Origin of the sequence: Bradyrhizobium guangdongense, assembly GCF_006483445.1 — a bacterium.
Classification (GTDB): Bacteria; Pseudomonadota; Alphaproteobacteria; order Rhizobiales; family Xanthobacteraceae; genus Bradyrhizobium; species Bradyrhizobium guangdongense_A.
In genome coordinates, this window is sequence record NZ_PPPT01000109.1 from 1 (window position 1) to 56,027 (window position 56,027).

The 56,027-nt window shown below is 65.0% G+C and carries 52 protein-coding genes and 3 tRNA genes (1 of these 55 running past the window's edge); 16 read left to right on the plus strand and 39 right to left on the minus strand.

Going from position 1 to position 56,027, the window contains the following annotated elements; genetic code table 11:
- Together C2U70_RS15875 and C2U70_RS15880 are read right to left on the minus strand one after the other, a co-directional pair.
- Positions 1-159 (minus strand): hydantoinase/oxoprolinase N-terminal domain-containing protein (locus C2U70_RS15875; protein WP_140979366.1); only part of this gene is annotated, 159 nt, incomplete at its 3' end.
- A complete protein-coding gene (locus tag C2U70_RS15880) occupies positions 156-1,826 on the minus strand; it encodes a hydantoinase B/oxoprolinase family protein (RefSeq protein WP_140979367.1) in 1,671 nt (556 codons plus the stop codon). The genes C2U70_RS15875 and C2U70_RS15880, both read right to left, overlap by 4 nt.
- Positions 1,827-1,995: 169 nt before the next feature.
- On the opposite strand from C2U70_RS15880, the gene C2U70_RS15885 reads away from it, so the two are divergent.
- Together C2U70_RS15885 and C2U70_RS15890 are read left to right on the plus strand one after the other, a co-directional pair.
- Positions 1,996-2,253 carry a type II toxin-antitoxin system Phd/YefM family antitoxin gene (locus C2U70_RS15885; RefSeq protein WP_140979368.1) on the plus strand — a complete coding sequence of 86 codons (258 nt, stop codon included), beginning with the start codon at positions 1,996-1,998 and terminating at the stop codon, positions 2,251-2,253.
- A complete protein-coding gene (locus C2U70_RS15890) occupies positions 2,250-2,633 on the plus strand; it encodes a type II toxin-antitoxin system VapC family toxin (RefSeq protein ID WP_140979369.1) in 384 nt (127 codons plus the stop codon). Before C2U70_RS15885 ends, C2U70_RS15890 begins: the two co-directional genes overlap by 4 nt.
- Before the next feature lie 30 nt (positions 2,634-2,663).
- Here the strand turns inward: C2U70_RS15890 and C2U70_RS15895 are convergent, their stop codons facing one another.
- A complete protein-coding gene (locus tag C2U70_RS15895; RefSeq protein WP_140979370.1) occupies positions 2,664-3,857 on the minus strand; it encodes an MFS transporter in 1,194 nt (397 codons plus the stop codon).
- A gap of 164 nt (positions 3,858-4,021) precedes the next feature.
- On the opposite strand from C2U70_RS15895, the gene C2U70_RS15900 reads away from it, so the two are divergent.
- Positions 4,022-5,044 carry a hypothetical protein gene (locus tag C2U70_RS15900; RefSeq protein WP_140979371.1) on the plus strand — a complete coding sequence of 341 codons (1,023 nt, stop codon included), beginning with the start codon at positions 4,022-4,024 and terminating at the stop codon, positions 5,042-5,044.
- A gap of 51 nt (positions 5,045-5,095) precedes the next feature.
- Here C2U70_RS15900 and C2U70_RS15905 read toward each other — a convergent pair whose 3' ends face one another.
- The 22 genes from C2U70_RS15905 to C2U70_RS16010 all read right to left on the minus strand — a co-directional run bounded on the left by C2U70_RS15905 (position 5,096) and on the right by C2U70_RS16010 (position 31,457).
- Complete coding sequence (locus C2U70_RS15905; RefSeq protein WP_140979372.1) at positions 5,096-6,016, minus strand: hypothetical protein; 921 nt, start codon at positions 6,014-6,016, stop codon at positions 5,096-5,098.
- A 153-nt stretch (positions 6,017-6,169) separates the two neighbouring features.
- Positions 6,170-6,457, minus strand: a complete 288-nt coding sequence (locus C2U70_RS15910) for a hypothetical protein (RefSeq protein ID WP_140979373.1) — start codon at positions 6,455-6,457, stop codon at positions 6,170-6,172.
- Between the two features lie 19 nt (positions 6,458-6,476).
- Positions 6,477-9,803 carry a DUF6519 domain-containing protein gene (locus C2U70_RS15915; RefSeq protein ID WP_140979374.1) on the minus strand — a complete coding sequence of 1,109 codons (3,327 nt, stop codon included), beginning with the start codon at positions 9,801-9,803 and terminating at the stop codon, positions 6,477-6,479.
- 44 nt (positions 9,804-9,847) lie between these two features.
- Positions 9,848-12,037 carry a hypothetical protein gene (locus C2U70_RS15920; protein ID WP_140979375.1) on the minus strand — a complete coding sequence of 730 codons (2,190 nt, stop codon included), beginning with the start codon at positions 12,035-12,037 and terminating at the stop codon, positions 9,848-9,850.
- On the minus strand, positions 12,034-14,820 hold the full coding sequence (locus C2U70_RS15925) for a putative baseplate assembly protein (RefSeq protein ID WP_140979376.1): 2,787 nt from the start codon (positions 14,818-14,820) through the stop codon (positions 12,034-12,036). Before C2U70_RS15925 ends, C2U70_RS15920 begins: the two co-directional genes overlap by 4 nt.
- A gap of 3 nt (positions 14,821-14,823) precedes the next feature.
- Positions 14,824-17,430: a putative baseplate assembly protein gene (locus tag C2U70_RS15930; RefSeq protein ID WP_140979377.1), complete on the minus strand. Its 2,607-nt coding sequence runs from the start codon at positions 17,428-17,430 to the stop codon at positions 14,824-14,826.
- Entirely contained in the window at positions 17,427-17,795 is a 369-nt protein-coding gene (locus C2U70_RS15935; protein ID WP_140979378.1) for a GPW/gp25 family protein, read from the minus strand. Before C2U70_RS15935 ends, C2U70_RS15930 begins: the two co-directional genes overlap by 4 nt.
- Before the next feature lie 7 nt (positions 17,796-17,802).
- A complete protein-coding gene (locus C2U70_RS15940) occupies positions 17,803-18,120 on the minus strand; it encodes a hypothetical protein (protein WP_140979379.1) in 318 nt (105 codons plus the stop codon).
- A gap of 25 nt (positions 18,121-18,145) precedes the next feature.
- Positions 18,146-18,694 (minus strand): phage baseplate assembly protein V, encoded by a 549-nt coding sequence (locus tag C2U70_RS15945; protein WP_140979380.1) that lies wholly within the window; start codon positions 18,692-18,694, stop codon positions 18,146-18,148.
- Positions 18,691-19,818 (minus strand): hypothetical protein, encoded by a 1,128-nt coding sequence (locus C2U70_RS15950; RefSeq protein ID WP_140979381.1) that lies wholly within the window; start codon positions 19,816-19,818, stop codon positions 18,691-18,693. The genes C2U70_RS15945 and C2U70_RS15950 overlap by 4 nt, the downstream gene beginning before the upstream one ends.
- Positions 19,819-20,193 (minus strand): LysM domain-containing protein, encoded by a 375-nt coding sequence (locus C2U70_RS15955; protein ID WP_186294292.1) that lies wholly within the window; start codon positions 20,191-20,193, stop codon positions 19,819-19,821.
- Complete coding sequence (locus C2U70_RS15960; RefSeq protein ID WP_140979382.1) at positions 20,190-20,846, minus strand: hypothetical protein; 657 nt, start codon at positions 20,844-20,846, stop codon at positions 20,190-20,192. Before C2U70_RS15960 ends, C2U70_RS15955 begins: the two co-directional genes overlap by 4 nt.
- Positions 20,843-22,033, minus strand: a complete 1,191-nt coding sequence (locus C2U70_RS15965; protein WP_140979383.1) for an eCIS core domain-containing protein — start codon at positions 22,031-22,033, stop codon at positions 20,843-20,845. Before C2U70_RS15965 ends, C2U70_RS15960 begins: the two co-directional genes overlap by 4 nt.
- Positions 22,034-24,070, minus strand: coding sequence for an eCIS core domain-containing protein (locus C2U70_RS15970; RefSeq protein ID WP_140979384.1), 2,037 nt, complete (start codon positions 24,068-24,070; stop codon positions 22,034-22,036).
- On the minus strand, positions 24,067-24,333 hold the full coding sequence (locus tag C2U70_RS15975; RefSeq protein ID WP_140979385.1) for a hypothetical protein: 267 nt from the start codon (positions 24,331-24,333) through the stop codon (positions 24,067-24,069). The genes C2U70_RS15970 and C2U70_RS15975 overlap by 4 nt, the downstream gene beginning before the upstream one ends.
- Positions 24,330-26,249, minus strand: a complete 1,920-nt coding sequence (locus C2U70_RS15980; protein WP_246666760.1) for an ATP-binding protein — start codon at positions 26,247-26,249, stop codon at positions 24,330-24,332. The genes C2U70_RS15975 and C2U70_RS15980 overlap by 4 nt, the downstream gene beginning before the upstream one ends.
- Positions 26,246-27,568 (minus strand): DUF4255 domain-containing protein, encoded by a 1,323-nt coding sequence (locus C2U70_RS15985; RefSeq protein ID WP_140979386.1) that lies wholly within the window; start codon positions 27,566-27,568, stop codon positions 26,246-26,248. Before C2U70_RS15985 ends, C2U70_RS15980 begins: the two co-directional genes overlap by 4 nt.
- Positions 27,565-28,311: a hypothetical protein gene (locus C2U70_RS15990; protein ID WP_140979387.1), complete on the minus strand. Its 747-nt coding sequence runs from the start codon at positions 28,309-28,311 to the stop codon at positions 27,565-27,567. Before C2U70_RS15990 ends, C2U70_RS15985 begins: the two co-directional genes overlap by 4 nt.
- Complete coding sequence (locus C2U70_RS15995) at positions 28,308-28,946, minus strand: hypothetical protein (RefSeq protein ID WP_140979388.1); 639 nt, start codon at positions 28,944-28,946, stop codon at positions 28,308-28,310. The genes C2U70_RS15990 and C2U70_RS15995 overlap by 4 nt, the downstream gene beginning before the upstream one ends.
- 77 nt (positions 28,947-29,023) lie before the next feature.
- Complete coding sequence (locus C2U70_RS16000; protein ID WP_140979389.1) at positions 29,024-29,545, minus strand: phage tail protein; 522 nt, start codon at positions 29,543-29,545, stop codon at positions 29,024-29,026.
- Between the two features lie 10 nt (positions 29,546-29,555).
- Complete coding sequence (locus C2U70_RS16005) at positions 29,556-31,139, minus strand: phage tail sheath family protein (protein WP_140979390.1); 1,584 nt, start codon at positions 31,137-31,139, stop codon at positions 29,556-29,558.
- A 60-nt stretch (positions 31,140-31,199) separates the two neighbouring features.
- Positions 31,200-31,457, minus strand: a complete 258-nt coding sequence (locus C2U70_RS16010) for a hypothetical protein (protein ID WP_140979391.1) — start codon at positions 31,455-31,457, stop codon at positions 31,200-31,202.
- A 312-nt stretch (positions 31,458-31,769) separates the two neighbouring features.
- Between C2U70_RS16010 and C2U70_RS16015 the strand changes: the two genes are divergently transcribed.
- A complete protein-coding gene (locus tag C2U70_RS16015) occupies positions 31,770-32,960 on the plus strand; it encodes an eCIS core domain-containing protein (RefSeq protein WP_140979392.1) in 1,191 nt (396 codons plus the stop codon).
- 27 nt (positions 32,961-32,987) lie between these two features.
- Here the strand turns inward: C2U70_RS16015 and C2U70_RS16020 are convergent, their stop codons facing one another.
- Positions 32,988-34,031 carry a sigma-54 interaction domain-containing protein gene (locus C2U70_RS16020; RefSeq protein WP_140979393.1) on the minus strand — a complete coding sequence of 348 codons (1,044 nt, stop codon included), beginning with the start codon at positions 34,029-34,031 and terminating at the stop codon, positions 32,988-32,990.
- A 363-nt stretch (positions 34,032-34,394) separates the two neighbouring features.
- Between C2U70_RS16020 and C2U70_RS16025 the strand changes: the two genes are divergently transcribed.
- Positions 34,395-35,429: a DUF2278 family protein gene (locus tag C2U70_RS16025; protein WP_140979394.1), complete on the plus strand. Its 1,035-nt coding sequence runs from the start codon at positions 34,395-34,397 to the stop codon at positions 35,427-35,429.
- A 141-nt stretch (positions 35,430-35,570) separates the two neighbouring features.
- Here the strand turns inward: C2U70_RS16025 and C2U70_RS16030 are convergent.
- Together C2U70_RS16030 and C2U70_RS16035 are read right to left on the minus strand one after the other, a co-directional pair.
- Positions 35,571-35,644, minus strand: a tRNA-Gly gene (locus tag C2U70_RS16030).
- Between the two features lie 419 nt (positions 35,645-36,063).
- Positions 36,064-38,469, minus strand: coding sequence for an ATP-binding protein (locus C2U70_RS16035; RefSeq protein WP_140979395.1), 2,406 nt, complete (start codon positions 38,467-38,469; stop codon positions 36,064-36,066).
- A 356-nt stretch (positions 38,470-38,825) separates the two neighbouring features.
- Here C2U70_RS16035 and C2U70_RS16040 point away from each other — a divergent pair, with 356 nt between their 5' ends.
- Positions 38,826-39,542, plus strand: a complete 717-nt coding sequence (locus tag C2U70_RS16040; RefSeq protein ID WP_140979396.1) for a substrate-binding periplasmic protein — start codon at positions 38,826-38,828, stop codon at positions 39,540-39,542.
- On the opposite strand, the gene C2U70_RS16045 is transcribed toward C2U70_RS16040, so the two are convergent.
- Both C2U70_RS16045 and C2U70_RS16050 read right to left on the minus strand, forming a co-directional pair.
- Positions 39,539-39,754 carry a hypothetical protein gene (locus C2U70_RS16045; protein ID WP_140979430.1) on the minus strand — a complete coding sequence of 72 codons (216 nt, stop codon included), beginning with the start codon at positions 39,752-39,754 and terminating at the stop codon, positions 39,539-39,541. The genes C2U70_RS16040 and C2U70_RS16045 overlap by 4 nt on opposite strands.
- A 30-nt stretch (positions 39,755-39,784) precedes the next feature.
- On the minus strand, positions 39,785-39,970 hold the full coding sequence (locus tag C2U70_RS16050) for a hypothetical protein (protein WP_140979397.1): 186 nt from the start codon (positions 39,968-39,970) through the stop codon (positions 39,785-39,787).
- Positions 39,971-40,185: 215 nt separating this feature from the next.
- Between C2U70_RS16050 and C2U70_RS16055 the strand changes: the two genes are divergently transcribed.
- The 4 genes from C2U70_RS16055 (at position 40,186) to C2U70_RS16070 (ending at position 44,160) form a co-directional block, all read left to right on the plus strand.
- A complete protein-coding gene (locus tag C2U70_RS16055) occupies positions 40,186-40,572 on the plus strand; it encodes a YciI family protein (RefSeq protein WP_140979398.1) in 387 nt (128 codons plus the stop codon).
- Between the two features lie 156 nt (positions 40,573-40,728).
- The gene (locus C2U70_RS16060) at positions 40,729-42,792 is read left to right on the plus strand and encodes an ATP-dependent helicase (RefSeq protein WP_140979399.1); all 2,064 of its coding nucleotides are present in this window, start codon (positions 40,729-40,731) and stop codon (positions 42,790-42,792) included.
- Between the two features lie 30 nt (positions 42,793-42,822).
- Positions 42,823-43,068 (plus strand): hypothetical protein, encoded by a 246-nt coding sequence (locus C2U70_RS16065; protein ID WP_140979400.1) that lies wholly within the window; start codon positions 42,823-42,825, stop codon positions 43,066-43,068.
- A 111-nt stretch (positions 43,069-43,179) separates the two neighbouring features.
- Positions 43,180-44,160 carry an NADPH:quinone oxidoreductase family protein gene (locus C2U70_RS16070; RefSeq protein WP_140979401.1) on the plus strand — a complete coding sequence of 327 codons (981 nt, stop codon included), beginning with the start codon at positions 43,180-43,182 and terminating at the stop codon, positions 44,158-44,160.
- Between the two features lie 7 nt (positions 44,161-44,167).
- Here the strand turns inward: C2U70_RS16070 and C2U70_RS16075 are convergent, their stop codons facing one another.
- Complete coding sequence (locus tag C2U70_RS16075; protein WP_140979402.1) at positions 44,168-46,813, minus strand: DUF2235 domain-containing protein; 2,646 nt, start codon at positions 46,811-46,813, stop codon at positions 44,168-44,170.
- A 257-nt stretch (positions 46,814-47,070) separates the two neighbouring features.
- Here C2U70_RS16075 and C2U70_RS16080 point away from each other — a divergent pair, with 257 nt between their 5' ends.
- The gene (locus tag C2U70_RS16080) at positions 47,071-48,102 is read left to right on the plus strand and encodes an LLM class flavin-dependent oxidoreductase (RefSeq protein ID WP_140979403.1); all 1,032 of its coding nucleotides are present in this window, start codon (positions 47,071-47,073) and stop codon (positions 48,100-48,102) included.
- A 91-nt stretch (positions 48,103-48,193) separates the two neighbouring features.
- On the opposite strand, the gene C2U70_RS16085 is transcribed toward C2U70_RS16080, so the two are convergent.
- Positions 48,194-48,279, minus strand: a tRNA-Tyr gene (locus C2U70_RS16085).
- A gap of 218 nt (positions 48,280-48,497) precedes the next feature.
- Here C2U70_RS16085 and rlmB point away from each other — a divergent pair.
- On the plus strand, positions 48,498-49,328 hold the full coding sequence (rlmB, locus tag C2U70_RS16090; RefSeq protein WP_140979404.1) for a 23S rRNA (guanosine(2251)-2'-O)-methyltransferase RlmB: 831 nt from the start codon (positions 48,498-48,500) through the stop codon (positions 49,326-49,328).
- 66 nt (positions 49,329-49,394) lie between these two features.
- Here rlmB and C2U70_RS16095 read toward each other — a convergent pair whose 3' ends face one another.
- Positions 49,395-49,916, minus strand: coding sequence for a hypothetical protein (locus C2U70_RS16095; RefSeq protein ID WP_140979405.1), 522 nt, complete (start codon positions 49,914-49,916; stop codon positions 49,395-49,397).
- Between the two features lie 92 nt (positions 49,917-50,008).
- Positions 50,009-50,500, minus strand: coding sequence for a hypothetical protein (locus C2U70_RS16100; protein ID WP_140979406.1), 492 nt, complete (start codon positions 50,498-50,500; stop codon positions 50,009-50,011).
- Between the two features lie 280 nt (positions 50,501-50,780).
- Between C2U70_RS16100 and C2U70_RS16105 the strand changes: the two genes are divergently transcribed.
- Together C2U70_RS16105 and C2U70_RS16110 are read left to right on the plus strand one after the other, a co-directional pair.
- The gene (locus tag C2U70_RS16105; protein ID WP_140979407.1) at positions 50,781-51,251 is read left to right on the plus strand and encodes a hypothetical protein; all 471 of its coding nucleotides are present in this window, start codon (positions 50,781-50,783) and stop codon (positions 51,249-51,251) included.
- A gap of 155 nt (positions 51,252-51,406) precedes the next feature.
- Positions 51,407-51,481 (plus strand) — tRNA-Thr (locus tag C2U70_RS16110).
- Between the two features lie 14 nt (positions 51,482-51,495).
- Here C2U70_RS16110 and C2U70_RS16115 read toward each other — a convergent pair.
- From C2U70_RS16115 to C2U70_RS16125, 3 genes are all read right to left on the minus strand, one after another.
- Positions 51,496-51,717 (minus strand): hypothetical protein, encoded by a 222-nt coding sequence (locus C2U70_RS16115; protein WP_140979408.1) that lies wholly within the window; start codon positions 51,715-51,717, stop codon positions 51,496-51,498.
- Positions 51,718-51,888: 171 nt separating this feature from the next.
- Positions 51,889-52,341, minus strand: coding sequence for a hypothetical protein (locus C2U70_RS16120; RefSeq protein WP_140979409.1), 453 nt, complete (start codon positions 52,339-52,341; stop codon positions 51,889-51,891).
- A 14-nt stretch (positions 52,342-52,355) separates the two neighbouring features.
- Positions 52,356-54,200, minus strand: coding sequence for a PQQ-binding-like beta-propeller repeat protein (locus C2U70_RS16125; RefSeq protein WP_140979410.1), 1,845 nt, complete (start codon positions 54,198-54,200; stop codon positions 52,356-52,358).
- Between the two features lie 288 nt (positions 54,201-54,488).
- Between C2U70_RS16125 and C2U70_RS33030 the strand changes: the two genes are divergently transcribed.
- Positions 54,489-54,641, plus strand: coding sequence for a hypothetical protein (locus C2U70_RS33030; RefSeq protein ID WP_186294293.1), 153 nt, complete (start codon positions 54,489-54,491; stop codon positions 54,639-54,641).
- 93 nt (positions 54,642-54,734) lie between these two features.
- Positions 54,735-54,998, plus strand: coding sequence for a hypothetical protein (locus C2U70_RS16130; protein WP_140979431.1), 264 nt, complete (start codon positions 54,735-54,737; stop codon positions 54,996-54,998).
- Positions 54,999-55,062: 64 nt separating this feature from the next.
- Here C2U70_RS16130 and C2U70_RS16135 read toward each other — a convergent pair whose 3' ends face one another.
- The gene (locus C2U70_RS16135) at positions 55,063-55,761 is read right to left on the minus strand and encodes a class I SAM-dependent methyltransferase (protein WP_140979411.1); all 699 of its coding nucleotides are present in this window, start codon (positions 55,759-55,761) and stop codon (positions 55,063-55,065) included.
- A gap of 30 nt (positions 55,762-55,791) precedes the next feature.
- On the minus strand, positions 55,792-56,027 hold the 3' end of the coding sequence (locus C2U70_RS16140) for a class I SAM-dependent methyltransferase (RefSeq protein ID WP_140979412.1). Its footprint extends 484 nt past the window's final position; the window shows 236 of its 720 coding nt (coding positions 485-720); its start codon lies beyond the right edge, outside the window — the gene reads right to left on this strand; the stop codon is at positions 55,792-55,794.

The following is a 56,027-nucleotide window of genomic DNA, read 5'->3' on the forward strand; positions in this document are numbered from 1 at the left end:
GAGCCGGCGCGCGAGCTCGTCGAGGCCTGCCATCACGCCGATCGACTGGTCCTGCGGCGTGGACGGCGATTTTGCAAAGGTCGTGTGGCCTGCCGCATCGATGGCGACGAGATCGGTAAAGGTGCCGCCGACGTCGACGCCGATAATCAACTTGCTCAACGCGGTAGTCCCTTCTCGTCGTCTGTCACGAGGCCCTGCAGCCGATCGCGTTCGCGCGCAGCCTTGGTGCGCTTCTCCGGCGGCCCGAACCCACCACCACCGGCGGAACGCACCTCCAGGCAATCGCCGGGCATGATCACGATGCCGGTTTCCTTGGTGCGCAATTCGCGCGGCGCCTTGCCGTGCGACAGCAGGCGATAATGGTGCGGCTTCGAATCCTTGCCGCCGAGCATGCCCGCCGAGCCATGCGTCGTGCCCTCGCCCGCGGTGTTGCCGAGCGACGGTTTCTCGGTCTCGAATACGAGGTCGAGCGCGACGCCGAGACCACCGCGATACTGGCCATCGCCGCCGGAGTTCGCCAAAAATTCGTGGCGACGGAAGTGCAGCGGAAAGCGCGCTTCGGCGACCTCGATGCTGCCGAACTTCAGGCCGCCGACCGAGTGCCATTCGCCGATCGACGACCAGCCGTCTCCGCCGGGCGAGGCACCGCCGCCGGGACGGGCGTGAAAGAGGTGCCAGATGAAGCCGCGGCCGGTCGCGGGGTTCTCGCCCTTGACCGCGATCCGGAAGCGGCGGCCCCAGCCGGCCATCACGCGATCCGGGCAGGAGCCGGCGAGCGCCTTGATCACGGCTTCGACGATCTCGTTGGAGGGGTGGCTGGTGCAGAGCGTCACCGGCAGGCCCGGATCGGCCCAGACGATGGTGCCCTGCTTCGCGATCACTTTGAGCGGCCGCAGCGCACCGGAGTTTTTGGGCGTATCGGGATCGATCAGATAGGCAAAGGCCATCACCACGGCGGCGTGCATGTTGGCGTGGGACGAGTTGACGAAGCTTTGGGCTTGCGGATCGCTCTCGGAGAGATCGACCTCGATGTCGCTGCCGCGCTTGGTCACCTTGGCACTGATGCGGATATTCTTGCGGTCGCGGCCGTCATCGTCGAGGAAGGCCTCGCCGTAAAATGTGCCGTCCTTCCAGGTCGCGACCACTGCGCGGGCCTGCTGCTCGGCGGCGTCGAGCACCGCCTCGACCGCGGCCTCGACGATTTCGGCGCCCATCTCGGCAAACAGCTTTGCCATGCGACGCTCGCCGAGATGCGCGGCACCGATCATGGCGGCAAGGTCGCCGCGGAAATCATGGGCGTTGCGCACATTGAGCGCCAGCATGTCCAGGATGTCATCGCGCACCCGGCCGGCTTCATAAAGCTTGATCGGTGGAATGCGGATGCCTTCCTGCCAGATCTCGGTCGCGTCAGGATTGTAGGCGCCATGGGTGGCGCCACCGATGTCGCTCTGGTGTGCGCGCACGATGCTCCAGAACAGGCGCCGCGCGCCTGCAAAGATCGGCACGAACACGGTGACATCAGGTAGATGGCTGCCGCCATGATAGGGATCGTTCATCAAGATGACGTCGCCGGGCACGACGTCCTTGAAGCGCTCCTCGACGGCGCGCGTCGCCCAGGGCAGCGCGCCGACATGGACGGGAATATGGTCGGCCTGCGCGATCAGCCGCGCATTGACGTCGCACAGCGCCAGCGAGAAATCGCGGCTGGAGTTGAGGATCTGCGAATAGGAGGTGCGCAGCATCGCCTCTCCCATTTCCGTGACGATCGAGCTCAACCGGTGCTGGACCACGGAGCGGGTGATGGGATCGACGGCGGGAGAAGTCATGGAGCCTCGGAATCGCGTTTGGCGCACAGTATGCGAGCGATCGTTCAATGCGAATGGCGCACGGGACATGCGGGGATTGCTTTTCGCAAGACGATCATCGCCACCAAAGCCCAAATCATTGACATGGACCATTTAATGGTCCATTATAATTCTGTGGAAGGACAATGACATGCGGGTTTCCGTCACTGACGCCAAAGGACAACTCACCGAGCTCGTCCGCCGTGCGGAAGCTGGCGACGAAGTGATCCTGACGCGGCATGGACACGCGGCGGTGCGGCTCGTCCCGGTTAAGCTTCCGCCGGATCGCGCGACGCGGCGATCCGTCATGGAAGCCGTACGCAAGGCTGGCGCGGCCAAGGCAACACCCGGACCGAGCGCGGCGCGAAGTCAGGACTTTCTCTTTGACGATGATGGCCTTCCGAAATGATCGCGGTCGACACGTCGGCCCTGATGGCGATCGTGCTCGATGAACCACAGGCCGATGCCTGCATGGAGGCGCTGGAAGCTGCCGATGAGATCCTGATTTCCGCCGGCACAGTCGCTGAGAGCCTGATCGTAGCCGCGCGCCGCAACGTCGGCGACGAAATGGCCAACCTCATCGACGGCATTGGGCCCAACGTGATTGCGCTGACGCAAACCTCTGCTGAACGTGTCGCGCAGGCATATGCGCGCTGGGGTAAGGGCATCCACCCGGCCGGCCTCAACTTTGCAGATTGCTTCGCTTACGACGTCGCCAAGGAGCACGCCTGCGCGCTGCTTTACGTCGGCAATGATTTTGCAAGGACAGACATCCAAAAAGTGATCTAGCGCGAAGTGCTGCCGAGTTGCCTGGCATACTCACGCCGCCGCCGGCGCGACCGTCGGACGCCGGCGCCCCAGCAGCACCAGGATTGCCAGCGACGCGCATGAGCACAGCACGGTGAGCGCCAAAACGCCGCGGCTGCCGGTGTGGGTGAGCAGGCCCGCAAGGATCGGCGGAGAAAACGCCGACGCGAAATTGAGCGGCATCGCGATCATCGACATGGCCCGGGCGAAGGCGGCCTGGTCGTAGAACACGAGCGGGATCGTCGCCCGCGCCACCGCGAGCGCGCCGCTTCCCAACCCATAGAGCAGGATGAAGGCCGCAACCGCCCAGCGCGAACCGTCACTCGCCATCAGGAGCAGCATGGCGAGCGGAAGCGCCGTGCCTGCGACCAGCCCCGTGGTGATGCCGTCCCACCGGCCCCGGCCGAGAAAGTCGATGCCGCGGGCGCTGATCTGGATCACGCCAAGCATGGAGCCGAAGGCGACGGCCTCTGCCGCCGACAGCCCTTCCGCCTTCAGGAGCTCGATGAGGATCGCACCAAGGCCGAACTGCACGAAGGCATTGAGGACGAGCGCTGCGATCACCAGGCCAAACGTGCTCCGCGGAATCGCCTGCGCACCGGCGGCCTGCCCTTTCGGCACGCCCTCATGAGTCACTTTGCCGCGGCGCGGCGCGAAGAACGCGTGGAGGGGAAGGCAGACCGCGATCATGATGGCGGCATAAACAAGAGCCGTTCCGCGCCACCCGACGAGGTCATTGAGGAACGACGTGGTCGGCCAAAAGATGCTGCTGGACAGACCCGTCACCAGCATGAGCGCGCCGATGGCGCTCTTGGCCTGGCGGCCCGCGACTTCGTTGAGCATGATGTAGGCGCCGGTCGAGAGCGTGGCGCTGCCGGCAATGCCGAGGATCGACCAGGCGATATAATAGAGGATCGGCTCCCGGGCGAAGGACAGGAGAACGAAGCCGGGCGCGGCCACGATTGTACCTGCCATCATAACGCGCCGCGCGCCATGTCGCGTGAACGCTTTTGCAAGCCAGGGCGCGCACAGCCCCATCGCCACATAAAACACCGACGTACCCGCGAACACCGCCGACAGACTGATGTTCAGATCGGCGGCAAGCTCGCGGCTGACGATCGCGGGAAGACCGATCGTACCCCATCCGATCAGCTGGGTGACGGCGAGAACCGCAAGGACGCCGAGCAGTTTCCTATCGAATTTCAAGCGACCACTTCCGTCTCAGCCCTGATGCTATCAATCATTGGCGCACTCAATCGGATACACCATTCCCGATGTGCAGGGCATAGCGTGTACGCCGTGCAGCCATCCCGGGCGCGTGCACGATAGGCGTTGACAGCGATGCGCGACTTCGAACGTCCGATTGGCGAGTGCGCCGCGAAGCGGCGGCATCCCCCGATCCTTCCGGATTTGACAGCGCCGCAGGTGGCAGGCAACTCTTCGCTATTCGAGAATCACTGATGTCTCAGACTGAGTACGCATCCAAACAAGTCCCGGTTCTGACGCGACTGGTGACGGCGTTGCGCCAAATTCCCGCGGTGGAGTTTGCAGTCGCAAAGTTCAGGTCGCTGCTTCGCGGCCGAACGAAAACAGAACCTGTTGTCGCAAACGCGTTCGTGGCTGCGATTCCCGAGGCGATCGACGACACTCCCCCGCCCGCCCCGGCTTCAACCGATACCGTTGAGACGGCGCTCGCTGTGACCGACCCGGTCATGACCGATGCGGTGGCGACCGATCAAAGCGGGCCGGACAGGGCTGAGAGCCGTGCAATCGAGACCGAGGCGGAGATCGTCGAGGTCGAGGTCTTTGAGCCGGCCGCGATCGAGCAGGCGCCGGACATGACGGAGATCGTCGAGACCGTTGCCGGCCGGACCGAAGCGATCGAGACCGGCATCACGCTCGTCAGCTCCGGTGAATCTGAGGTCGTTGCTGTTGCGCATGAGGCCATCGAGACCAAATTCCTGCAGGCCACCCCGGTTGAGGCCGACACCTCTGCGCTTCCCACCGTCGAGCCCGAGACCGTTGCCACCCAGCCCGCTGAAGCCGACATCGTCGCGTTCGCCGTCGTCGCCGCCGAGGTCGTCGAGCCCGTCAACGACGTTGCGACACAAGTTGCGCAGCCGAGCGGCCTCTCCGAGCGCGAAGAATTGATCCGCCGCCGCTGGAAGGAAACCGGGGTACGGATGTGGAACGCGCGGACGCACGGCGCCGGACAGGCGGTGCTGTGCATTCAGGGCTCCGTCAAGCTGCTGCCGCCAAAGCCGGGCGAGACCATGCCGCAATATGACAGGTTGGAATTCCAACTGGTCGACGGCCGCATCGTCTGCGAAGGCTTTGAGCTCGATGCGCCGGAAGCACCGCGCCAGCGTGTCTTCGCCAGCGCCGCGGGCTAAATCCGCAACTCGCTCAACGATCAGCCGCGAATTCCCGATCGGCCAAGCCAATCAGGAATCCGAGAGCTGCACGCTCTTTGCTTCGTAATATTCGGCCGAAAACTTGATCGACCAGCGCGCGAAGAACGAGCGCAATTTCCGGGTGGGCCTTTCGACGCCGAGCTGCTCGACGAGGTGCGCGTTGCGCAGCCACGTCACGGCGGGTCCGACGCCGACGACGCGCTCCAGCGCCTCGATGGCGGCGCGACCGATGGTCTCGGCCTGCGAATAGCGCAAGGCGAGTTTCCTGATCGCATAGGTGCGCTTGAGCGCATCATAGCTGCGAAACACGACCTGAACGAGGGGATGCTTCTTGGCCTGCGGCCACGCCGCCGGGTATGCCGGGAGCACCAGGAGCTTGCTCTTCGCAATGATCGTTGCCACCGCATGAAAGAGTTGGGTCCAGGCCGGCCAGGAGGCGACTTTCGACAACAATATTGCGTGCAATGCAGTCGCGGCGACAAACGAGATAGGAAGCCAAAGAACAGCCCCCAGGATCACCAGCAACGCGGCCCCCGGCGTCAGATGTCGGCATGTCCGGAACACCCAGGCCATGCCGTCCTCAAAGGCGACATGCACGGCCCGTTCAAATGCCCCGTAGCTGATCCTGCGCCGCAGCCGCGACCAGTTTCGACGAATCAGGAGGCTCCAGCGCACGCGACGCGTCTCGGAAACGGGAATAAGTCGCAGAACGCCAAGGATCGCGCTGACGATGGCGTTGCAGAGAACCCTGACCAGAAAGAGCGGAAGCCAGACAATCTGGATCAAAAAGGGGAATGCATAGTCCAGGAGCCGCATCAGCATCGAGAGGATGAAGCGCAGGGTTTTGACGGCGACGAGCGCGACGATAACGAAGGGAATGATGATCAAATCATCGGGGGCAGCACGGAAGTGTCTCTCTTTGACCTCTGCCGGATCGTGATCGTCTGCCATGACGAATGATGACACACGCCTCAGGACTTCGCCGCTTGATTTTGATCAAGCGCGCCGCCATTGGCCGGCAGAAGGCCGGGCCGCGTTGTCCACCTTGGTGCAAATAAACGAAGCACGTAAGAAAGGCTGTCGTAGCGACTGGACCTTCACGGGTCACTTCTTGCTCTTCTTCGCCTTGACCTTCTTCGCCGGCTTCTTCTCCGCCCTTGACGTTGCGTTCTTCGCTGGCGCGACGGCCGCAAGTTCGCCCTGCATGTCGGCGATTGCGGCATCGTAGCGCTGCAGGTCCCGCTCCTTCTGCCGTTCGAGCTCGGCGATCCCCGCCTTGAGCTGATCGATGCGCGACTGCGTGAGTTCGACGAGCGCGCCGGCCGAGGTCAGGGATTTGTGCGCCGTCTGCAGCCAGCGCTGATGTTCCTTCAGCATCTCGTCGAGGTCCATCATATCCTCCTATCGGCCGTCAGGCGGTGAGGTTGAAGTTGGCTTGCGGTGCCGGGAAGTCGGCATGCAGGGTGACACCGCCCGAGATGACGTTGCCGACAAACGGACCAGGCATCCCGTTGAAATTGAACGACTGGAAGATCGGCGTGTTGGGTGTCGCCCGCGTTGCCTTGACCTGGTTGCCCATCACGGTCGCAACGCGGCCGAACAGGTTGACCGTCGCAGCGGTCCGCGGGAATTCCGGCCCCGGCGGCGGATTGTGCAGGCAGTAATTGTTGCTGAAGAGCACCCGCTCGAAACGCAGGCGTATGTCGCCGGTGCCCTGCTCCAGAATTTCGACCAAGGCGCTTCTCCCGGGACCGACGAATTTGTTGCCGAGAATCTGGATGGGATAACCGGCCGGTCCGAATTGATCGCGCCTTTCCTCCAGGCATGACATCAAGAGCGCCCGGTCCTCATTGGTTGGCGGCCGGCTCGCGGGATCGGTGTAGCCGACATAGTTGTTCGAGATGCAGGCCTCCAGCACGAGCGAGCCTGTGATCCCCAGCGCCAGAGGGGCGACGGTCTGACGATCCGGCGACAGACCCGTGTCGATGATCTCGTTGCCGTCGATATGCAGATCGCCCTGAACCTGGGTGATCTGGACGCCGGCACCGGACGTGCTCCGGAATCCGCAGGACGTGATGCGGTTCTGGACGATCTCGCATCGGCCGGTGATGCCGCCGCATTGGATGCCGGCAGATCGCATGGCATCGATGCGGTTCCCGGAAATCACCGGCGCGACTTCCCGCCGCAACGCCACGCCGGTGTCGCTGTCCGACAGCGAGTTGCCGGTCAGCCGGTTCGGCCCGCCGGCCGTGCAAAGGGTTGCGACCCCGCCTGCCGTCACACGGTTGTTCTTCACCTGGCCGTCGCGGACCGAGCCCAGCGCAATGCCGGTGCTCTTGCCGTCGTTGGCGGTTTCGACGACGTTGCTCTCGATGCTGAGCGTCGTGACGGTGTTGGCGAAAATCCCGGCCTGGCCGCCATCGACAAAATTGCCGGCGACGCGGATATCGTTGGTCAACGCGCCCCTGTCGCCGATCATGATGCCGAAGAAGCTGCTACTTTCCGGCTTGGTGTCGGCGGCGACCTGATTGTCGACCACGTCGATATTGTCGCCGGTGACGCGAATGCCGCCATGCACGGTGCTCGCCACCGGAATCCGCACCAGATTCTGCGCCACGATGCTGGCATGCGCCGCCAGATCGATCCCGAACACCGACGGACCGCCGGCGGGCTGCGCAGGAGCGGCCTGACAGACGATGACGTTCTGCGCCACGATGATGTTGCTGGCGCTCGGCTGCGGATTGTCGGTGATCTGGCCGTTGACCGCGATGCCCGTGATGGCGCCCTGGACCGAATTGCCGGCGATGCGACAGGGGCCGCCGATCGCCGAGAGCACGATGCCAGATGTCAGCACCCGCGGCGTTCCCTCGATCCCGATGTCGATGATGTTGTCATCGATGAACAGGGTGCCGGTCTGCACGCCGGACCCGAAGATCGCCGTCGTCACGCCGTCGATCCGGCAGCGGGCGATGCGGAACTCGGCGACGTTGGCCATTTGAATGCCGATCGCGAGCTGGCCCTGTTTCGAGCGCATCTCGCAATCGAGGATCGCGCTGGCGCGCACATTGGTCACCGCAACGACAGGCGCGCCGTTGCCTTCCGGCTGCTGTTCGAACGCGATCATGGAGACCTCGACTCCCGAAATCACGGTCGCCGGTCCGCCGATAGTCAGGACCGTGCCCGATACGCCGCTGCGCACGATCGTGCCGTGGCTTTCGCCAACGAGCTTGATGTTGCTGCGCGCGATCAATAGTCCGCTGCGAAGCGGGTGAATTCCGGTCTTCAGGCACACGCAGCCGCCCGCTGCCGGTAATGAATTGATCCCGGCCTGGATATCCTCGCCCGGCGAGATCACGACGGTGCAGCAGCACGCCTCTTCCGCCGTCTTCTTCGGACGGCAATCTTCCAGGCCGGACGGCGGGGTGTAAACCGCGAGCTTTGCGTAATGGTGGTGGATGCCGCGGGGCGGCGCGTTGTTAAGGATCTCGATCGAGGCATCCGCGGCGCGCGCCGCAAACACCCAGTAGTCGCCGACGTGAAAATTGCCGCCGGCCGGATCGACCGAGAAGGAGACGATGATGCCGTCCTCCAGCCGGAGCTGGAGCCCGCCAGTCGGGATCGGAATTGCGCCGGTGCTGGTGGCGGCGTCGAGATCGGTCTGCGTGCTGCTGTTCTGCGAGAGGATCTTGCCCTTCTGGTCCCAGCGCCGGATGCGCGCGTTGCGCGTGGGGTCGAGATTGCCCTGCCCGTCCACCGGGCCAAGGAATCCGGCCGTCAGTTGCTTGTCGAGCGTGATCGTGCGCGTCGCATCGTCGACACCGCCGCCGACCTTGATCTTGTGGAGCTCGCCGGCGAGGCCATTGAGCTCGCGAAAGTCGTCGGTGATCTCGATCCAGTCGCCGTCGGAAAACCGCAGCACGCTGTCCTTGCCGACGCTGTCCACGACGATGTTGAACTGGTCGATCAGCCGCGTGACCCGCGCCTCGACGGAGCCGTTGTCGCGCGACCATTTGAACGTCGCGGTGCCGAGCGGACCCGCGGTATGCACCTCGACGCGGTAGAGCTGGTTCTCGAGGCCCTTGTAACCGCCCGCCGGCGGCACCAGGCACGGATCGAGATTGGGCACCGGCGCGGTGGCGGTGGTCAGCCGGCCGGCCGACGGCGCCGTCGCCGTGCCCCAGGCGGTGATCTGGTCCACCGGCGTGGCGCAGGTGGTGCCGGCTGGCGTCCCGAGAAACTTGACCTGCCAGACAGTTTGCCCGCGCGTGGTGGTGTCGACCCCGAGCGCGATCTCGACCAGCTTCGAGTCCTCGAACTGGTTGATCTCGCGATTCCAGACATCGAGATAGATCAGATAGGGCCCGCCGGTGACGGGTGGCAGCGTGGCACCCGGCAGATAAGGCTGCTTGTCGAAGGGAATGGCGTCGACACCGAATAGCTCAGCGAGCTCGGTATCCCACTTCTGCACGCCGGTGCCATGATTGTCGGCGAGCAGGCCGTCGACATACATCCGGCCGCGAGAGATCGCCAGGCCCGGCAGGATCTTGAACGCATCCGGTGTCTCCGACGAGACCAGGACGGGGCCGCTCGCATCGAGCGTGCCGGCCTGCGCGCGACGGTTGATCACCGCGCTCTGCTCGTTCCAGTCCCGGTCGGTGAGCGGGCGCCCCTGTTGCAGCCACACGGCGCTGTAGTTCTTCAGCGGGTCGAAGGCTTGCCGGCTGTAATCGCCACTCATGGAACACTCCCTCGCTCGACAATCATTGCTTCAGCTTTTTGGCGTCAGCTTTCGTAGAAAATTCCCGATTGCAGGCCGACGCGGACATATTCCTCGAGCCTGATCCGCAGATTGGTCTCGCGCTGCGGCTGGTAAAGCGAATGGAACGCGCCGGGCTCGGCATCGTCGTCGGCGCCGGTCAGGAGCCGCTCGCCGGACGAGCGTGCAAGCTGGCAATAGGCGGCAAAGCCGTAACGCAGCGACGTGAAGCGCGGCGTCGCGAGCTCGGGCCTGGTTGCGGATTCCGGCAGGCACTGGTAGCGGCGCGGCACCCGGGCCGAGAGCGGCACATAGGAGAAGCGGACACAGCCCTCCTGGCGGCGCTCGGCAATGACGGGCGCCGTCCATTTGTCGCCGGTGACGGTGTTGGCGATCAAAATGCTGTTCGACACCAGCGGCAGGCTCAGCGCGCGTATCTTGCCGATCACGGTGCAGGCATCCAGGGACAGCGGCGCGCCCGGCCCCGGCGGCGTACCAGCGTCGGGCGCCGCATAGGCGATACCCGTGGTGGCGGTGGCATCGATGATGCTGTCGCGCGCGCTGACCTGCGCGACGGGATCGATGCGCAGGCTGCCGGTGATGGCGTGGTCGATGGTGACTTCAAGATCCAGCGCGCCAACGGTGAGGCTCGCTTGCGTCGGCGAGACCGGCGTGCAGTCGGCTGCAAGCGACAGGCCCGGCACCAGCGTACAATGGCTGATCGCGAGCTTGCGCAACGCGTTGCCACCAGCAGCCTGAACCTGAAGACCGGCGCCCGATATCAAAAGGCCGTTCAGCCTGATCTCCGAGCGCGCGCCGCCGGCGAGCGTCATCGCCCCACCCAGGATCAGCGTCGGGCGATGGTTGTTGGCCGCGCGCAGCTCGATGCGCTTGTCGGCGCTGGCGTTGATGCTGAGCGTTTCCGCATAGCGGCCGCTGTCGGTGATCTCGACCACGCCGGCGCCGCTCAGCGCATTCAGCGCGGCCTGGATGCTCGCGAAATCGCCGGGCACGCGCAGCAATTGCGGTGGCGTCTGCGCAGTCTCGAACGACGCCGCGCGCTCGTACTCGCCGCCGCCCATATCCGCGCTGAAGCCGTAATGGAAATCGGCCCTCACCTGCACGCCGGCGGGAAGACCCGGAGGCACGGCAATTCGTCCGAGCACGGGATCGATGACATAGATGCCGGCCGGCGGCAAATGCGCCCAGTTCGCGCCGCTGTCGGACAGGTTGCAGATGCGGATCTTTCCGATGTCGATCGGCTGCATGGTGCCGGAGGAGTCGTCGTACAGCCGGACGCTCCGCGCGATGTTGTCGGCGCCGGTGTAGTAATCCGCGGGGCGCGTGGCGAGCACGCGTCGGCTGATCGGCACCGGCACGTTCAACGGCGTCGCGAGGTCGGTGATGTCGTCCTCGGTGGCGGGATGGGTGTAGATCGGCTGATCGATCCCGAGCGGATGGAAGCGCCAGCGTCTGGCATCGAGCCGCGCGGCGGGAGATCCGCTCAGGGGATAGGCATTGAGCCGCCACAGGAACACGCCGATGTTCTTGATGTTGTAGCGCCCCCGCCTACCAGCGATCCGGCGCACGTCGATGGTCCGCATGATCGGATCGAAGGCGGTGCCGACCCGCTCCAGCGGCTCCCAGCGCCGCACGTCCGGCGTCGCCGCGCATTGCGGCCGGATGTGGTTCATGTACTGGGTCACGATCAGGCGCTGGAAGAATTCCACCGCGCTTGCGTCCCATCCGGTGACGTCGCGCGCGACCTGCTCGATGACGGGCACGGTGCCCTTGTGCCGCCGATTGGCGGTGGTATGCGCGACATCGGCGCGCGGGCTCGCGATTCCGGCAATGCCGTGCAGCGCGCGGCTGCCGACCAGCTCACCAATATAGGGAACCACCCAGTCCGCACAGGTCTCGATGAACTGGTCGTCATAGAGCTGGTCGAGATCCTCCTGCAGCACCGCGACCTGCTCGGCGAACACGGCCAGCAGGCTCGCAAGCGGACCGCCGAGCGCATGGTTTTGCAGGAGATCGAGCTGTTCGGCCTCAGACACCGTCAGCGGCGTCCCACCGGCGACCTTGGCCAGGAGGTCGGCGAGCGTGACGCGGTCGGCCGGGTCGAGCAGGCCCGGCGTGACCTGCGCCTGCGCGCGGTCCCGGATGCGCAGGATCGCAGGCAACAGGTTGAACATCTCCTGCGCATTGAACTTCATGACATCACCCCGAGATCGAGCGGTGCGTGGTCAAGCGTCAGCAGCTCGGCCGCGGTCACCGCGCCGGCCTTGAGATCGGGCAGGCCCGCGAGCAGCCGTGCCTGCGGTTCTGATGGTGCAGGTCCCGTGTCAGTGCGGTAGAGCTGGTCGATGTCGGCGGCCGTAACGCCGGCGACGTTCTGGATCGTCGCGTAGACCTCGTCGATCGTCACGGGCTGGCCGAAGGCACGGTTGTCGAAGGCGAAGGCCGCGCGCAACGCATCCGTCACCGCGCTAAAGACCTTCTCGGGATCGGCGTCCGCGTCGACCTTGATCTTTGCTTTCAGCTTGAAGGTCGCAGCGCCAAAGTTCTGCACCGACAACGGCATCAGGCGGTCGCCATAGCGGCGGAGCGCGCCGACCAGATTGGTCATGGTGGCGCTATCCTGCGGGATCGCAGCGCCATTCGGACCCGCCACCGTCAGATAGATGCCGCGGGCGCGGACGTCCTCGATCCAGATGCCATAGGCTTTTGCGATTCCGGAGAAGGTGCGCGCGAAATCGACATAGTCCTGGATCGACACGGCACGTTCCAGGGTGAGCACATGCAGCGGCGCATTGGTGCGCGCATCGGCCAGCGCCTCGGGATCCTGCCCGCCGCTCGGCGCGCTGGGATTGACGACGCTTTTGGCCCCGAGCGGACGCGTCAGCAGCATGGAGATCTGGCCCGCGCGCAGATTGCCTGATGTGCCGATGCCCTTGCGGTAGGCCAGCCGCACATTGTTCAGGCCGCTGGGCAGCCGAGCACCCTGCCGTCCGTCGCCGAACTGGATGGTCGACTTGCCGTCGTCGTCCTGGCGGACGGCGTAGACACGCTCCAGCCGGCCATGTCCGTAAAGCGACGGCACCTCGTGCCACAACAGATCGTTGACGCGGACCTGGAGGGTCGATGCGCGCCCGCTCGGATCGGTCGACGACACGTAGGTCAGAGGCGATTGCTTGAGCTGGAAGGCCTGGTTCAGCGCCGCCGCATCGCCGCTGCCCGCGATCTCTCCGACCGTCTCGCCATGGGTCGCCGGCGCGACGTTGGCGTTCACAGTCACGGTGGAGCGGTCGTAGCAATAGCTGAGCTGCGCCTTCAACGTCAGCGTCGTGCGATCGCGGTCGCTCTGGACCGACAGCGGGCCGTGGGCAATCGACGCGATCTCGCTGACGACGGCATCGTCCTTCAGCGCGCCCTGGAGCTTCAGCACATTGATGGGCGCCTTGATGTCTATGGGCGCGCCGTCGCGATCTTCCAGATGCCACAACACCAGCCGCTTCGACCCTCGCGCGGGGTCCAGCAGCTCGGGCGGCGCGGGCAGCACGCCGTTGTTGAGCACGACCAGCGGCGGCGAGCGCAGGATGAAGGATTCGCCAGGCATCGGCTTGCGGCCCGGAAAATCCGGAAATGAGATGCCTGATGTCGCGGCGCCAATAACGACGCGCTGGCGCTTGCCGCTGACGGCGATGAGCTGGTCCGGCACCAGCAGCGGCTGAAGCTCGTCGAGCACCAGCGTGCTGCCATAGACCGGATAGGTCAAGGGACGTTCGACCGGCGTCAGTTCGTCGGTTTGCGCCAGCACCTGGGTTTCCCGCCGGCTGAATGCGGCGAGGTTCTGGGTTCCATCGCGGGTCAGGCGAGAGGTCTTGCCGCTCAGGCCGAACGCGCTGCGCGACAGCTCGACGACATCATTGACCCGGTAGAGCTCGACGTGCCGCGTGCCACCGCTGTCATTGCCGGCCAACGCGAACCAGCTTCCCGTCACGACCTTGGGATAGGCGGTGTCGAGATCGACCTTCTTGCTCGTCGTGTCGATCGCAAAGTTCTTCCATTCATAGGTCGTGGCGCCGTCTGAAGTCGGCTCGAACAACTGGCTGTTGCTCGTGGTGCGGATCAGGTTCGCATCGGGCGCGTTGTGCCCGAACAGCGCCGCGCGCTGCCGGAAAGCATAGACCTTGATCCCCTGCGGGCCGGGATCGTTCGGGTCCCAGGCGCCGTTCAGCGACTCCGAGAGCACGACATGTGTCAGGTCGTGGGCGAGATCGATGTCGACCCGCGCGATCCAGCACACGTCCCACAGCGCGCTGGTGGAATTGCTCTCCCGATCTGTGCCGACGACGACAAGGCCGTCGCCTGCCGCCAGTTGCGTGGTCGTACCTGCGATGTAGAGCTCACTGAGGCCCTTCCGGAACGGAACCGGCTCCGACTGCTGGGCTGGAATCGCATTCCATTCGACGCGTGCAGCGGCCGGCGCGATCGTCTCAAAGGTCTGCGGATCCTGGTTCGGATCGGGAATGCTCTGCGCGCGCGTGCCGATGGGAATGGTGACGGGCTGCGCCGCCATGGCCGGCAGGCCGGGCGCGGATTCGAGTGTGAAGGCCAGCGCCGTGCTGGCGGCGACACCGGGCGCAAGCTGGTATCCGATCAGCCGGGCCAGCATCAGCACCGAGCGGCGCTCGGTTGCCGTGCCGAGATAGGCTTCGTTGGCGATGCGCTCCTGGTAGAAGGTCAGCACGTCGGCCAGCACGGCGAAGGAATCGCACAGCGCGATGGTGTAGTCGTCCGTCGCGCGCGTCGTCAGCGGCGCCAGCGCCGGATAGTCGGTGCTCGACAGCCGCGAGAGCAGCGTCTGCCGGAAATCGGCATGGGTGCCGACCCGGTACGCAATGGCCGGCAGTCCGGGACGATTGAATTTCGCCGAGGGCGTATCGACCTCGACGCCGGAGCAGCACCCGCAATCACTGATCGTATCCACGCTCATGGCCTATTTGCCTCCGCTCAATGCGAGACGGAGCACACCGTGCTCGGGGAAATTGAGGCTGTTCTCGAGCCGCGCGATCTCCAGACGACCGATCGGGAGCTGGGCGGCGGCGAGATAAGTCGGATCGTTGGTGCCCTGGCGCTGGAACGTCACGATCTGCGCGGAGGCAACGCCTGGCACCGCATGGGCCGTCGCGTAGATCTCGCTGAGATAGACGCTGTCGCCAAAGCTGAAATTATCGGGATGGAACAGGCCACGGCGGCCGTCTGGCAGAACGCGGTTGCTCAGCGCATCGAGCAGGCGGGCCTTGACGTCGGCGCGGAAATAATCCGGCTGCACGCAGACATTCAGCTTCAGCTCGAGCGAGACATAGTGTGGATCGTTGAACTCGAGATCTTCGCCCGCCATGCGATAGCGATCCACGAACGGCAGCAGGTCGATCGACAGCTTGTGAGGATCGACGCCGGCGATCGGATCGACGCTGATGAACTGTGTGTACCAGCTCCCGGTCCAACGCGTCGTGACCGCCGCACGCTGCACGCCGCGGAAGCGCTCGGTCACTTCCGCATAATCCTCCGGCGTGACCGCCCTCTCCTGCCGACGGAACGCTTCCGGCGCATTCCGCCTGACGTCGTCAGCCGTCTCGGGATCGACGCCGCCGGCCGCCGGCAACGGATTGCGCACCGCGCTAATTGCCGCGACCTCGCCGGGGGCCGCGACGATATGGAAGATCGCCTCGCCGCCGACATTACCCGCGGTGCCATTGCCGATCCGGTACACTGCGCTGAACTCTGTGCCAGCCTCCGGGCGGACGCCGTGATCATCGTCGCCGAAGCGCAAGGCTGCGCCGCCGTCGTCATCGACCTCGACGACGAAATCGTTGGCGTCGGCCGCGCTGTTGAGCAGCGTGCGATGCGACTGCCACGTTGCCGGCGTGCCGTTGGTCAGGCTGGACAGCGTGATCTGCGGCAGCACGTCCGACATGTCCCAGTCCATGTTCGACGTTGCGGAAGCAGTCGGGTCGAACGGCCGGCGCCGGGCTGCGCTCTGTCCGGCACCGACGACGCTCACAGTTGCCGCCTGAGTCAGCGGCGCCTGCTGCAGGAACGGGCGGAAGCGCACGGGGATCTCGATCAGCGCCGACGGCGAGCAGCCGTCGCAGCCCTGATCGGGCGCGACGAACAAGGTCGGCGCCGGCACGCTGCCGAGCGGGTCCGGGGCGAGCGTGCGGCCGTGGTCGGCGAGCACCATATTGCCGCGCGCGACGCTGACATCGGTTAGGGTCTTCGAGCCGTGCGCCTCGTCGGTGACGGCGGAAATGCAGAGCGGGAACGGCAAGGCATCGTCCTGCCCCCAGGTGATCTCGGTGATGGCGGCATTGGTCAGGGGATCGGTGAGCGTCGCCGGCGGCGTCGGCGAGACCGAGGTCAGGCGCACGACGTGGCGATGGCCCGGATCGGCATCGCCGGGAAGGCCAGTATGCGGTCCGAGTACCTCCTCGAACAGCAGCACATCTCCCGCCTTCAGGTTCGGCAACGATCCCGCAAGCGTCGCGCTGGTCGCGCCGCGCGGCAGGCAGCACCGTTCGTCACCCCAGGTGTAGAACGAGATCTTGTTGTGAAGCTTGTAGAGCGACACAGTGGGCGCCCCTGGATCGCGCAGCGGCTCGAACACCGTCGGTGCCAGCAGCAGCGCCTGCTTCAGCTCGTTGGAGCCGCTTGCGATGCCACGTGCAAAACCCGGGCAACGCGTCAGGAACTGTGTCCCCGCGCGCGTGAGCGTGGAACTGTTCGCATCCACCTGGATCTGGATCCAGACCCGCGCGTTGCAGCCGTCATGCATGGGATAGTCGACCAGCAGCGCATGCCGCCGCAGCGAGATGCGGCGCCGCGCGGTGTCGAGATAGGCTTCGGTCGCAATCGCGTCCTGCTGGTAGCTGAGGTGGTCGCCGACATAGGACAAGAGCTCGACCAGCGCGATCCCGGTGTCGGCGACGCTCGACTGGCGCCATTGCGGCACGAGCTGCGACATCCGGTCGAGCAGGAGCCGGCGGAACGAGCCATAGTCCTTGGCGAGATAGTCGATATCGGGCTCATCAGGTTCGTCTTCCGGGCATTGGCAGACCGGCTTGCAGTCGAAGTCCGAGGGGCACTCGACCTTGAACGAGAAGTCGATGGCAGCGAACTGCGGATCGAAATTCGGCGGCAGCGACGAATCCAGTGCCGAGGCGACGAAGCGCAGCGTGTAGGTGGAGAAATCGCCGGGCTCATCCACCCGCACCACCAAGATCGTCTTCGGATTGGCCCTGGCCGCGACGATCGCCGATGTCGCGGCCTCGCCCGGCGCCGAGAGCTGCGCCGGCAGCGGCGATGCCACGGCCGCCCATTCGACCGTGATATTCTTGACGCGCTCGCCGCCCGTGAGCACGACGTTGCCACGCGAAAAGCCCGCCGGCAGCGGCTTGAGGCAATAGACCAGCAGCGTGCGCTGGCGCAGGGGATCGAGCAGCGGCAGCTCGTGATCGATGACCTCGAGATAGTCGATGCCGTTCAGCGTCGGATGCGCCGCGACCTTGTCGCGCCTGAGCTCGTCGCAGCAGTGGAAGATCATGGTCCACCTCCGGCCGGCTGCGTGAAGGTCTGCACCTGAACCTGGTCGTTGCTGCGGACGCTGTACTGGACGGTGATCGACATCACTGCGTCCTCGGCCTCGACCCGGACCGCCTGCACCACGATGAGCTCGCCGAGCCATTGCTGCAGCGATCCCTGGATCAGCATCTGGGTGGCGCTGGCGAGCTCGACCGAATTCGGCGCGAACACGAGCTGGGCGACGCCGCTGCCGAAATCCGGGCGCATCACCCGCTCTCCGGGAATCGTGAACAGCACCTGCTCGATGAGGTCGCGGATGTGTCGCGCGTCGGATGTCTCGGCGGTGCGGCCGAGCGGTGAGAACTGATAGGGATAAGCGAGGTTCATGGTCACCTCACGTCGCAATCGCACGGGGCTGCACGACGACCGGCAGCAGCGGCGTTCCCGTCGGTGCGCACACTGCAACCCCGGTCTGGATCGCCACCGGCTGGCCCATCGCGAGCACCCGCACCGCGCCGACGACCCATTGTCCGGTGACGCACGGACCGCCCGACACCGGCGGGAACGGACAACCGGCCACCACATAGGGCGCGACGATGGTGGCGACCGGCTGGCCGCTCACCAGCACGCGCGGCACCGGCACGGTCGGCATCGCCTGCCCTCCATGCGCGCACAGCACGGTCGCACCGAGATGGAGAATGGGTCCTGGCATTGGCCTGCCCTTCGCGCGCTCTCCGTCAGATGACGGTCAGAGCACCCATGTTGATATCGACGGCGGGCCCGATCAGCGTGATCGAGGCGCCCTTTCCGTTCTGAATGAAGATCCCGAGATCGTTGACGACCAGCGTCGCGCCAGTGAGGCTTTTGAGGATGATGCCGCCGGTCGCCGGCGTCGGCGGCATGTCGCTCAGCATCAGCATGTTCTGCCCCAGCGTCTGCATGCAGATGTTCGGTGACACCGGAAGCCCTGCGAGCGCCAGAGGCGGCACGTCGGACGGCGCCCCCCAGCGGCAACCGACCCAGATCGGCTTTGACGGATCGCCGCGCTCGAACTCGACCCAGACCCCGGCCCCGATCGGCGGCACCATGTAGACGCCCATCGGAGGGCCGGTGGGCCCTGCCAGCGGCACGCAAGGCTCGGCCCAGCTCGACGGCACGAGGCCGGTGACGTCGGGCACCTCCAGCAGCAACCGCCCGCGCAGCAGCGGATCCACATTGTTGATGACCGTGCCACGATATTTTCCGTAGTAGGTGCGGATGTCCGGCGAGGTCGTCGTCGTGGTCATGGCAGCACCGCGGGTGTGTTGGAGATGAGCCCGTCGCGCGACAGGTTGAAATTCTGCTTGTATTCGCCGTGCTTGATGTTGTGGGTGACGCTGTTGACGTAATAGAGCCCGTCATAGGCGAGCCCGGCGCCGCGGACGCCGACCATCATGCGCGAGCGCAGCACGCGCCCATAGCGCAACACGTCGAGCGAGCCGCTGCCGGTGACGGAATCGTTGGCCGAGAGCAGCATCCGCAGCGCGAAATTCGCCGCCTCGATCGGGCCCAGCGCCGCCATGCCTTCGGCGAATTCGAGCTTGCTCGGCATGGTCGGCCGCGCGCCCATCGGCGGTCGCAGGATGTTGATGTTCGGCAGCGGGATCGGAAGCGGGATTTTCTTCGTCACCGGGTCCATGATGGTGATGACGACGATCTTCTTGGCGGTGCCGTCGAGGCTGAAACTCAGCGATTCCACATTGGTCAGCGCATCCATGTTGACATTGAGCGCCGGCTGCGGCGCCGGGATGCGGATGTCGGGCCCGAAATAGGCAATGCTCGATCCCGGCAAGGGGCCCGGCTCGACATAGAACACGTAGCCGCATTGGTAGGCGAGCTGCCTGATATAGGCGAGGTCGGTGCCGTTCTGGCTCGGCAGCTCCTCCAGCGGATTGGTCATGTCGGGCACGATCGGAGGGATCGCGACCGGTGCAATGCCGAGCACCGCATATTTGCCGAGGATGGCGTAGACCCGCGCCACCACCGGCATCGCGGGAAAGCGCATGAACGGCATCTCGACGAGGTCCATCATCCGGCTCAGATCCTCGCCGGTGATGGTCAGCGTCGACTTGCCGACGTCGTTGCTCGGCGAGATTTCCTGGCGCGTGACGACGCCGTCCATCAGCACGTTCGGCAGGCCATTGACGGTGGCGATGATGATGACGCGGGTGATGATCGGATCGAAATAGCCGGCCGGCAGCAACGTCGTCTCCAGCAGTGATCTCTTGCCGATCTTGAAAGAAAGCTGGAACCCGCTGGAATCCGTCGAGCTCGTCACCTGCACGCTGTCGAGCGCGTTGACCACATCCGCCAGCGCCGGCACGGGCATGCCGGGCCCGATCAGCAGCGAGAGCTGGATGCTGCCGGCCATCTAGCGAACTCCCTTCGGCGCAGGAACGCCTTCCGGCAGCGTGATGCGCAGCGTGCGCCCGATGGTCTCGATCAGTTCGTCGGGGCGGATCGCGTTGTTGGCGTCGCACAGCCGCCAATACAGCTCGGCGTCGCCGATATAGCGGGCCGACAGATTGTCGAGCCGGTCGTTGTCGGCGACGACGTGCTCCTTGATCGTTGCAAAGCGCGAGGCCTGCGGCACGAAGCGGCGGCGCAGATATTTGATTGTGCGGCCGTCGGCGCTGGTCAGCGCCGTCGTGTCGAGGCCGTAGTAGCGGCTGGTCGGCGGGAATAGCTGTGCGCCGGCCGCCGAGCTCTGCAGCAATGCGTCGAGCGTCTTGACGGCGTCGGTCATGGGATGCCTCCGATGCCGAGAGCATCGAGCCCGCTCGACGGCGCCTTCGACGACAGCATTTCCTTGCGCTGGAGATAACCGAGGAACAGTGCCCCGCCCTTGTGCGCGAAGCCGAGGTCGTTGACCGACAGGACGCGCAGGCCGAGGCTGACCTTGGCACGGATCGGGTTGAGGTTCGGATCGAAGGCTTCCTCGGTGACGCTGAATTCCGTCACGCGCACCGGCACGACGCGCTGCGCGCTCCAGACGAACAGCGCCAGCGGTGCTTCAGTCGGCGCGATCTCGATGGTGCCATAGCTCGCCTGCGAATTCTCCCCGATCAGGTCGCTGGCCAGCGGGTTGATCATCGATTCCAGCGCGGCGATCTGGGGATGCAATCCGAACTTCACGGTGTTCGGATTGTCGTTGGGGAATTCGAGCTGGTCCGAGGCGTCGAGCTCGGCCTCGATCTTGAACGTCTCGACCGCCGGTCCCTTCAGCCGCAGCGCTTCCGAGCGGTCGCCGGCCTCGCCGATGCCCTGCACCTGCAAGGTGCGCGAGACCTGATCGGGCGTGTACTGGAGCGTGATCACGCGTTTGACCGCGCCGGACGAGGGATCGACCAGCACGAGCCCGCCGCGCAAGGTTTTCGGTGAACCGGGGAAGCCTGTCATTTCGGAGCCTTCGCGGTACCTGGGTTTTGGTAGAAGTCGTCGAAGGCCTGCACCGCGGCGCCGAAGGTCGGCGACTGGAAGGCGCTCGCACTCGCGTGCTCGTTGTCGACAATTCCCTTGGCAGGGTCGCTGACTGTGAAGCCCCACTTCAGCGTGGCGTAGATGTATCCGCTGCCGGAGGCCTTGGCGGCCGTCTCGAACGAGAAGCGACGCTTGGAGTTTGCTCCCGGAAAATCCTCCAGCGACGCCTCCTTGATCATTTTTCCGATCTTTCTGCCGTCTTTGACGTGTTCTGAGCGAAGCGCATAGTCTTTGCTGTAATAGGGGGAGACGGCTCGATTCCTCTTCGCCGTACGTGGTGTACGGTTTTCGTGACCCACGTCGACAAAATATCCCTGCTCGATGCCCGCCGCCTTGTTGCCCTTCGTCATGACATTCATGCGGTTGGCTTCATCGCCCGTCCATTCAGTCTCCTTGTCAGCCTCTTTGCGAGCGCTCAGATCCTCGACGCGCGCGATCTGGAGAAGCCGGATTTTCCAGGCATTCGGCGCGTCCTCGCTCGGCTTGAATTTGATCGTTCCATACAATCCACTCTTGCCGCCGGGACGCAACACCGGTTGCATATCCAGAATGAAGTCGCCGTCGAATGTGGATTTGGTGCCGACCAGATCACGCTGGATGCGTGGCGTCACTCTGGTGACGGCATTGGGCTTGGTTCCGCCGGCTATCGGCTCACGAGGGATGGCCGCGCGCGATCCCTGCAGAGCGTCTGCAATTCGTGCGGCTTCGACTTCCGCCACATCCGATGGACGACTGACGGACAGGCCCTCATGCGGCAAAACGCTGGCGCTACCCTGCTGCACCGTGTGCACGGCTTCGTGTGCCAGCAGGCGATCGCGGCGCTCATCGGTCAGCGCGTGCGATTCCGCGCCCAGGTGAATGTCCCTGCCCAGAGCGAAGGCGCGCGCACCGAGTCTGCTTGCGGCCGCCTCCGAGGCGCGGCCGCTGTGAATACGGATGTAGCCGAGATCGTGGTTCAGCCGCTGCTCGAGCGGGCGCCGCACCTGCGCATCGAGCGGCCGCGCGGGATCGCTGGTGGCTGCACGCAACAGGCCGGTCACGGACTGACGGGCGCGCGGATTGTGTGGGCCTTCCACTCTAACGCCGCTATGCGCACGGGAATTCATTCACGCATTCCTGTAGATTGTATTGCACTGCCCATCGTCGATCGTTTCCCCGAGCGGCGCCGCGTTCGTCGAGGTCATGATGTCGGTCGCGGCCGTCCGATGAGCCCCGGAATCGAGCAAGATGTGACCCATCTCATGGGCCAACGACCGCCCCATCGCGTCGTTCGACACATACGCGGTCCGCCTCGCTAGTGCGGTCGATATGCCGGGAGGACAGGAATCGGCGCGGTTGTGACTGCTGAGCGTCGGCACATAGAATGTGCGTATTCGAGCCGACAGGCCAAAGGTCGTCGTTGCGCCATTGATCAGCCGTCGCTCCTCGACGCTTGGTGTTGCGCAGTTGCCTTCCTGAAGGATGCGGTCGGCCCCGATCCATGCCGTAGTGTCGCCGGGCGTCGCAGGCCGCTGCACCCCGGGCACGAACCTGACATTGCAGCTGGCAAATATGCCATTCGCGGTCGCGATATCGGCCGCCGGGTCCCGGTTCGACCCATCGAGCTTGACGGTATCGATCGAAACAGTCTTTTCGGTCCGGCTGCGGGTTGCGCCCGGCGGCGCGACCGCGACCGTACTGGCGATTGCGGCCGACATCACGGCAAGACGCGATTGCTGCATGGCGTTCAAAGGCGGCGCCGCGGCGTTCAGCGAAGCCTGGAAAAGCCTCAGGATGGCGCTACCGTCGCGTTGCGAGGCAAGCAGCACCCATTCGCGTTGCACGAAGTTTTCCAGGAACGCGATCGAAACGCTGAGCGCGTCGGCCGTGCTGAGCTGGCGGAACACTTCGCGGATGAAAGGCAACTCGGCGGTCGCGTTGGTCAACGCGCGCGCTCCCAGTGTGATGCCGCGGCTGGTCGCGTCCGCAAACTGCGGATCGCGCAGGAAGGTTGCGACCTCGACCGCTATTTGCGCCGCCGACGGCGCGACGGTCGCCGTTGCACGCTGATCGAGCACCGGCGCCATCGCAGGATCGAAGGCCCCGGCCAATGCGATGATCGTTTGCGGATTCACCGTCGCGACATGCGTCGTCTCGTCGATCTCGACAGGCAGCGGAACGCGCAAGCCCGCACGCCATTTCTGCATCGACGGCGGCTGCTGCGCTGGCGGCACCTGGAAATAAGTCTGATTGTAGACCAGCAGCGCCCGAGCAAGCTGATCCGCCGTGACGACATCCAGCGGCAACGGCGTGGCAGCACCAGGCGGCGTGAAGGGCGTCGCCGTAGTCCACAGCGGCAGCAATTCGAGCGCCAGCATGTGCAGTGTCATGTTTTCGCCGACGATCACGCTGAGCCTGCTCATGCCGCCGTCGAGCAGGCCGCCGCGTACGCCGACGGGGCCGACGACGGTGTCCTGGACATTGGTCGGTACGAACTGCATCCCGCTGCGCGCGGTCTGGCCCAGGTTCATGGTCAGCGGCACGGCGTCAGGCGCGCCGGTGTTGAGTCGGGACACGATCTGGGTCGACCGCACTCTGGGGCCGCCCGGCGAATGATCCGCGGCAACGGCAGCACTGATCCGCTCCGCTTCCACTTCACCAGCGCTGTGTGGGGAATCGATCTGCAATCCCCCGCCCGAGCCTGCCGCGGGCGCGCCGCGCTGCTGCACGACATGGGTCAGCTCATGCGCCAGCAGTCGCCTGCCCTGCCCGGTTGCTGGCGCGTAGTTGCCGCCGGCGAACACGATGTCGCGTCCGACCGTATAGGCGTGCGCGTTGACGGCATGGGCTGATCGTGCGGCATCGGGTCCGGTATGGACGCGGACGTCTGCAAAACTATGCGCGAAGCGCTGCTCCATGAAGGCGCGCGCATCCGGATCCAGCGGCGTCCCCGGCCTGCGCAACACCTCATCGACGATCGCCGGCGCGCGTGGCGACCCGAGACCGCCCGCGGCCTTGCGCCGCAGCTTGGTCCCGCTGCATTCCTCGCACTGCGCTCCCTCATGGTCGGCGCAGGCGCATCTGCGTTGCAGCAGCCGGATCGACGACGCCCGGGCGACCGGTTTGGCCGCAGGCGCGGCCTTGGCGGCTACGGCGCGGATCATGACGGGATACTCCGCACCAGCCGCCGCCCTGCTCCGGCGCCGATCGCCTGCGGCGTCGCCGCTGCCGCCAACTGAACCGGCGCCGTGCGCAGCGATGCGAGCGAGCGGCTGGCGCGTAGTTGCTGCGCGGTGGCGGGATTGCCGAGCTGCGCGATCAATTCCCCGGTCAAGCCCGCCGTGATCGCGTCGCGCTGCTCCGGTGGAAAACCGCGCAGCACCAGGCGGTCGATAGTGACGTGGACGCGTGGCGGGCGATGGGTCATGTCCAGCCCCGGGTTTCGGTTTCTGCCAGCGGCCGCTCCAGCTTGGCGCTTTCGGCATGGGCCGCGGCAAGCAGATGACGCATGGCGAGCGATCCGCCGTCGTCGGCTGCGAGGAAGGCCGCATTCAGCGCGATGTTGCGGATGCTGCCGCCGGTGACGTTGAGGCGGGCAAGCTTGCCGAAGTCGAGCGCGTCGGTCGGCGCTGCGGCCGGCACGCTGCGCTGCCAGATCGCCTCGCGCTGATCGAGATCGGGGAATGGAAAGTTGACGATGAAGCGCAGGCGGCGCTGGAACGAAGCATCGAGCGCGGATTTCAGATTGGTGGTCAGGATCGCGAGCCCGCGATAGGCTTCCATGCGCTGGAGGAGATAGCTGACCTCGATATTGGCGTAGCGGTCGTGGCTGTCCTTGACCTCGCTGCGCTTGCCGAACAGGGCGTCGGCCTCATCGAACAGCAGGATGGTGCCGCTCTCCTCGGCGGCATCGAACACGCGCCGCAGGTTCTTCTCGGTCTCGCCGATATATTTGCTGACCACCGACGACAGGTCGATACGGTAGAGATCGAGCGCAAGCTCGTTGGCCAACACTTCGGCAGCGAGAGTCTTGCCGGTGCCGCTCTGGCCACTGAACAGCACGGCGACGCCGAGGCCGCGCAGATGGCGGGCGCCAAAGCCCCACTCGTCATAGACCCGCGTGCGCTGCCGGACCTGCGCGGCGATTTGCCTGAGCACGCCGAGTTGGCTCGCCGGCAGAACCAGATCGTCCCAAACGGCGCGTGGCGCAATCCGCTGTGCCAGCTCGTCCAGGCCGCGCCGGCCGCCCTCGCGGCAAGCATTCCAAATCGCAACTGCGACCGGCTCGCCGACGTCGATGCGGTCGCTGACCGCGCTCCCGGCCACGGCGATGCCGCGGGCGGTGAGACGAAATTGTGCGGTCACATTATCGAGCGCGCCGTCGAGCTCGGCGCCATGCGATCCGAGAGCGGCCTGCCACAGCCGTTTCTGCTCGGCCGCATCCGGCTTGGCGAGCTCGAGGCTGAGCGTCGGACCGCGCAGACGCGCGGGCTCGCGGGCGGCGATCACGAGCGGCCCGCGAATCCGGGCCGCCAGCTCACGGACATTGGCGTTGACGGCGCCATCGCCACATTGCACCAGCAGTGCGGCCGGCAACAATGCCGCTTCACGGTCCCACAACACGACGAAATTTTCGAGTTCGGCAGCTCCCGCGGGCACGTCCTCGATCCGCAGCACGAAAAGCTGGAGCCCGCAGGCCGCCGCCGCAGCCGCAGCAACGTCCTCGGCGCCCGCCGGATCATCGCCGCCGAGATGTACGACCGCGCGCGGCAGCGACGGCCGGGTCCAGCAGGCCGCAATGCCGTTGGCGAGCGTCTGGTGCTGCGCCGCCATCACGCGCGACGGCGCGTGGATCGTGAGCAGCGGCCAAAGCCGCTGATCGAGCAGATTGATGCCGGCCAAGAAATGCAGGATACGCTCGTCGATGCGCAAGGACGCACTGGTCAGCGGATGGTTTTGCTCCATCTCGATCAGCCGCCAGCGGCGCAGGGGACGCGCGGGCGTCAGCGCGCTCCAATGCGGCTCGGCGAGCTTGCCGAGCGCGGTGGCAAAACTCGCGCCGCGCTCGCCATTGGGCTTCGCGCAGGCCACGGCAAATTGCGCGTCCATCTCCATGCCGGCGCAGAGCAGGAGGATATCGCGCTCGAACGGCGACAGCTCGAAGATGTCGGCGATCACGTCGATCGCGGCCGGCGGCGACATCGTTGCGCCGCCGCTTGCCTGGGCATCGTCTTCGCCGGCGAGCTGGCGGCGCAGGCGCGAGAGTTCCGCGACCAGATAGCGCTGGTTTTCGTCGACCCAGGTCGTTTGCAGGTCAGTCGCTGGCTGGTCAATGTCGGTCACGGCTTTACCTCGAGCTGCGGACCGATGAAGACGGGTGGCGCGACGTCATAGTTGATAAGCTGGCTGTCCACGCCGTCGACCCGCAGGCGAACCCAATACAGGCCCGGCTTCAACTGCCTGAACACGAAGGTGGGCGTCTTGGTCGGCGCCGCGAACGGATTGGCCAACACTTCGCGGCCGCCGAGCATCAGCGACACCCGCTGGTCGGGACGGACTGCGGGCGTGCAGGTCGGCGTCAGCGTCAGGCTTTGGTCGGCGGCGAGATTGACGGGCGTCGTGAAGGTCACCGCGGGCGCGACCGTCAGTGACTGGAGATTGGTGAGGCGCGGCGCAGGATCGGTGCCATGCACGAGCTGCAGCGTCGCGGCATAGATCCCGGCCGGGAAGCCTGCCGGGAAATCCACCGTCGCGAGCGGCAGCAGGAACAACACCTTCGATGCATCTGGCGTCGCCGCCGGCGGCGTGATTGCGATGGTGACGCCGAGGCGCATATTGCTGAGCAGCAGCGTGTGGCCGCTGCCGTCGAGGTCGTGGCCGTGAAATTCGACAGTGTCGCCGAGTTTTGCCGCCTTCTGAGAATGCGGCAGCACGATCTCTTCGATCTCCGGATAGGGCGAGGCCATGCTGGCGCGCACGTCGACGCCCTGCTCCAGATGTGTCACCGGATCGACCGGCCCGCGCGTCAGCACCGGCAACGGCACGCGCGCGGATTTCCGCGACTCGATCAGCACAACGGTCACCTGATAAGGCGCGGTCGGCCGGTAGTGCGAATTGATCGCGGTCCAGAGCTTTGACAGCTCCTCCGTGTTCATCACCGAGGGTGTGATCTTGATCTGCTCGATCTGGTCGGCGAGCTCGGAGGCCTGCAGCGCCTGGTAGATCGCCGGCAGCATGCTGCCGGTGACCGGCGGGCTCGGCGGATTGAGCGCGGTGCGGATCGCGGCGCGGGCCAGTACCGGCGTCTCGTGCAGGATCTGCATGGCATAGCCGAGCAACACCTCCGCCTCGAGATCCAGCGTGCCATAGGCGGTCAGGAGATAATGCAGATCGAGCGCCAGCGGCGGATTGCTGATGCGCTCGCCGGCCGCATTGCGCGAGGGGTATCCGACATTGCGCCACCCGATATTGGGCGTCGCCTGGTGCAGGAACAGGTTGAGCCGCCGCGTGGTGTCGTTGCCGAGCTCGATCGCATCGGGCGCGAGCGCCGAGACCACGACGCCGCTGCCCATGGTGCTGGCGAGATTGTGGTCGATCAGCCCGCCGTCCAGCAGGTCCTTGAGGACCGCGGTGACGCCGGCAATCGCAAGCGCGTTGCTCATGACGGCCTCCGGCCGCGCTGGCGGAGATATTCGTCGAGCGACATCGGCTTTTTGGCCGCCGCGGCAGGCTCACGGCGCGCTGGCGTTGCCGCCGGAGTGATCGCGGTGAGCTCCACCCGGCCAATATGGATGTGCACGTCAGGCGGCGGCGCGGCGTCGGACCGCGATGGGCGCGGATCGACCGGTCGATCGCGAACCGACCGTGCAGCGATCCGTGGCGCAGCCGTGGGCCGCTGATCGGCCTGGGGACGACGGGTCGTGTCGATCGGTGTTGGGTCGGGAGTTTTCACGTCCCGAAACGACGGAGGCTTATCCTCGGCTCCTCCTCGCTCGGATTCCATCATGCGCCGCCTCGGAGCTTGCGCGAGTTGCGGATCCATGACGAGGCGCGGTTCTTCTCTCTCTTTTGCCGCGCGGGCCGCCATGGGATAGCTGGAAGCCTCGCTGCCGAGCGTTCCAGGCTTCGCTTCGGCGGACGTGGGGTCGGACGGAAGCCTGGGCTCAGGCAAAACGCCCGGTGCTGCGGCATCGACGCTCGTCAGCGGCTCCGTGTATCGCTGAGGTGGTGCGCCGAACGATCGTTCGAATTGCCCGGTGTCGACGACCAAGGCGTCCGCATGCTCCGAAGGCAGCCGCATCTCACTTTGGAGCCCGCTCGCAAGGGATATCGGGTGACGCGCCGGACGGATGCCGGCGCCCTGCCCCAGCGCGCGCGTCGCCAGCCAGCGCAGATAGCCGGTCATGTCAGGCACCGTTGGAGATAAGCCTCTCGCCTGATGTCACTCAGCGCGAGGATCTGCTGCTCGCTCCAGCCATAATACATTGCAAGGGCATGCACCTCGTCGAGCAATCGCCGCCCGCGTGCTGCAATCTCCTCCCAGACGCAACCGGCGACGTCGAGCCGGTCGTCCCACGCCTCGCCGCATGCGATGCAGACGAACCCCAACTCGATGTAATCAGCACTCTCGCGCAAGGCGATCCTGCTTTCGACCTCGTCGAGCAAAGCGGGCGACCAGTCGATCTCCGGATGCACATTGAGGCAGCAGCGCTGCAACAACTGCCTGGCGGCGGCATCCACGTCGTTGTGACGCGCGACCGCGATCAGGTCCGCGCTGTTGGGCATCCGGAAGCGCAGGCCGTTGTCGATCTCGATTTCGGCTGGCCCCGTCGCCTCCGCCAGCAGGCGGACGAGGTCGAGGTCGAATTCATGCTCCTCGCCGCAGCGCGGACAATTGGTGCGGCCGGAAAAACGGCCGCCGAAGGTCGCGCAGCGCAACTTCAGGATCGCCGCATCGCGCGCGCCGATCGGCAGCTCCGCGCATCGCTCCTGACTTTCCTCCGGCAGCGCCGCCCCGAGCAGCAACAGCCCGCGCGCCACCGGACCACATCCGGCGCCGTGCTCCCAGATGCCGAGCAGTGCATGGTCTGCCAGCGCGTTCATTCCAAATGATCCCGCTACGGTTCGACGAAGGTCGGCTCGCTCGGCTCCGCGACCTCGTAGTCGCGCTCCCAGCCTTCGTTCTCGAGCTTGATGTGCTGGATCGCGACCGCGTTGGCATTGGCGTCGAGGTCCGGCAGCGACTGGAATTCCGACACCCAGGCGCGATAGACCTTGTAGGCGAGCGCGAGCTGACCGGCCTCGTTGTATACCTCGATGATGAGATCCTTGCGAAAGTCCTTCAGCGAGACCTCCATCCCGAGCCCGGAGCCGAAATTCCAGACCTTGTTTGCCCATTGCTCGAAAGCAACGTCATGAGTGACGCCGCGCTCCAGCGTGATCGCCTCGAACTTGGTGCGGCCGGGCGATTTTCGCGACGTCGAGGGATCCCCGCCTTCGCGATGCTCCACCACCTCGGTGGTGCGCTTGAGCGAGGAGCACTTTGAGATGCCCGCGACGTAGCGGCCGTCCCATTTCACGCGGAACTTGAAGTTCTTGTAGGGGTCAAAGCGTTGCGCATTGACGCTGAACTGAGCCATGGCGCGTCCTTCAGGTTTCGATCTGGCCAGCGATCTGCTGGATCTTGATAACGACGAATTCGGCGGGCTTGAGCGGCGCGAAACCGACGACGATGTTGACGATGCCGTTGTCGATGTCGGTCTGCGTCGTGGTCTCGCTGCTGCATTTGACGAAATAGGCGTCCTTCGGCGTCGCGCCCTGGAAGGCGCCTTGCCGGAACAGCGTGTTCATGAAGGCGCCGATGTTGAGCCTGATCTGCGCCCAGAGCGGCTCGTCATTCGGCTCGAACACGACCCATTGCGTTCCGCGGAACAGGCTCTCCTCGATGTACAGTGCGAGCCGGCGGATGGGGACGTATTTCCATTGCGATGCCAGCGCATCGGCACCATCAAGCGTGCGCGCGCCCCAGATCACCGTCCCGATGATCGGCAGGCTGCGGATGCTGTTGATCCCGAGCGGATTGAGGCCGCCGATCTCGTTGTCGCTGAGATTGCCGGTCAGGCCGTTGATCGAAAGGCCGAGCACGCCTTGCAGGCCGGCTTCGGTCCCCGCCGGCGCCTTCCAGACGCCGCGGGTGACATCGGTGCGGGCGAAGGTTCCCGCGACAGCGCCGCAGGGCGCAAATGACTGCAGGTTATTGTCCTGCAGCGGATCGGGCATCAACAGCCGCGGAAAATACACGGCAGCGTAGGAGCGCGTCGCGGTCACGCCGAGGGACGACGGGCTTGGCAACGGGCTCGTCGACCATGTCGACGGCGCGTCGATCAGCAGGATCGCGCGACGGGATTTGCAGTAATTGGCGGCGTCCGGCCAGGTACTGGCGTTGTCGGTTGTGGTCGGTGTGTAAGGCGGAATGCACAGCATGTTGAAGATGTCGGCGCGGTCGAGCGCGTACATTCCGGTCTTCGGGACCGCGGTGGAGTTGGCCGAAGCCGTCACCTCCGCGGAGCTGACCGCGATGCCGTCGGTGCCGGACGCTGCGGTCGCGGTCGCATTTGCCTGTATCGCAGGAGCCACCGGCGGCGTCGCACCGCTCAATCCGCTGGAGACGCGCAGCAGGGTCGATTGCTGCTTGAGCACGGTCGTGACGAAGCGGGGATCCGCGGGATCGACGGAAACGTTGAGGAACACCTCGCGCGTGCCGCTGCCGCCCTGCTTGACCGCATCGTTCTTGGTGTCGGGATCGTCGAAGATGGTCAGGTTGAAGAGCGAGACGTTGGCGGGGTCGCGGGTGTTGTGATCGACCGTCAGCTTGAGGTTCATGCCCCACGAGCCCGGACTTGCCGCTATGAAGATTTCGTTGTTGGTCAGCTTGTAATTGGCCGACGTCGCCGCCGAGCCGCCGCTGCGGGTGGCGACGCGGACGATGATCGCCTGGCTACCACCGTTCTGGAAGAATTGCTGCACGGCATAGCTCATGGTGCTGTCGCGCCACAGCCCGCCGAACTGCCGCTGGTAATCCGCAAAGCCGAAGATCGTGACCGGCTCGTCGACCGGCCCCCGCCAGGCACGACCGACAAAGGCGGCGATCGAGGTCGCCACCCCCGTGATGGTGCGCACGCCGCTCGGAAGCTCCTCGATGTAGACGCCGGGATACGTCAGGGGTACGGGCATCGGTGGTCCTTTCGATTGCGTAAGTTGATTGACCGGGTGCACGAACTGCGCGGCGCGCGGCTAGTCCTCGGGATCGTCAGGTGGATGCGCGGCACGGAAGATGACGGTGCCGTCGGGAAGCCTGCTGCTGGAGAGCCTGCGGCGGGCAACGAGATAGTCGAGTGCTTCCTGCACCGCGTCCGCGGAGTCGCCATAGCGTTGACGGCCGATCCACCAACTGCGAATGCCTGCGGCAGTATCGGCGGCGTGCGGGTGATCTGAGACGTAACGCTCGATAATGCCTGCAATCGCAATGACTCGCTCGCTATGCGCCTGCACGGATGAAACTCCGCGAAAAGACATGCCTGTGGTTTGCACGCGTCGTGCCAGCGCGGGACTGCTTGAAATCGCGAGGATTTCTCCGAGGCAGCGGCGATGGTTGAGTTGAATTCGCCTCAGCTCCGAGGGACGCGCGGCCCGGCAACCGGCTGCTCGTGCGCTCTTCCTGCGAGGTGGGGCGTTTTGCCCGCATGAGGGAAATTGTCCCCCTTTCAGGTACGGTTGCAGAATACAGCCTTTGGTTGCAAAATAGAATGACGGGAACCGGCGCTTCTGCTATGACGCGACCAGCGGAACAGCCGGAGACACGGCATGACGGGGGTTCGCATCCAGCAACGGCCGGGCGGCACATCGTCGCACGCCAATGCGGTCACGGATTTGCCGGCCCATCACAGGCCCGCAGCCAAAGGCGCAAACACGATATTGCAGCCGGATGCCAGCCATGCCGTCACGCGTGCGCTGGCGTCGCCGGCACATTCGCTCGACGCAGCGACCAGAACGATGATGGAACCGCGCTTCGGGCGTGACTTCGGCGACATCAGGATTCACACGGGCCACAAGGCGGAGGTGTCGGCCGGCCTTGTCGATGCGAATGCCTACACGGTAGGTCGCGACATTGTCTTCGGGCGCGGCCGCTATGCTCCGCATTCGGCGGAGGGCAAGCGCCTGCTCGCGCACGAGCTCATGCATGTCATGCAACAGACCCCGTCGCCCGGCCGTCATGCACCGCCCCAGAGTCTCGGCTCGACCAACGATGCGCTCGAAGCCGAGGCACGCGCAGCCGAGACCGCGCCGCACTCAGCCACGGCCATCGCCTCGACACGCGCCCTTTCCCCGCAGTCGCCGGTGATCCAGCGCGATGGCCCCGCGAAGGACACTAAGCCCGCGGCCACCAAAGCCACCGGCTATCCGACAGCGTGGCAGGCGGCCCATGCGGCGCTCGCGATCTGCAATCCAAAATCGATCAAGTCAAAGGACCCCGCCAACATCATGTCGTCGGGCAATGAATATGGCGGGTTGATCTACAAGATCGGCGACGAGTTCTTTTTCACCGAGGCCGTGGTTGGCCAGGGCGCCGGCAGTGAAAGCGCCGCAGTCGATCCGTGGCAGGCACTCGACAAGGTGCCAGAGGCCGCCAAGCACAGCATCGTCGGCGACTATCACACCCACGGTGCACCACCCGACCCGAAGCGCGATCCGCGTGAACGGGTCAAGGATCCCGGTGAGGATTTTTCCGGCCATCACGCCGACGTCGATCCCCTGAGCAAGACCGTGATCACCGGGACCGAGAAGAAGACGGGCGACATCTGGGAAGTTCGCGACGACCTCACCAAGCACAAGGCCAGCATCCTCAATCCGGAAACCTACACCGCGTTCCTCGCGACGCCGACGGGCCGGTTCACGCTGTTCATCCCGAAGAAGAACATCGTGTTCAGCTTCAGCCCGGACCCGCGTCTGGTGCCTCCCGAGCAGAAGCCGCAGGCCGCGTCCTACGCACATTAGGTGCGCGCAGCATGACGTCCCTGCTCGTCAGCGCGGGTTGCGCGGCGAACCGGTCCGGAACCGGTCGGAGGCCAGGCCGTGCTTCTTGACCAGCTTATTGAGTGTGCTGCGATCTTTTTGCGAGATGCGCGCGGCCAGCGAGACATTGCCACAGGCTTCGGTCAGCAGATGACGCAGATAATTCTTCTCGAACTCGGCGATCGCCCGCGCCTTGGCCGATTTGAACGTCTCGTCGGCATCGATCCGGGCGCAGTCCGCTTCGGCGTCCGCCAGCTGCGCGGCGCCGATCCGGATCACCTCGCCGTCCGCAAGCAAGAATTCGCGCAGCATCAGGTTTTCCAGTTCGCGGATGTTGCCAGGCCAGTCATGCGACAGCAGCCAGGCGATCGATCTGGCATGAAGGCGCTTGCGGGAGCGCTCATACTGGGTGGCGAAACGATCGAGAAAATGCTCCGCGAGCAGCACGACGTCACGGCCGCGCTCGCACAAGGGCGGCATGGTCACGTTCAGAATACTGAGGCGGAACAGCAGGTCGCGGCGAAACTCGCCGCGGCGAACCATTCCCTCGAGATCGATATTGCTGGACGCGACGATCCGCAGGTCGCTGTTGGCGACCTGGCGCCCGCCCACCGGACGGTAGGTGTGATCCTGCAGAAAACGCAGCAGCACGACCTGGGCGCGCGGGCTCATCGCCTCGACTTCATCGAGGAGCAACGTACCGCCCTCGGCTTGCGCGACCAATCCCCTGCTGGAACTCTTGGCGTCGGTGAACGCGCCCCGCTCATGGCCGAACAATTCGCTTTCGAGCAGATTGTCGGGCAACGCGCCGCAATTGACAGGGATGAACGGGAATTCGCGGCGGCGACTGAGATAATGCAGCGCGCGCGCAGCAAGCTCCTTGCCGGTTCCGGTGTCGCCCTGGATCAGGACCGTGGCATCGACATCAGCAATCCGCTCGATGACCCGCAGCGTCTCGCGGAATATCGGCGAGGCGCCGAGCAGACTGAGCCGCGTGAACGCGCTTTCGGAGGATTCATGTCGTCGCTGCCGCCAAGCCTCGATCTCGGTCATCGGAAAAATGCCGCTTTCGAAATGACGTGAAAACTCTAATTTAGCTACCTTCGGTTGACAATGAGACATTTCGACGGCAAAGCCATGTTGCAAGGGCTGCGCCGGAAATTCTCGCCCCAGATCGCGGATTCCTGAGAACAATTAAAGGTTGCAATTCCAGATTCTCTTCGCAACTTTCCGCGAGCAGGATCAAATTGGGACGATGGGGCCCGTTGCGCGGGCTTTCGGGAACCTGATCGAGGAACGACAGTTTTGTCGAAACACCCATCGGCCCATTGTTGAACCTGTCGCACAGGTTGTATCTTTGCACGCTACGCCTGAACGGGTTAGGCTGACGACGGCGGCTGATCAGAGGAGGTCGCGATGGCGATTCAGTATGGCGTGCTTCGGGCACGCCCTGACCGGTACAAGCGTGAAGACGACGCCTCGACACCGCACCTGCAGATTCGCGCCGTCGACATTTCGGGCCAACCGTGGCGGATTGCCGTGAACGTGCAGTCGGATGGCGGCTCCCAGGTGGCGTTTTGGATCGTCGACCCGCTTGTGGCCCATCCGCTCCTCACGTCGCTGCCGGCGACGGCGCCGGGATTCAGTGTCGTCGCACGAGACGCGGGCCACGCGCTCGACTACGTCAAGGCGCCCCTGTTCACGTGGACCGAAGGTCGATCGCTGCCGCCATCCGGCAGCGCGAGTAGCGACGACCTGCAGGACCTGCTGTCCTTATATCTTGACCAGTGCAAGGCTGCCGGCGGCGAGGTATACGCGTTCGGAGCGAAGTTCGATCGGAATCTGCACAAGCCGATCGATGCCGAGTTCGGCAATTTGGACGGTCTCCACGGCATTCATGACATCCACTTGAACCAGGGTAATGTCGGTCAGCACAGTGACGACAATGGCGTGTTTCACGACGGCGGATTGATCCTGAAGTTTCCCGATCGGTATCTCGGTCTCTTCTTGGGCTTCCAGACCCAGCGGATTCCGACCGACGCCGCAGGCAACGCCGCTGCCGGCGCAACGCCGATAAGCCAGCTTATCGGTGGAAGACCCCCGCCCCCGCCCGAAGCCGCCGCGTCCACGATCTATATCGAGCGTGCGCTGATCAATCCGGGCGGCCCGGACGCAGGCCGTGAGATCGTGGTTCTGGCCAACCTCGCGACGAGCGCTCAGACGCTCACGAACTGGCGGCTCGTGGACAAGAATGCACGCGTGACTGCAATCAATGCGACCATCGGGTCGGGACAGTCGATCCTGCTCACACTCGACGGCACCGGCGTGCAGCTCGGAAACCAGGGTGGTAATTTGATGCTTCAGGATTCGCTGAACGCTCAAGTTGACGCTATCACCTACACGGCCGCGGACGCGTCAGTCGAGAACCGATACATTCGCTTCCGACGCTGAAATCAAGACTGCTATGCGAGATGCCGCACTTCGCGCGGATATCGGTGATGGCTGGCCTGTCGAGCCGCCGCTCGCGACCACGGCCCGCCTTCGCTGGTGGGCTTCGGCGCCACAGCCTTCTCTCGCTTCGCGAGCGAAGGCTGGAGCGGGTGAAGGGAATCGAACCCTCGTATTCAGCTTGGAAGGCTGCTGCTCTACCATTGAGCTACACCCGCGCTGGGGATCACCTAACACGGCGGAACGGCCGCCTCAACCGTCCTGCACGACTTGGCCAAAATCCCGGTTCCAACCCTAAACCCTTGCGATTCCGGCCTTAACAGCGGCGCTGCCGCGCCCTATATTAAGGTCTCCCGAAACCAACGAAAGGAGGTGATCCAGTGTCTTATCTCAAGCGCTGTCACCTCGCTGGGATCGCCCGCTAAGCTTCTCGTAAGAGGGCCTGGCAACGGGGCGCTCTCAGCCCTGGACCAGCGAGACAAGAGATAGGGGCGCGACGGGGTCACTCCCGCCGCGCCTTTTCTTTTGAGCGATCGTCTAGAGTTTCCGTTCCGACGGAATCGGAACGGAAACTCTAGATTCTTGTTTTGACGCGTTTTCTTGACGCGAACCGGTGTCCATTTCGCTGGAAAACGCTCTATCCGGATGAACCCGACAGCACCTCGCGAAGCTTCAGCGACAACTCCGCCTTCCGGTAGGGCTTTCTGAGCAGCGCCACGCCGGGATCGAGATGGCCGTCATGCATGACGGTGTCGTCGGTGTAGCCCGAGGTGTACAGCACTTTCAGGCCCGCACGGCGCGCCCGGATCGTGTCGGCCAATTCCTTGCCGTTCATGCCGCCCGGCATGATCATGTCGGTGAACAAGAGATCGAATTTGGCGCCCTGCTCGACGAGCGCGAGGGCTGCCGCACCGTCGCCGGCAACCAGCGTGCGATAACCGAGACTGCCGAGCTGGGCGATCACGTAGCCCTGCACCAGCGGGTCGTCCTCGACCACCAGGATCGTCTCGTGTCCGCGCGAGGTACCTCGCGCCTGCATCGGCTCGGCACGCACCGCTGCCTGGCCTTCCGAGCGCGGCAGATACAATCGCACGACCGTGCCGCGGCCCTCCTCGCTCTCGATCCTGACGGCGCCGCCGGTCTGTCGCGCAAAACCATAGACCATGCTGAGGCCGAGCCCGGTGCCCTGCCCGACCCCTTTGGTGGTGAAGAACGGCTCGAACACCCGGTCGCGAATCTCGGCGGGAATGCCATGACCGGTGTCGGTGACCGCGACCATGACGAATTCGCCGGGTGCAATGTCGCCGTCGCCGGAGCCGGCGGTCGCATCCAGCACAACGTTGGCGGTCTCGAGCTTCAACCGCCCGCCGCCCGGCATGGCGTCGCGCGCGTTGACGGCGAGATTGACGATGGCCGAGGAGAGCTGCGACGGATCGGCCATCGCGCACCACGCATCCTCGGTGAGCGCGGTCTCGATGCTGATATGCTCGCCGAGGATCGGCTTGAGCAGCCGCGCGGTATCGAGCACGAGGCCGTTGACGTCGATCTCGCGCGGCTCGAGCGGCTGGCGGCGGGCGAAAGTCAGGAGTTGCGAGGTGATCTCGGCGCCACGCGCTGCCGCATCGTCGATGAGCTGGGCGATGGCGGCGAGCTGCGGCTTGTCAGCGAGCCCCTCCTGCAGGATCTCGATCGTGCCGGTGATGACCGTGAGCACGTTGTTGAAGTCGTGCGCGACGCCGCCGGTGAGCTGCCCGATCGCGTCCATCTTCTGCGACTGCCGCAGCCGCTCCTCGGTCTCGTGCTGCTCGGTGAAGTCGGTGGCCGATCCGCGATAACCGAGAAAGCGGCCGTCATCGCCGAAGACCGGCTGGCCGTTGACGCTGACATGACGCATGCGTCCGGACGCGTCGCGGCCGCTATACTCGAACTTCCGGAACGGTACATGCCTGTCCAGCAAGGCGATGTGGTCGCGCCATTTCTGCGGATTGCTGTCGCGGTCGGCCGCCCTGTCGTCACGGCGCTTGCCGATCACGTCATCGCGGCCGAAGCCGAAATTATACGCGCGGTCCGAGAGATAGGTAAATGTGTGATCGGGTCCGGTCTCCCAGAACCAGTCGGACGCGGTCTCGGCATAGTCGCGAAAGCGCTGCTCGCTGCGCCGCGCGTCCTCTTCGGCGCGCTGCCGGATCAACAGGTCCTGTTCGAGTTGGGCGTTGGCCAGGCGCAGTTCGCCATAAGCGCGCTGCAGGCTCGCGCACATGGCGTTGAAGGCGTCGATCATCTTGTCGAGTTCGTCCGGATCGCGTGGCCGCCGGCGGTCGAGCTCGAGCGGCGGCGGCGGCCGCGTCAGATTGTATTTGCTGACGAAGCCGGCGATGGCGACGAGATGCCGGGTCACCAGCAGATAGAACATGTAGATGATGAAGAACGAGACCAGAAAGGTCTTTGCCGCCTGGCTCGCCAGAATCACCAGTGCGCGATTGACGAGCTGCCGGTAAACTTCCGTCAGCGTCGCCTTCACCTGGAGCACGCCAATCTGGCGACTGGTCCCAGCCACGACGTAGGTGAGCGGATAGTCCCGCTCGATTGCCGCGCGCGTCGTGGTTTCGCCGACTTCGATACGGATGGGATTGGGGCGGTCGGCGATCTCGCGAACCTCGACGGAGCGAATGTCGGGCAGACGCAGGATGCCGTTGAGCTGAAGCCGGATCTGGTTCTGATCGAGATTCCACAGGCTCTCGCCGAGGCTGCCGAGATAGCTTCGACCGATTTCGTCGAGGCGCGTCTCGATGGCGCTCACCTCGCGATCATAGTCCAGATAGAGCTGCAACGCGGTCAGGGTCAGCGTCACGACCGAGCTGAACAGGAGAACCGCGGCCAGCAGGCGCGGACCGATGCCGCCGCCGAGCCAGTTGAAGGCCCGGGACAAACGGGGAGCGAGAAGCGGCGGCGTAATCGGCGCTCCGATACCGCTCAGCTCGTCCTTCGAGGCCGCCGGCGCAACGACGCGCTTGCGGCCGAAATCGTTATCTCCACTGCCCATGCACCACTCCCCCGTGATGGCGGCATCCCTGCCGAGGCCGGTCCCACGCAGCCTCGAGCAGCCAACATCGGCCTACTCCTCCAAGACTTGACCCGCTCGCGTAGCCTTCCTGCCAGCCCCTGGGCGATTGGATTCGTCGGGGGTCACATTTTGCGCCCAGCGGCGGGAAGCCGGCACAAACTAGCACCGCGCATGCTAAAATGACATCGGTGAAAGTTCGGAGGCGCCCCGATACGGACGGCCGACGGTCGCGGATTCCCCGCGAGCGGAAGGTATCCGCGGAATGGACCACCTTCCGGTAGATCGCGTTGATCCCTCAATCCAGCGGTAGCAATGGACGGGAAAGGAGACGCGTCATGTGGCGGACATTACTCATCGGCGCGCTGCTGCTGCTCCATGGCGGCCCGGCACAGGCACAATCGGTGCTTCGGCTGGCGCGCATAGCCGACATCCCGGATCAATATGTCGGCGGCGAAATGCTGCGGGCCGTCTACGCGCGGTTGAACATCAGGCTCGAATTCGAGGACGTTCCTGGCAAGCGCGCGCTCGCGCTCTCGAGCGCCGGCGAGCTCGATGGCGAGATCCAGAGAATCGCCAACCTCTCGAAGGACTATCCGACGCTGGTGCAAATCTCGCCGCCGATCAATTATATCGAGCCCTCGGTCTTCACGACCAGACTTCGCTTCGACGTCGCCGGCTGGGATTCGATCAAGGAGTACAGTATCGGCATCGTGCGCGGCGTCGGTTCGTCGGAGGCCGGCACGCGAGGCATGAGCCGCGTCACCGCGGCCACCAGCCTGGAAAACATGATCCAGATGCTCGATGCCGACCGCTTCGACCTGATCGTGACAGATCTGTTCAGCGGGCTGGTCGCGGTGCGCAAGCTCAACCTGGAGAACCGCATCTATCCGCTGTCCCCGCCGCTTCAGCGGATCTACATCCATCACTATTTGCACGAGCGGCACCGCGATCTCGCCCCGAAGGTCGGCAAGGCGATCGCGGACATGGAGGCCAGTGGCGAGCTGGCTCAACTACGGGCCTCGCTGGTCAAGCAGGTTCTGGGAGAGCGTTAGGGCCAGAACGAGATCAGGCGAAGGCGCTCGCGCAGCGCTACGATTGCAATCAGCATTCCGATGGCCCAGGCAAGCGCGGCGCGGTCGAAATCGGCACTGAAGAGCCATGTGAACACGCTGGCCACCGCGCAAGGTGCGATTGCCTGATTGGTTCGGCTTGCAAGGGAAAGAACGAAGGGAAGCGCCGCAATCAGCACGGTTGAAAGGGTCATGTCGCGCAAGCTCTCTCGGCGGCCGCGCGATCAGAAGCCGCACACGTTCAGCGACCGCGGGCGCTTGCCGCGCCGGCTTTCGACGATCTGCTCGCCGCCGTTCGAGGCCGAACTGCCGTAATAGCGATGGTGACCGGACTGATCGTGCAGATCGGCCGAATCGGATTGCGCCGACCGGCGCGCGTCACAAATGATCTTGATGCTTGAACCCGACATTGCCGCCTCCGCTGCCGCTGCTTTGTGCAGCGTTCTCAGTGGCTATCAGTCGCCTGGGTTGAGCGTCGCGTTCAGGAAGGCGGTCGACAATCGGGTTTCAATCCTGTTTCGTCGCGGCAGAACGACGCAATATTTCGTGTCCGCGGGTTGTCGAAAACGGCGTACGCCATACGTCCTTCGGGGCGCGCGGATGCGCAAAGACACACGAGGTGATGATGCTCTACGCTATTCTGGCCTATCACGTTGAGAGCGAGGTCTTGTCCTGGACGCCGCAGAAGGACGCAGCGGTCGTGGCCAAAGTCATCGAGGTTCAGGAGCCCTTGCGCGCAAGCGGACATCTTGGGCCGGCAGCCCGTCTGGACGACACCCAAAAGGCCCGCACCATACGTGGCCCCGGTGCGGGCATGGTGCTGGACGGCCCGTTTGCCGAGACCAAGGAGCAGCTCCTCGGCTTCCATCTCTTGGAATTCGACACTGAAGATGAGGTGATCGCCGCAGTGCGTAGGCTGCGTCAGGTCAATCCGACGGCGGTCTACGAAATCCGCCCGGTCAAGCTTTATGTGCCAGCCGACGGGTTTGGCGCGACACCTGCCGCTGGCTGAAGGACGGCGCTTCCTCGCCGGCGCGGGCGTGACGGCGCGCTGGGAACAATCGCGGCTGGGATCCGGGGCCCCCTAAGTCCCAAACCTCCCGGTGTCCAGCCGGATTGCGGATCAGCCTGATATCGCCGATTCTGTCCCACTCCGAGGGGGCGATTCGTGACGGCGGCGACATATCTGGATACGCTGAATGGCGAGCAGCGCCGCGCCGTTGAGCATGGTGTGGGCAACGGCGGCACGATCGGCGGGCCCCTGCTCGTCATTGCCGGTGCCGGCTCCGGCAAGACCAACACGCTCGCCCACCGGGTCGCCCACCTGATCGTCGCCGGCGCCGATCCGCGCCGTATCCTGCTGATGACCTTTTCGCGGCGCGCGGCGGCCGAGATGGCGTCCCGCGTCGAACGGATCGCGCGAAAGGTGCTCGGCGAGAACAAGGCGGCCGTGATGCGCGATGCGCTGACCTGGGCCGGCACCTTCCACGGCATTGGCGCGCGGCTGCTGCGCGAATATGCCGAAAGGATCGGCGTCGATCCCGCCTTCACCATCCACGACCGCGAGGATTCTGCCGACCTGATGAACCTGGTTCGGCACGAATGCGGCCTGTCGAAAACGCAAAACCGATTTCCTGCCAAGGGCACCTGCCTGTCGATCTACTCGCGCTGCGTCAATGCAGAGATGGCGATCGAGAAGGTGCTGGGCCAGCACTATCCGTGGTGCTCGGGCTGGGCGACGGAATTGAAGGGCCTGTTTGCCGCCTATGTCGAGGCCAAGCAGGCGCAGCGCGTGCTCGACTATGACGATCTTCTGCTCTACTGGGCGCAAATGATGAGTGATGCCGGCATTGCCGAGGAGATCGGCAGCCGCTTCGACCACGTGCTGGTCGACGAATATCAGGACACCAACCGCCTGCAATCCTCGATTCTGCTGGCGCTGAAGCCGGAAGGACGCGGGCTCACCGTCGTCGGCGACGACGCGCAGTCGATCTATTCGTTTCGCGCGGCCACCGTGCGCAACATCCTCGAATTCCCGCAGGCCTTCTCGCCCCGTGCGGAGATGATTACGCTCGACCGCAACTATCGCTCGACGCAAGCGGTGCTGTCGGCCGCGAACGGCGTCATCGGCCTGTCGAAGGAGCGGTTCACAAAAAACCTCTGGACCGACCGAACCTCCTCGCAAAAGCCACAGCTCGTCACCGTCCGCGACGAAGCCGAGCAGGCTCGCTACATCGTCGAGCAGGTGCTCGCCAACCGCGAACAGGGCTCACTGCTGAAGCACCAGGCGGTGCTGTTCCGGACCTCGTCGCATTCCGGCCCGCTGGAAATCGAGCTGACCCGCCGCAACATCCCCTTCGTGAAATTCGGCGGGCTGAAATTTCTCGATGCGGCGCATGTCAAGGACATGCTGGCGCTGCTGCGTTTCGTCGAAAACCCGCGCGACCGCGTCGCCGGTTTTCGCATTCTCCATCTTCTGCCGGGCGTGGGACCAGCCACCGCGCAGCGCGTGCTCGACCAGATGGCGGAGAGCGCCAATCCGGTTTCTGCGCTCTGCCAGCTCCCTGCCCCGCCGCGCGCCGGCGCCGACTGGGAGGCCTTCATCCAGACGATGGAGAATCTGCGCTACTCCGAATGGCCTACAGATCTCGAGCGCGCACGACTCTGGTATGAGCCGCATCTCGATCGCATCCACGAAGACTCAGAGACCCGCCGCGCCGATCTCGTGCAGCTCGAGCAGATCGCCAGCGGCTATCCCTCGCGCGAAAAATTCCTGACCGAGCTGACGCTTGATCCGCCTGACGCCACCAGCGACCAGGCCGGCGTGCCCCTGCTCGACGAAGACTATCTGATCCTATCGACCATCCATTCCGCCAAGGGTCAGGAATGGAAGTCGGTTTATGTGCTCAATGTCGTCGACGGCTGTATGCCGTCAGACCTCGGCACCGGCACGAGCGCCGAGATCGAGGAGGAGCGCCGCTTGCTCTATGTCGCGATGACGCGGGCCAAGGACGATCTGCACCTGGTGGTGCCGCAACGTTTCTTCACCCACGGCCAGGCCGCCCACGGCGATCGCCATGTCTACGCCTCGCGCACCCGCTTCATTCCGGAAGCGCTGGTGCATCTGTTCGAGCGAACGAGCTGGCCGCAAGCGGCCAGTGGCCCGGCCCGAACGGCGACGCAAGGGCCAAGGATCGACGTCGGGGCACGCATGCGCGGGATGTGGCGGTAGAGCCCGACCAAATCATCAAGGAGTGGATCGATGGCAAATGCAGGCAAGAAGGAGATTGTGGCGCAGCTCGATGCTCTCAGGCGCCTTGCCCGCGACGTTCTCCAGAAGTCGAAGGACCGGACCATGGTCCACATCCGCGACCGCCGCGCGCTTCGCCAGCAGCAGATGAAGGCAATCGAGGCGATCGACGCCGAGATCGACGGCCTCAAGCAGTTGCGCCGCCGCGTCCTGCGCGCGCGCAGCGCCGACGAGATGGCCGAGAAGGTCACGTTCTGAAATCGCAACGCGACGACGCAAGATATCGGCGCGGGCTGCGGGTTTGGTGACTGTAGAGATGCGGGCGAATTCCGCCCTCACCTTGCGCGCCGGACATTCGGGAGGCCTCATTTGAAAGCCGTCGTCGTCGAACAGTTTGCTCCTGTCGATCAGGTCGAACTGAAGGAGATTTCCAAACCGCCCGTCGCGGCAGGCCAGTTGCGGATCAAGGTTCACGCAGCGGGAATTGGTTTTGTCGACGGACTGAAGGTTCAGGGGCTGTACCAGACCAAGGATCCCCTGCCCTTCACGCCCGGTACGGAGTTTGCCGGCGTGGTGGACGAAGCGCCCGGCGATATGGCGCAGTATCAGCCCGGCATGCGCGTGATGGGCATGGCACGATCGGGCGCGCTCGCCGAATACATCACCGTCAACGCAGACGCGGTGCACCTGCTGCCCGACGGCGTTACGGCCGAGGTCGGAGCTTCTTTCCGTGCCAATTATCTGACTGCGCATTATGCGCTCACTGCCCGCGCCATGCTCGCCGCGGGCGAGCAGCTCCTCGTGCTGGGCGCGGCCGGCGGCGTCGGGATCGCCGCGGTGCAGATCGGCAAGCTGCTTGGTGCGCGCGTCATTGCGGCGGCCTCAACGCCGGAGAAACGCGAATTTGCGCGCGCGCATGGCGCGGACGCCGTCATCGACTACACACAGCCGGACTGGCGCGACACGTTGAAGGCGCTGACCGGCGGCCACGGCGCCGACGTCATCTTCGATCCCGTCGGCGGCGAGATTTCCGTGCAGGCGTTTCGCTCGATCGCCTGGCGGGGACGGCACCTCGTGGTCGGGTTCGCGGCAGGGACCATCCCGGCGCTGCCGTTCAACCTGCCGCTGCTCAAGGGTGGCGCGCTGCTCGGCGTCGACCTCGCGCAGATTCCGACGCGCGAGCCCGACGTCCAGAAACGCCTGATGGCCGACCTGACGAGCTGGCTCGCCGATGGCAGGCTGAAACCCGCGGTCGGGCGCGTGTTTGCCTTCGCGGAGTTTCGCGACGCCTTCAAGGCGATGCAGACGCGCGATGCGCTAGGCAAGATGGTGGTGCGGATCTCCTCATAGAGCAGCCTCACTTGGCCCGAGGCAAAGGCATCCGCTGCACGGTGATATCGGCACTGCCGCTGTTGTTGTCATAGTAGCAGGTGAACGGGCCCATCAACGGCATCAACTGAATGGCGTCGTTGACATAGAGGAACAACTCGCCCGATGCGTCCGCCGTGAAGTCGGCAACCATGCGCGATGCCAGATTCTGCTGTCGCCAGGCCTCGCGCGCGGCGGCGAGCTCGGTCGGCGGAATCGGCTGGTTGGGGCAGAACGCCGTCATCCAGTTGGGCTTCGGCAGGCTGCTCTTGGCGTAAACCGGATAGGTGTCCGGCGGATTGTCGATGTCCTTTGCCTTGGTAGGGTCGCGCAGCCGCGGCAATTCGTCTGCCTTGGCGCCGTCGATCTCCTGCAGCAGCAGCTCGGCATCCGCGTTCTCACCGATGCGCGCGACCGGCTGATACCAGGCCCCACCGATCCAGCGGCGGACCGGCACGCCCCAGCGCAGCGAAGCAAGATCAAATCCGTTGACGCCCGTCATGATGTCGCGATCGAACCAGGGATCCCTGACGTCGATCCAGATCCTGTATTTGCGCCCCTTCTCGACCCAGAGCCCGCTCGCCCAGCACGGATTTTTGGTTTCGAACGGCGTCGGCACGGCGATCGCCTGTTCTCCGACCAAGGTCGGGTTTTTGCTGACTTTGCAAAAGGCAGGCGGGCCGAAGCGCCAGGCGAAACCGGCCGTTCCGTCGCGCCAGCCGAAATAGCTACGCTCGGTCACAAGCAGCGCTAGACCGAAGATCAGAATCAGGAAGGCACCGGGCAGCACGAGCTTGCTGAAGGCCCATTGCACCGGCCAGGCATAAAGCCGCATGAAGCGCGCGACTTTCAGCCACCATGTCGGCTTGCCGATGTCTGTCACCTGGCGATCCGGCCGGTTCCAGGCAAGCCGCGCGCGCTCCTGGATGCGGTCGCGCAGGAACGCGCTCATCCGCCATGCGGCATAGACCACCGCAGCGACGACGAATGTCGCGAACGGATAGAACACCGCGATCCGCAACCAGGGCGCCACGTAGGACGGCAAAATCCCTTCCAGCATGCGCGCCGGCGGACCGGTGATGGCGCCGACGCCATAGTCGATGAAACGGATGACATCCAGTGCCGAGACGCCGTCGGCCGCGACCTGATCCGTCGGCCGCTTGAGCTTCTCGACGACGGGCACGGCTACCAATGGCCATAGCGCGAGGAAGGCGGCCGCCAGGAGCAGCGAGAAGTACCAGAACCTGCGCCACCACACTGTGTCGAGCGTCTCCGCGACGATCACCTCGTCCGGCGGCGACATGCCCATGAAAGCGTCGGCCGCGGCGGCGCCCTGCTCCGTCACAGCGCCGCTCCTCTTGGTCTTGCCCCAGTATGCCGACCTCATCTCGCGGCGGGTGCTCTCCTCCGTGAGCGGCATCACTCGGCCATCGGGCAGCAGCACTTTTGCGCTGGCGGGAAGTGTGACCGGCGCATAATTGTCGCAGCCGTGCAGCATACGCTCGACGACAGCGATATGCACGACGGGCGGGCCGCCGTCCTTCGTCACACTCTCGCCGATCGGACGCGGACCGTAACGATAGAACACGGCCGCGCCGCTGCGCGAGTCGTGCATGGGGCCGATGGCCGACTGATAGGTCCTGAAATGATCGATTGCGCCCGGCTGGAAGCGAAGGTCGCCTTCGACCTGCGAGGCCATCCAGACCAGCGGCACGAATGCAAGCGTGCCGTCGGGATAGCCGCCACCGACATCGGAGTGAACGCCTGTGAACCAGACCTCCTTGATGCGGGGATCGTCGAGCCCGTGCTCGAAGCGGATGGGATGAAAGGTCGTGCGCTCGTCGTCCAGCGCAAGCGCGTGCCGCGCGCGCCGGACCTTCTTGCCGAGTCTGCCGTTGCGGAATGAGATCGGCCAGATCGCCCAGTCGATGGCCGTGCGCAGTTCCTCGACCGGGACGCCGAACGCCTCCACCGTGTCGAACACGCCGAGAAATTCGACATGGACGTCAGTGCGACCGCCCATCGCGTCCCGCACCGTCTTGTAGGACGGACGCCGGCGAATGAAATTATAGACCGCGAGCGCGACGTCGCGGACGATGCGGCTGATCCAGATCGTCGGCAGGCTCTTGTGCCACGGAATCGATTCCCTACGATATTCGCGCCATGCCGCCATCGTGTTGCGTTGCATGTCGCTGTGCGAGACGGGCACGCCACCGAGCTCGGCCGGAACCAGCCCCTGCGAGGAGATCATCGCGGCCAATGTCCGCGCCGTGAATGATCCGCGACTGAAGCCGAAGATGTAGATCTCGTCGCCGGGCCGCCAGTTCCAGCACAGGAAGCGATAGAGTTTTCGGACATTGGACGGCACGCCGATACCGGTTGCGCCGTCGAGCGCGGCGAGCGGCGCCCAACTGGCGGTGCCGACACCTTTTATATAGTAGGCGACCTGGTCGGGCCTGGTCCGATCCAGCGCCTCGTACAGGCGCCAGACGTTGGATTCCTGCTTGGTGAAGGCGTTGCCCGTGCCGTCGGCAAACAGCACGAATTTCCGTGGCGGCCGCTGAGCCCCATCGGCTCCGGCCTCGACGGGCCCTGCTTCGCTTCGATCACGTACCGGTATCGCGACATCGGTCATCGAGCGATTCCTCCACCGGACATTCAGAGATCGCGATCAGGCCGGCGCCTTCGGAACTCGTCCTGACTGCCGACCGGCAGACATTTCGGACAGCGAAAGCAGCATCAATATAAGCGTGCATTTCTCCCACGAACGCGCTGAGGTCGCAAGAGTGCGTCGAAACGGAAACCGTGCATTTCTGCCTGCGACCTTGTTGCGCCGCGCGCGATCCCCAGATGCCACGTTTCACGCGACGGCTTCCCACAGAGATCAAGTCAATGACCAAACCGCTCGAGCTCGGATTAGATACCTTTGGCGACGTCACCAAGGATGCGGCTGGCACGCCGCTGCCGCATGCGCAGGTAATCCGCAACGTCGTGGACGAAGCCGTGCTGGCCGACGAGCTCGGCATCGATTTCATCGGGCTCGGCGAGCACCACCGCTCCGACTTTGCGATCTCCGCGCCTGACGTGGCGCTGGCGGCGATCGCCGCGCGTACGAAGCGCATCCATCTCGGCTCCGCCGTGACGGTGCTGAGCTCGGACGATCCGATCCGCGTGTTTCAACGCTTTGCGACGCTCGACGCGATCTCCGGTGGGCGCGCCGAGGTGATCCTTGGCCGCGGCTCGTTCACGGAATCCTTTCCGCTGTTCGGCTTCGACCTGCAATCCTACGAAGAGCTGTTCGAGGAGAAGCTCGACCTGTTCGCCGCGCTGCTCTCGCAGAAGCCGGTGACGTGGGAAGGCAAGTTGCGTCCGCCGCTCAGGGATCAGCTCGTCTACCCCCCGGTCGAGCACGGCACGCTCAAGACCTGGATCGGCGTCGGCGGCAGCCCGAAATCCGTGGTGCGCGCCGCGCATTACGATCTGCCCTTGATGCTCGCCATCATCGGCGGCGATCCCGCGCGCTTTGCGCCCTATGTCGAGCTCTACCACCGCGCGCTCAAGGAGTTCGGCCGGACACCCAAACCGATCGGCGTGCATTCGCCGGGCTACGTCGCCGAGACCGACGAGCAGGCGCGCGAAGAATTGTGGACCGACTACAAGACCATGCGCGACCGCATCGGCAAGGAACGCGGCTGGCCGCCGATGGGCCGCGACGAGTTCGTGAGCGAAGCCGATCACGGCTCGCTCTATGTCGGCTCGCCCGAAACGGTGGCGCGCAAGATCGCAGCGACCGCGAAGACGCTCGGCATTGCGCGATTTCAGTTGAAATACTCGGCCGGGCCATTGCCGCATGAGAAGCTGATGCGGAGCATCGAGCTCTATGGGCGGAAGGTGGCGCCGATGGTGCGGGAGATGGTGGGGTAGCCCGCCTACGCCCTCTGGGCACCGGCGCGGCATCCTGCTTCGCGGGCTGGCGGGCTGCAAATCCTGCGAAGCGCGTCAGCGCGAAGCAGGATGGTGGGGGAGGCAGGACTCGAACCTGCGAAGCCATGAGGCGGCTGATTTACAGTCAGCTCCCTTTGCCACTCGGGACACTCCCCCGCTCGACGGCAGCATGATCGGACCGGACGTTTGCCGGCGGACCGAAAGCGGCCATGGAACGTGAAGGCCGCGGCAACCCGGATCGGGGCGCGACCGGGCGCGTTTATGGGCGATGCGGCGGGGCAAAGTCAACCGAGGCGTTCGGGGAAAATCGTCCATAATGGCCTCGGAAGACGGCCAAATTGCCATATTCCGGAACCCGTGACACAAGCGCTGCCATGAACGATCGAAAATTCGCTCCCAAGGGCCGCCGCCGCGACGGTAAGCCCTTCAAGAAGGCCGAGAAATCGGCCGGCCGCCCGGCCTGGCGCGACCGCGATTCGCACCCCGACGGCCCTGCCATCCTGTACGGCTGGCACACCGTGTCCCTTGCGCTCGCCAACCCCAACAGGCGCATCCGCAAGCTGATCCTGACCGAGAACGCCGCAAGGCGTCTGGCCGAGGAGAACATCGCCACCCGCATCACGCCCGAGATCGTCCGGCCGCAGGAGATCGACCGGCTGCTCTCACCGGATGCCGTGCATCAGGGGCTGCTCGCGGAGGCCGATTCCCTGCCCTCGCCCGACATCGAGACGCTCGCGCCCGAGGGCATGGTGCTGGTGCTCGACCAGATCACCGACCCACACAACGTCGGTGCCATTTTGCGCTCGGCCGCGGCCTTTGCGGTGAAGGCGATCGTCACCACCGCGCGTCACAGCCCGGAGGCAACCGGCGTGCTGGCCAAGGCCGCCTCCGGCGCGCTCGAGCTGGTGCCGATGGTAACAGTGCAAAATCTCGCGCGCGCGCTGACGGCGCTGAACGAGCGCGGTTTCCAGACCGTCGGACTCGATAGCGAGGGCTCTGAGGATCTGAGCGCGGTCGCACTGCGCGAACCGCTGGCGCTGGTGTTAGGGGCCGAGGGCAAAGGCCTGCGCCAATTGACGCGCGAGACCTGCAGCGTCGTGGCGCGGCTCGACATGCCCGGCGAGATCAAGAGCCTCAACGTGTCGAACGCCGCGGCGCTCGCGCTCTATGTCGGCGCGAGCCGGCTCGGGCTGATGAAGCGCTAGCAAAACAAAGCGCCCGTCCGCGCGATGCGAACGGGCGCCTCGAACTCAACTCAACCGATCGAGCGATCAGTAATAGCGGCGCAGCGCGCGATGGCCGTAATAGCCGGGCGCGACGCGATGCGCGTAGCCATAACGAGGACCATAGCCATAGTGCACGCGCGGCAGATAGCCGACGCGCGGGCCGTAGCCGTAGCGGTACGGACGATAGTACGGACGGTACGGAGCGACCGCACGCGCGCCATAGCCATAACCGTACGGGCGTGCACGGTAGCCATAGCCGTAACCCGGCGTCACGATGGCGTCTTCCTGATAGGTCGGGGTCGGCGCGAACGCGCCCGGACCGGTATAGGTCGGGCCCTGGTTCACGTAGTAATATTGCGAGGTCGGCTCCGCGAGGCGCTCGTAGCCATAACCGGAACCATAGCCATAACCGGCGCCATAGCCGTAGCCGCCGCAGCCGGTGTTGCAGCCCGAGAACACCGGCGCAACCACGGGCGCGCAGGGGTTCCAGCCGCACGCCGCAGCCGGGGCTGCACCTGCGACCAACACGGCGGCTGCCGCGACCAGTCCTGAAATCATCTGACGCATTACTCTCTCCTGTCGATTTCCGTTTCGTTGGTTTTGACTTGGTTTCTAATGTGCTTGCTTGACGTCTTACCTGTTCGCTTTACCCGTTCGCCTTACCTGGGCGGAGTGCCGGGTCCATCTGCATGCGGCACCTGACGCGGACGATGACGGCGCGGTTCGCCGCCGATCTCCGGCGCCAGAATGACCGCCGGCGGATTGACGGGAACGTCCATCTGCGCGGGCAGCGGCGCGGATTGCGCGCCCCAGCTCTGATAGTAGCTCTGTGCCGGCTGCGGCAATTTGCGGTTGGCGGGCGGCTCGACCTCAAGGCGCCCGTAGCCGGGCCGCAGTCCCATGGTCGGATAATAATGGCCGACGTCCGGCGGCTGACGATCCGGCACATAGCGGCCGCCATAGATGGTGGGCTGCACATGCGTGCCGCGCGCGAGACCCCAATCGCCTTCGATGACGGTATAGGACGCGTCGATGCCGTTAATGATGATGGGCACACCGGGACGGCCGGGAATGACGATGTCAAACCCGTCGGCTGCAAGCGCCGACGCAGGCAGTCCGATCAGAAATGCGACAAGCGCCAAAGCGCGCATCAGGGGGCCCCGGTTATTCAGCGCGCAACCTAACCGATCACTGAACCCAGAGTGTTAAGGCGATCCGGTTTAATTCCGGTAAGCCTAACGCAGCAGGGCTGAAAGCCAGCGCAAATGTGCTGACGAGTCTATGAAAGTGTTAACGCAGTTCTCGCCCGGCGCCGGAACCATCGACATGCTCACGCCGGTTTGACCGCAACACGTGGAAACCTGCCGCTGCAACCGGAACGACGGCGCCGCTGCATGCTTAGCCCCGCATCTCAACCACAGGGAGCAAGGCATGAAACATCTGACCCTTCTTGGCGCAGCCGCGATCGCGGTGTCCGCGCTGGCAACACCGACCATGGCCCAGACGATGCGAGACAATCAGGTCCGCTGCCAGTCGGCGTTCCCAAACTCCAACTGCGAGACCTGGCGCGGCAGCAATGCCGGCGCGGAGCGCAGCTACGATCGTCGCGTGAGCTATCGCCAGGCGCGCGACCGGGACAACGACTGGAACAGGACGCAGACCGGCTTCTGGCCGGCCGACGTTGCGGGCAACGTCGCGGGCGCAGCCGTCGGCACCGCCGGTGCGATCGCAACCGCGCCGTTCCGCGCCTGGGACAATTCCTACGCCTATGACAATTCGTATCCGTCTGACGGCGACTATCGCGGCTGGGACAGCCGCAGCTACGCCCAGCGCAACGGCTTTGTCTGCACGCCCGGCACCACTTTCCGCGGCGAGGACGGCAAGCGTCACCTCTGCCAATAGACTGACGTGACCAAACGACCTCAGCGGGCGGCCTTCGGGCCGCCCGTTTCATGCCGCAAAACCGCGTTTTCCGGTTCTGGCACTTTCCGCACAAGTCTGGTATTGCGACCCGCGCAGGCGACGCGTTCGCGCCACGCGACGCATTGTTGGAAGATGCCGGCTTAGCTCAGCGGTAGAGCAGCGGTTTTGTAAACCGAAGGTCGGGGGTTCAATCCCCTCAGCCGGCACCAGCAGTTCTCCTGCTTCACTCCACGGTCAGCGTGACGGTATCGTCCTCGGGCAGATGCGTGTGATACTTCACGTTCACGACGAAGCTGTCGGTGCCGCGGAAGCCCTTGTCAGGCGTGTAGTCGATCGCGACACCCGGGATTCGCCGGCCAATGCATTTGGTGTCGCCAAAACGGGCTGTCGTGATGAGCAGGTTTGACGGACGGGAGCGCACCTTGCCGTGCTGCGGTTTGGTCACCAGCCTGACGGTCCCCGCCCTCGGACTGCACGCTTCGCCCCAGGATGCATAGCTGAGAACTTGCTGCGTCTTGCCCGATGTGACCGTTTTACTGAGCGACCGGGCCTCTGCTCCGGCTGGCAAACAACAGACGGCCAACACCGCAGCAATTCCAAAAAACTTCATGCCCCGCTATCTCCCCGCCAACGACAGCTCCGCGCGATCGTCATTCCGCGACACCATGCATTGCATCTGGAACGCCGAGCCCGGCGACCGAAACGCCGTCTTGCGCAGGCGTGCGTTCTCGACGCAGTTTTGCGCGCCGATCGCGATCGATGAGGCTTTCACGCCGGTGAGGATCGCGCCGGAGCGGCCGACGAACTGAAACCATTTTTGCCCCGGAGATGGCGGGCTGAGAAAACGCAGCGTCGTGCCTGTCGCGCCCTTGCAGAGCAGATAGGCGCCGTAGTCGTCATCGCCCTCGTTGCGCGCGCTGAGCGCGATGGAGCCGGAGGGCGATCGCTGACCGGCATCGAGGCCGATCTTCTCGGCGATCTCGACCGCTTTGCTCTCACAGTCGTCGGCGCGCGCCGGTACGACACTGGCCAGGACGGACAACACGATGATCAGGAGGCAGTGCCACATGAATTGCAAGCCGGTCAGCGCATCACCTCGAACGCCAGCAGGACGTTGCCGGGCACGCCGCTCCACTGCCCGTAGCCGGAATTGGTGTAGAGCATGCCGTCGACGATGACGGGCCCGGGCCCGTCAATCGCGCCGCCATAGCCCCGCACCTTGTTCACCGTGACGTAATCGCGCGTGGTGTCGAACTCCCACAGCAATTTTCCATCTGCCGTCGCGTAGGCACGGATGTAGCCGCTGACGCCGCCGGAGAATACGACGCCGGGAATGGCGCTCACGGCCGCTGACAATGCCGGGCTGCAGAACACGCGGTCGCCGCAGGCGACGGGCTGCACCTCCATCGACACCTTTCCGGTCGCAAGATCGAGGCCGAACAGCCCACCGCCTTCATTCGGCAAAAGGCTGCGCGTGCCGTCGGGTGTGAACCGCACGTCCGATATCGCGACATAGATGCGGTCCTGATCCGCCGCCGAGCCCCACTCGCTGCCGCCGAGCGGACCGCCCTTGCCGACGCGCGTCTGCCACAAAATCTTGCCGTCCTGATCGGGATCGAAGGCGTGCACGACGCCGGATTTTTGCGCGATCGCCAGCACGCGCTTGCCGTCGCCGAGCTTCACCAGGATCGGCGACTGGCCGAAATCATGGTCGGGGCCGGGATCGTCGGGACAGTTGGTGCGATTGCTCATGAAGCACGCCACGACGAAGGCGTCCTTGGACGTCGCCTGCTGCTTCCACATGAGCTTGCCGGTCGCGATATCGAAGGCGAGCACGGCGTCGCTCGTGATCGACGGCGGATTCGAATAGGAATTGCTGGTCGCGACATAGACCGCCTTACGCTCGGGATCGATCGTTGGCGCCGACCAGATCGCAGCACCCGACGGACCATAGAGCTGCGTGCCGTTGGCGTTCTTGGTGGTCGGATGCGGAACTTCGGGGATCGTGTAGGCCTGCCAGACCTGCTTGCCGGTCGCCGCATCCAGCGCCACGACGCTGCCACGGAAGGTACAGCATTCGTAGGTCGGATCCGATCCGGCGGCTTCCTCGAGCGAGGACACCGGCACATAGAGCCGTCCGTCATAGAGCGTCGGCGCGCCGGTAACGCGGGCGGCGTGGTGCTCCTCGACCCTCACCTTCCAGATCAGCGCGCCGGTGCGGGCATTCACCGCGTAGACGTAGGCACGGAGATCGCCGAAGAACACTGCGCCCTGGTCCGATCCTACGATTTGCCCAAAGCTGATGGCCGCACGCACCGGCCCGTCGGGACTGAAGGTCCACAGGGTGCATCCGCTCTTCGCATCGAGTGCACGCACCTTGCGATCGCTGCCGCCGACGAACAGCATTCCTCCGACGATGGTCGGCTGCGCAAAGGCCACGGACGCACCGGCGAAGCCATAAGCCCATTTCAACCGCAGGCGCGGCACGTCATCCGCCGTCATCCCCGCCATCTCGGTCGGCTGGAAGCGGCTGTTGGTCGTGCCCGCACCCCAGCCGTTCCAGCGCGGGCCGTCGAGTGCGGCGGGAAACCCGGCCGGCGGCTGCGTGCAAAGGCCGGACGCATCCGAGGTCGTCACCATCGCGCCGGCATCCAGCGGCTTGCCGGTCACGAAGGCGGCAATCGCCCTGCGCTCGTCATCGCTGCGCGCGCGGGCGATCGAGGCCATGCTCCCCGACGTCAGCGCGCTCAGCACGAGCTCGGGCGACATCGCCTTGAGCGCCGTGCGGCTGGGCACGCGGCTCTGGCTGTCCGTCGTGTCATGACATTGTGCGCAGTGGCTCGCGTAAAGCGCCGCACCATCCTGCTGCGCCAGTGCCGGCCAGCAGGACGAAATCAGCAGAGCGAGCGCGACAGCATGTTGCTTCATGGGGGCATTCCGACACCGGGACGGAAGAGGGCGTGGCCGATTGCGCAAGGCGAAGTCTACCGTGAAGGTGTTGCGCCGGGCAACGGCCGTGCCGCTCTTATACCGTCGCGACATTCGCAACAGCCGGCCGAATTAACCCGGGCCATCAAGCTTAATACCCGAGTTCGATTGCAGCCGTGCGACCGCGCGCTAGTTTGCGCGCACCGGACATTGCCCTCCGGGTTCAAGGCGAAGGCGTCGCGCCACCATACTCGGCGCGACGCCTTCGTTCGGTCTCGCGAGTCCAACATGCGTAAAATGGCATCCGCTGCTTTGTCTGCCTGCGTCTGGGTCAGCCTGCTCGCCATCGTTGCCGCGGGCGTCGTGCGCATCTGCGTCGAGGCCAAGGACAAGCGTTCGCAGCACAACTCGCAGATCGCAAGGTTACAGGACCGAGGCTAAGCGCCCACGTGGGCTGAACTGGCATCGGGTTTGCTCAGATAACCTCAACCTGGCGGGTCCGCAGTGGGCCTGTCTCATAGTGAGGCGAGATTGATGCAGCCGCTGTTCCAATCCAAGACATCGACCATGCAACTCCAGGCGCTGATCGCGGATCTGCGCTGGAAAGTCCAACTGCTGGATTCCGACATCCAGGATGAAGAGCAGCGCGCCCGCGTTTCCGACCCCACGGCGCTGGCCTATCCCATGCTCGCCATCACCTTGCGGGGACGCCGGGAGAACCTGCTCGTGACCATCGCTGCCCTGGAGGATCGCCTCAAGGCGGTTGATTCCGCGACGGAGTGGACCCGCGCAGCCTGACGCCATTCGCTGGCCACGCTGAGTGGCGTTAACTTCTTGCGGCGGAGCACGTCCTCCGCCGTCTTCAATCGGCGGACTGCGGCAGATCCGCGAGCCGCCACAACCCGAGGCTCTTGTCGCTCCAGCCGCCCCCGCCCTCGTCGCAGCGTTCGTTGATCAGTTCGAGCGGCGCCGGCCAGTTGAACGGCGCGCGTTCGAAGTTGAGCGCGCGCCAGTCGCCGTCCTCGCAATCCCCGTTCGTCTCCCAGTCCGGGAAGGTGGTCACGAGCAGATAACGCGCGCCACTGTCGCGGAAGCGCGCGACCGCGCGTGCGATGTTCCGGAAACTCAGATGCACCAGGCAGTCGCGGCACAGGATGAGATCGGTGCGCGGCAGCGCGTCGCTTGTGATGTCGGCGAGAACGAAGCGGCCGGCGACCTCGCCGTTCGCAGCGCGCCGCCTGTTGGCCTCGATCAGCGACGGCACGATGTCGGCGCCGATATAGTCGACATTGAGCTTGCAGGTCGCGATCCAGCCGGCGTCGCCGCAGGGTGCGTCGAGCAGCGAGCGCGCGCCGAGCTTTTGCAGCAAGGGCGGCAACGCCTCGCGGATCGCCGCCGTCGCGAGATCCTCGGAGCCGAGGCCCGACACCGAGGTCGGCGCGCCCCACAGGTTTGTCTTCAAGATCCGGTCAAAGCGCGCAGCGAGATCGAGGCCGGCAAAATTATCGCGCTCGGCGACGAAGCGCTGATGGGCGAGAACGGGCGGACGCTTTGAATCCATACGGGAAGTCCCCTGTGAATCGACTCCACTCTACGCCGGCTTCTGCCACTCCATGATGTGAAAATACGGCACGCGGAGATGGCGCGCGATCTGCGCGGGATCGCCGGCGGTCGGCCGCGGTTCCGTGAACAGGCGCAATTGCAGGCCCTGGTTCAGGAGTAGCGTCATGTAGGTGCTGAGCGGCCGGTGCCAGTTCTGCAGCCGGATGCCGCGCCAGGCAATCCAGATCGGCCGCTCTTCCATATAATGGTCGATCGAGAAGCGCG

Excerpts from the sequence above, each read along its gene's own strand:
- C2U70_RS15880 (WP_140979367.1), bottom strand. The coding sequence starts at position 1,826 with ATGACTTCTCCCGCCGTCGATCCCATCACCCGCTCCGTGGTCCAGCAC.
- C2U70_RS15885 (WP_140979368.1), top strand. The coding sequence starts at position 1,996 with ATGCGGGTTTCCGTCACTGACGCCAAAGGACAACTCACCGAGCTCGTC.
- C2U70_RS15890 (WP_140979369.1), top strand. The coding sequence starts at position 2,250 with ATGATCGCGGTCGACACGTCGGCCCTGATGGCGATCGTGCTCGATGAA.
- C2U70_RS15905 (WP_140979372.1), bottom strand. The coding sequence starts at position 6,016 with ATGGCAGACGATCACGATCCGGCAGAGGTCAAAGAGAGACACTTCCGT.
- C2U70_RS15910 (WP_140979373.1), bottom strand. The coding sequence starts at position 6,457 with ATGGACCTCGACGAGATGCTGAAGGAACATCAGCGCTGGCTGCAGACG.
- C2U70_RS15915 (WP_140979374.1), bottom strand. The coding sequence starts at position 9,803 with ATGAGTGGCGATTACAGCCGGCAAGCCTTCGACCCGCTGAAGAACTAC.
- C2U70_RS15920 (WP_140979375.1), bottom strand. The coding sequence starts at position 12,037 with ATGAAGTTCAATGCGCAGGAGATGTTCAACCTGTTGCCTGCGATCCTG.
- C2U70_RS15925 (WP_140979376.1), bottom strand. The coding sequence starts at position 14,820 with ATGAGCGTGGATACGATCAGTGATTGCGGGTGCTGCTCCGGCGTCGAG.
- C2U70_RS15930 (WP_140979377.1), bottom strand. The coding sequence starts at position 17,430 with ATGATCTTCCACTGCTGCGACGAGCTCAGGCGCGACAAGGTCGCGGCG.
- C2U70_RS15935 (WP_140979378.1), bottom strand. The coding sequence starts at position 17,795 with ATGAACCTCGCTTATCCCTATCAGTTCTCACCGCTCGGCCGCACCGCC.
- C2U70_RS15940 (WP_140979379.1), bottom strand. The coding sequence starts at position 18,120 with ATGCCAGGACCCATTCTCCATCTCGGTGCGACCGTGCTGTGCGCGCAT.
- C2U70_RS15945 (WP_140979380.1), bottom strand. The coding sequence starts at position 18,694 with ATGACCACGACGACGACCTCGCCGGACATCCGCACCTACTACGGAAAA.
- C2U70_RS15950 (WP_140979381.1), bottom strand. The coding sequence starts at position 19,818 with ATGGCCGGCAGCATCCAGCTCTCGCTGCTGATCGGGCCCGGCATGCCC.
- C2U70_RS15955 (WP_186294292.1), bottom strand. The coding sequence starts at position 20,193 with ATGACCGACGCCGTCAAGACGCTCGACGCATTGCTGCAGAGCTCGGCG.
- C2U70_RS15960 (WP_140979382.1), bottom strand. The coding sequence starts at position 20,846 with ATGACAGGCTTCCCCGGTTCACCGAAAACCTTGCGCGGCGGGCTCGTG.
- C2U70_RS15965 (WP_140979383.1), bottom strand. The coding sequence starts at position 22,033 with ATGAATTCCCGTGCGCATAGCGGCGTTAGAGTGGAAGGCCCACACAAT.
- C2U70_RS15970 (WP_140979384.1), bottom strand. The coding sequence starts at position 24,070 with ATGATCCGCGCCGTAGCCGCCAAGGCCGCGCCTGCGGCCAAACCGGTC.
- C2U70_RS15975 (WP_140979385.1), bottom strand. The coding sequence starts at position 24,333 with ATGACCCATCGCCCGCCACGCGTCCACGTCACTATCGACCGCCTGGTG.
- C2U70_RS15985 (WP_140979386.1), bottom strand. The coding sequence starts at position 27,568 with ATGAGCAACGCGCTTGCGATTGCCGGCGTCACCGCGGTCCTCAAGGAC.
- C2U70_RS15990 (WP_140979387.1), bottom strand. The coding sequence starts at position 28,311 with ATGACCGGCTATCTGCGCTGGCTGGCGACGCGCGCGCTGGGGCAGGGC.
- C2U70_RS16000 (WP_140979389.1), bottom strand. The coding sequence starts at position 29,545 with ATGGCTCAGTTCAGCGTCAATGCGCAACGCTTTGACCCCTACAAGAAC.
- C2U70_RS16005 (WP_140979390.1), bottom strand. The coding sequence starts at position 31,139 with ATGCCCGTACCCCTGACGTATCCCGGCGTCTACATCGAGGAGCTTCCG.
- C2U70_RS16015 (WP_140979392.1), top strand. The coding sequence starts at position 31,770 with ATGACGGGGGTTCGCATCCAGCAACGGCCGGGCGGCACATCGTCGCAC.
- C2U70_RS16020 (WP_140979393.1), bottom strand. The coding sequence starts at position 34,031 with ATGACCGAGATCGAGGCTTGGCGGCAGCGACGACATGAATCCTCCGAA.
- C2U70_RS16025 (WP_140979394.1), top strand. The coding sequence starts at position 34,395 with ATGGCGATTCAGTATGGCGTGCTTCGGGCACGCCCTGACCGGTACAAG.
- C2U70_RS16035 (WP_140979395.1), bottom strand. The coding sequence starts at position 38,469 with ATGGGCAGTGGAGATAACGATTTCGGCCGCAAGCGCGTCGTTGCGCCG.
- C2U70_RS16040 (WP_140979396.1), top strand. The coding sequence starts at position 38,826 with ATGTGGCGGACATTACTCATCGGCGCGCTGCTGCTGCTCCATGGCGGC.
- C2U70_RS16045 (WP_140979430.1), bottom strand. The coding sequence starts at position 39,754 with ATGACCCTTTCAACCGTGCTGATTGCGGCGCTTCCCTTCGTTCTTTCC.
- C2U70_RS16050 (WP_140979397.1), bottom strand. The coding sequence starts at position 39,970 with ATGTCGGGTTCAAGCATCAAGATCATTTGTGACGCGCGCCGGTCGGCG.
- C2U70_RS16055 (WP_140979398.1), top strand. The coding sequence starts at position 40,186 with ATGCTCTACGCTATTCTGGCCTATCACGTTGAGAGCGAGGTCTTGTCC.
- C2U70_RS16065 (WP_140979400.1), top strand. The coding sequence starts at position 42,823 with ATGGCAAATGCAGGCAAGAAGGAGATTGTGGCGCAGCTCGATGCTCTC.
- C2U70_RS16075 (WP_140979402.1), bottom strand. The coding sequence starts at position 46,813 with ATGACCGATGTCGCGATACCGGTACGTGATCGAAGCGAAGCAGGGCCC.
- C2U70_RS16080 (WP_140979403.1), top strand. The coding sequence starts at position 47,071 with ATGACCAAACCGCTCGAGCTCGGATTAGATACCTTTGGCGACGTCACC.
- rlmB (WP_140979404.1), top strand. The coding sequence starts at position 48,498 with ATGAACGATCGAAAATTCGCTCCCAAGGGCCGCCGCCGCGACGGTAAG.
- C2U70_RS16095 (WP_140979405.1), bottom strand. The coding sequence starts at position 49,916 with ATGCGTCAGATGATTTCAGGACTGGTCGCGGCAGCCGCCGTGTTGGTC.
- C2U70_RS16100 (WP_140979406.1), bottom strand. The coding sequence starts at position 50,500 with ATGCGCGCTTTGGCGCTTGTCGCATTTCTGATCGGACTGCCTGCGTCG.
- C2U70_RS16105 (WP_140979407.1), top strand. The coding sequence starts at position 50,781 with ATGAAACATCTGACCCTTCTTGGCGCAGCCGCGATCGCGGTGTCCGCG.
- C2U70_RS16120 (WP_140979409.1), bottom strand. The coding sequence starts at position 52,341 with ATGTGGCACTGCCTCCTGATCATCGTGTTGTCCGTCCTGGCCAGTGTC.
- C2U70_RS16125 (WP_140979410.1), bottom strand. The coding sequence starts at position 54,200 with ATGAAGCAACATGCTGTCGCGCTCGCTCTGCTGATTTCGTCCTGCTGG.
- C2U70_RS33030 (WP_186294293.1), top strand. The coding sequence starts at position 54,489 with ATGCGTAAAATGGCATCCGCTGCTTTGTCTGCCTGCGTCTGGGTCAGC.
- C2U70_RS16130 (WP_140979431.1), top strand. The coding sequence starts at position 54,735 with ATGCAGCCGCTGTTCCAATCCAAGACATCGACCATGCAACTCCAGGCG.
- C2U70_RS16135 (WP_140979411.1), bottom strand. The coding sequence starts at position 55,761 with ATGGATTCAAAGCGTCCGCCCGTTCTCGCCCATCAGCGCTTCGTCGCC.